This window comes from Budvicia diplopodorum, assembly GCF_009800925.1.
In the GTDB taxonomy this organism is placed as follows: domain Bacteria; phylum Pseudomonadota; class Gammaproteobacteria; order Enterobacterales; family Enterobacteriaceae; genus Budvicia; species Budvicia diplopodorum.
The window spans coordinates 1-57,671 of record NZ_WOYF01000004.1; the positions used below are offsets into that span (position 1 = coordinate 1).

Below are 57,671 nucleotides of genomic sequence, written 5' to 3' on the forward strand. Positions count from 1 at the left end.
AAAAATGGTGAAGCTGCCGGTACGAAGAGAAAGGGCCTTTCCGAGAGTGGTGAAGGAAAGGCCGCATAAATATGGCAAAGCTAGGAACAAAAAAGCCAGTCAGTTGCTTAACTGACTGGCATTACCGTCGTTGGAGGTGTTTTTTTGACTACGCCGTTTAATTTTATTCCGGCGTAAATGTCTTGAGTTATCGTCTGGCTAGACTCTCAGCGCTAAACGTTTATTCATTAGTAAAGCTTGCCACCAGCGGCAAACGCTGCTTACCGAGCTTATCTTTCAGGGTCATTTTAACCCGCCAGATACCTTTCAGATCGCTCTCTTCACTGGTAAAGTCAATAACTGGGATAACCATAGAGAAATCCGTTACACCACCGACCGTCAGGCCCTTAAAACAAACCACGTCTTTCTTACTAAACGACTCACTGCCATCGGGCCTAATAAGCTGCAAATCACAGGCGATATCCGCCGCCTTATTTTCATTCAACGTCGGATTTGAAAAGAAGACCAGCACGTAAATATTTTCACCGGTGCCCACGCTGTTAGAAAGATACAAATCGGGCACGCTGTCAGGCGATATGGTCCAATTTTCGTTCCATTCAGAATTAGACGTCGCAACAATCATTCCGCTGAAACCGTTGGCCGAACGCAAAGCGCCAGCGTACTGAGGCAAGAAGTTAATCTCTTTCCAATCCGTTTGGGCAAAAGACAGGCTGGCACAAAAACAGAGAGAAAGTGCGAATAAACAACGTAATATCACTAGTGAGTATCCTTCTTATCTGAAACAGGGAATAAAACTGTTGTTCGAAAAATTGCAGTATCCATTTTTCATTCATGCAGCAACTTTATCAATTAAATAAACTTATTTCTTATTCTTATTACTGGTTAGCGATAATAACGGAAAGAGTATGACTGAAAAAGTGAATTAAATCTGTCAAATCCTCAAGCGAGGCCAGTATTGAGATTTCAGTTAAAGAGTTGGCGGCATCCTAATTTTGCGCTATTGGCCGCTCTCTGGCTTTAAACAATGTTAACCAGCTCAAAGAACTCACCGAGTGGTATTGCAAAGGTATTATTAAGTGGTATTGTCATCTCGTACCTTAACACCCCTTTACCACTATCATGAAAGGAATGAAACATGAATAAAACAACAGCAAAACTCTCATTCATGATGTTCATTGAATGGTTTATATGGGGAGCCTGGTTTGTTCCACTATGGCTCTTCCTGAGCGGAAGCGGATTTACCCCGTCTCAAATAGCCTGGTCTTACGCCTGTACCGCCATTGCCGCGATCGTCTCCCCGATTTTGGTGGGATCGATTACTGACCGGTTCTTTGCCGCTCAAAAAGTGCTGGCGGTGCTGATGTTTGCCGGAGCCGTTTTAATGTTCCTCGCAGCTCAGCAGACTCAGTTCAGTACCTTCTTCCCACTGCTGCTAGCCTATGCCCTAACCTATATGCCAACCATTGCATTAACCAACAGCATCGCATTCTCTAACGTAGGAGACGTCGAGCGCGACTTTCCTCGTATTCGGGTAATGGGAACCATTGGCTGGATTGCTTCCGGAATTGCCTGCGGTTTCTTACCAACCATGCTGGGCTTCAGCGATATTTCTGCCACCAATTTACCGCTGCTAATTACCGCTGGCAGCTCTGCGCTGCTGGGCGTATTTGCTCTTATGCTGCCAAATACACCGCCGAAAGGCACCGGTAAAATGAGCGTAAAAGTGATGCTGGGCCTCGACGCCATCGTACTGTTGAAAGACCGTAACTTCCTGGTGTTTTTCGTTTGTTCATTCCTGTTTGCTATGCCGCTAGCGTTCTATTACATCTTTGCCAATGGGTATCTGACCGAAGTGGGTATGAAAAACGCTACCGGCTGGATGACGCTGGGACAGTTCTCTGAAATTTTCTTTATGCTGGCCTTACCCTTCTTCACCAAGCGTTTTGGTATTAAAAAGGTATTGCTACTGGGCTTAGTGACTGCCGCTATCCGTTACGGGTTCTTTATTTACGGCGGAGCAGATCATATCTTCACCTATGGCCTGCTGTTCTTAGGCATTTTATTACACGGCGTTAGCTACGATTTCTATTACGTTACCGCCTATATCTATGTCGATAAAAAAACGCCAATCCATATGAGAACCGCGGCTCAAGGCCTCATCACCCTTTGCTGTCAGGGCTTTGGTAGCCTGTTGGGCTATCGGCTTGGCGGCGAGATGATGGAACAGATGTTTGCTAACCCGGAGCCTGTCAACGGCCAGACCTTTAACTGGGCCGGCATGTGGGGGTTCGGCGCGGCGATGATTGTGGTGATTACCATCATCTTTATACTGATGTTTAAAGAGTCTGACGGTGAGATCAAAGAAATTGAAGTGCCAAAAGACAGCGTTAAGCCGGTTGAAGCCTGATTAACCCATTGCACTACCTATTTATCCGCCCTGAGCTGCCGTTATCTGGCAGCCAGAGGCGCAGTAGCCGGTCAGTAACTAAGGATTTATGATGAACAAAGAGAACCGTATTTTAGGCGCTTTCTATGGCCAGACTTTAGGCGATGCGATGGGAATGCCATCAGAGCTATGGCCCCGTTCTCGGGTCAAATCATACTTTGGCTGGATAGACCGTTTTCTACCGGGGCCGAAAGAAAATAATGCGGCCTGCTACTTTAACACCGCTGAATTTACCGACGATACCTCAATGGCACTGGCGCTGGCCGATGCCATCATTGAGTGCGACGGTGAAATTGAACCGCAAGTTATTGGCCGTAATATTATGAGCTGGGCCGAAGGCTTCGACGCGTTCAACAAAAATGTGCTTGGCCCGACGTCAAAAATTGCGCTGAACGCCATTAAGCAAGGAACCCCCATCTCCGAGCTGGAAAACAACGGCGTCACTAACGGTGCGGCAATGCGGGTTTCGCCGTTGGGCTGCCTGCTGCCAACCCGTTCGCTGGATGATTTTATTGCTCAGGTTGCCCTAGCCTCCAGCCCAACGCACAAATCAGACGTTGCCATCGCCGGAGCCGTTGCTATCGCCTGGGCGATATCAAAAGCGATTGACGGCATAGGCTGGGAACAGATTTGCGATCAGCTACCGGCCGTTGCAAAAGCCGCTCAGGAAAAGCACGTAACCACCTTCAGCGCCTCGATGGCTGCCCGCATAGAGCTGGCGCTTCATACCGCCAGAAACGCTACGGGTACAGAACAGGGCATGGAGCAAATTTACCAGCTGATCGGTGCCGGAACCAGCACCATTGAATCGGTTCCTGCCGCTATCGCCATGGTTGAACTGGCCGGAACCGACCCCAACCGCTGTGCGATACTTTGCGCTAACCTAGGCGGAGATACCGATACTATCGGCGCAATGGCGACCGCTATCTGCGGAGCGCTACGGGGTATTGACGGTATCGACAGCCAGCTAAAACAGCAGTTGGATCGGGTTAATCAGCTTGATTTCACCCATTACAGCAGGTCATTTGTAAAACTGCGGGAACGGAAGGAAACGGCCTATGACAACGACTGAACTGATTAGCAAACTGCCCTCACTGGCTAACCGTCGCCCGGTCTGCGTGGTCGGCGCCGCAGTTATCGACGTAATCGCCGATGCCTACTCGCTGCCTCATCGCGGCAGCGATATAGAGCTTCACCAGCAGGGCGTTAATATCGGCGGCTGTGCGCTAAATATTGCCATCGCTCTGCACCGCTTGGGTATGGAATCCCTCAACGCCCTGCCGATGGGTCAGGGAATTTGGGCGGATATCATCAGGAAAACGTTGGCAGAAAATGGCATTGTATCGGCCATTGAAACCGATAAAGGCGATAACGGCTGGTGCCTGGCGCTGGTTGAGCCCGACGGAGAGCGTACCTTCCTGTCGATCAGCGGAGTAGAAAACCAATGGGATCGCCAAACGCTGGATAGCCTCAGCCTTCAGCCCAATACGCTGGTTTATCTTTCCGGCTATCAGCTCTCATCGTCCGGCGGTGAAGTGCTGATCTCATGGATGGAATCGCTGCCACAAAGCATTGAGATATTTATCGACTTTGGCCCACGAATTTCAGATCTATCGGCAGCACAGCTTTCGCGCCTGATGGCCCGCAGGCCGATAGTTTCTCTGAATCGTCAGGAAGCGGAGTATATCGTTTCAACCCTATCAGGCTCGCCTGACGCAAAGCTGAATACCGAAATGCTGGCTGAAGACTGGTTCCAACGCTATGCCAGCCCGTTAATTATTCGGGTAGATAAAGAAGGCGCTTATTATCATGACGGCCTGACTTCAGGCTGGGTAGCGCCGTTCTCAGCCACCGTGGTAGACACCATCGGCGCTGGCGACAGCCACGCGGGCGGCGTGCTGGCGGGGCTGGCTTCCGGCTGGCCGCTGGCCGATGCGGTTACTCTGGGAAATGCCGTGGCATCGTACGTTGTTAGCCACAGAGGCGGAGATTGCGCGCCGTACCAACGGCAGCTGATCGGGTATTTAGCACAGTACTAATCTCGGATAAACCGTTGGCAGGTTAAAACAACGGTTACTCTTCCGATACGAACACGTACATATCGCTCCGGCACTGATTAATGCTGTACTCGACCGGAATGTTCTGATGGTCAAAGGCGACCTGTTTTATCACCAGTACCGGCACGGAGTCTTCTAGCTTAATGTGCGACTGAAAGTCAGCATCCGGCATACGGGCGCTGACTTTACTTTTAGTACGCTGGGGAAAAATATTCTGGCTGCGAAAATAGTCATACAGCGACAGGCCAATATCGTCCGCATCTTTAATCAACGCAACCGGTACGTAAGATTCTTCAATCGAAACCGGCTGATTGTCTACGTAACGGATCCGCTTTAGCATAAATACGTCGCTGTTTGTCGGGATTTTAAGCTGAGCCGCTACCTCTTCGGAGCACCTCACCACGCTTTTATTTACCCACAGCGTATCGGGCTTCTTGCCTCTCAGAACCACCTGCTGTGAAAAGCCTTTGGCTTCTTTGAGGGAATACTCAAACCTATCGCTGATTTGAGTGCCGTAGCCCTGAGAGCGAATCACTACCCCTTCCCGATCGAGTAACTCCATCGCTTTTCGTACGGTAATGCGCGAAACGCCGGTTTGCTGGCTTAATTCACGTTCGCCGGGCAGCACATTTCCCTGATGCAACACGCCGATACGCACTGCCTGTTTGACCGTTTCGGCAAACTTCACGTATAGCGGAGTATTGTCGTTGGTCTGCGAAAATCGGGTACATAGCTGTTGAATCAGTGTGGAATGGGCATCATTCATGTTAGTCAGGCCACCGGAGAAAATGTGTCACAGAGCTAGGGTGCAAGCGCTCAGCCAAAGGAATACCATTATACTACCATTAGTGATAACCGAGTTGATCTATGCCGAAGTTTTATTATGTGGTTTAACCGTCAGGGCGAAAAAAAACAGCGCGTTAGCGCCGGAAAAACCGATTACATCACAACTTTGATTATCTCCGGCCTGAATATCCTGCCTTTACAAATGTTAACAAATTGTTGTCAATATTTTGTGTTATCTTTAAATAGGACAATATAAATAATCCGGCGGATACCGGAAATTTGGAATAATCAACGGAGGAGCTATGTCATCAAATCTACGTGAACAGAGCCTTGCCCGACTGACTGTGTCACATAAAGAATTTCACTACTACAGCCTGCCTAAAGCCTCAGAACAGCTGGGCGATATTCGACGCTTGCCGAAATCACTAAAGGTTCTGCTGGAAAACCTACTGCGTTTTATTGACGGCGATACGGTTCAGGAATCCGATCTCACCGCGTTGGTTGATTGGCTGAAATCCGGCCATGCGGATCGGGAAATTGCCTACCGCCCGACGCGGGTACTGATGCAGGACTTCACCGGCGTACCCGCGATTGTCGATCTGGCCGCCATGCGGGAGGCGGTCCTGCGGTTGGGTGGCGATGCCTCTAAGGTTAACCCGCTATCGCCGGCCGACTTGGTTATCGACCACTCGGTCACCGTAGATAACTATGCCAGCGCTAAAGCTTTTGGCGAAAACGTAAGCTTAGAAATGGAACGCAACCACGAGCGTTACGCCTTTCTGCGCTGGGGACAAAAAGCCTTCAGCCGTTTTCGCGTGGTGCCACCCGGCACCGGCATTTGTCATCAGGTGAATCTGGAATACTTAGGCCAAACCGTATGGCATGAAGAGAAAGATGGCCAAAACTGGGTCTATCCCGATACGTTAGTAGGTACTGACTCTCATACCACCATGATTAACGGCTTAGGCATTCTCGGCTGGGGCGTCGGCGGTATTGAAGCCGAAGCCGCAATGCTGGGGCAGCCGGTATCGATGCTAATCCCCGACGTCGTCGGGTTTAAGCTTACCGGCCAGCTTAACGAAGGCATTACCGCCACCGACTTGGTACTGACGGTAACTCAAATGCTGCGTGAACACGGCGTGGTGGGAAAATTTGTTGAGTTTTATGGTGACGGTCTGGCCCGCTTACCGCTGGCCGATCGGGCAACGATTGCCAATATGTCGCCGGAATTCGGCGCTACCTGCGGTTTCTTCCCGGTCGATGAAGAGACCTTGCGCTATATGGCGCTGACCGGCCGCAGTCAGGAGCAGATTGACCTAGTCGAAGCCTACTGCAAAGCGCAGGGTTTGTGGCGAGATCCCGGCGATGAACCGGTATTTACCAGTTCACTTTCTCTCGATCTTTCTTCAGTGGGAGCCAGCCTGGCCGGGCCTAAACGCCCTCAGGACAGGGTGACTTTATCCAAAGTTAAACAGGCCTTTGAGGACGCGATTAGTTTGGATATCACCTCAACTCAGCCTTATACCGATAGCGTTCCCCTGCTTCTGGATGGAAAGCCGCTCATTCTGCGACAGGGTATGGTTGCCATTGCCGCCATCACCTCTTGTACCAACACCTCCAACCCGAGCGTGATGATTGCCGCTGGCCTGCTGGCTAAAAAGGCCGTTGAGAAAGGCTTACAGCGCCAGCCGTGGGTCAAATCGTCTCTGGCACCGGGTTCTAAAGTCGTTACAGACTATTTAGACGCAGCCGGTTTGACACCTTACCTTGAAGCGCTTGGCTTTAATCTGGTCGGCTACGGTTGTACAACCTGCATCGGTAACTCCGGGCCACTGTTGGCTCCGATTGAAGCGGCGATTAAGCAAGGGGATTTAACCGTAGGAGCCGTGCTGTCAGGCAACCGAAACTTTGAAGGCCGTATTCATCCGCTGATAAAAACCAACTGGCTGGCTTCTCCGCCGTTAGTGGTCGCTTACGCACTGGCCGGTAATATGCGAACCGACCTGACTCTGGATCCGCTGGGCCACGATCGAACCGGGGCGCCGGTTTTCCTGAAAGATATCTGGCCTTCCGCTCAGGAAATTGCCAAAGCGGTAGAGGGCGTTAACGCAGATATGTTCCATAAAGAGTACGCCGAAGTGTTTAACGGCGATAAAGAGTGGCAATCTATCAGAGTGGACGAGTCGCAAACCTATCGCTGGGAGGAGGACTCGACCTATATCCGCCACCCTCCGTTCTTTACTACCATGGAGGCGGAACCTGATGCGGTTCAGGATATCCACGGCGCGCGTATTCTGGCCATTCTTGGTGACTCAGTGACCACTGACCACATATCTCCGGCCGGTAATATCAAAGCGGGCAGCCCGGCTGGGCTTTATCTGAGCAGCCGCGGTATCGATCAGCAAGACTTCAACTCTTACGGCTCCCGCCGGGGAAATCATGAAGTCATGATGCGGGGTACCTTCGCCAATATCCGCATTCGTAACGAAATGGTATCCGGCATGGAAGGCGGTATCACCCGCCATATTCCATCTCAGGATATTTTACCGATTTACGATGCGGCGATGCGCTACCAGCAGGATGCCGTTCCGCTGGCGGTAATCGTGGGTAAAGAGTATGGATCCGGCTCCAGCCGCGACTGGGCGGCAAAAGGCCCCATGCTGTTGGGGGTAAGAGTGGTGATTGCTGAATCATTCGAACGCATCCATCGTTCAAACCTGATCGGTATGGGAATTCTACCGCTGGAGTTCCCGGCGGGTAGCAACCGCAAAGTGCTAGAGCTGACCGGCGATGAGCAAATTTCCGTTACCGGGCTGGCCTATATTAAGCCGGGGCAACATATTCCGGTCACTATCACCTATGCCGATGGCCATCATGAAATCATTAATGCGCTTTGCCGTATTGATACCGGCAATGAACTGACCTACTACCAGAATGGCGGAATCCTGCACTACGTGATTCGCAAGATGCTGTAGTTAATTTAATTAGTCTAGTTAATGCGGTTAGCGTGGCTAAGCCACAACAAAGCCCCGGCCAAAAAGCCGGGGCTTTGTTGATCTACTTTAACGATCGTGTGCCAAATCGCTTGGCAGCACACTGACAAACGCCGCCCATTTTGGCCGGGCAACGCTCACAGGGTGGCGATTTAAACGGCAAATGCAAAGCTGCCGCAGTCTGAACGGGTTGAGTTGCAATGCGCACGCTGCCGGAAAACGGCCGTGACGTTGAACTATTGGATTTAGCCTGAACTCTGTTACTAACCAAACCCGTACTACCGGAATGATTAAACCAATCAAGCAGGGGCCTTAATGGCTTAGAAACCTCCCCCAGGATTGAGCTGAAAACGTCCTGAGACAGCTCTCGCCATACGGAGTCATTGGCCACTGGCTTAGCAGGGAGATGGTGGTGAATGGGTAAAACGGCGGGGCGAGAAAGTTGCTGCAAAGCACGATCGCCAGTCTTATTTTTGCTTTCGTGCTTAAGCGCTTTTTTACGCAGTTTTTTTAATGCCTTAAGGGCTGATGACATAAAATAATGCGCTCACAAAACAATAATGAGAATGATTATCTATCTTGTTTAAGCGACTTTCAACATTTTTAAGTGAAGAGAGGCTCTCTTATTGATAAATACTTTGCTACCATATTATCAAATTTAATCTCATAGATACCGACAGGACACACTATGAACAATATCGATTTCTCAACGTCCTCTACGCAGGAAGAAATGGCGAAAGAGATCACTTGCCTTAAAGCTATAATGACGCTGATGCTGAAAGCCATGGGTCAGGCTGATTCGGGTAAAGTTATCCTGAGAATGGAAAAACTGATTTCAGAACATGAAGATCAGGATGAAGCCGAAGCCTTTACCAACATCATCCATCAGGTTCGTCGCGCCTATCGCCAGTAATTCAGGCAATAGCAGAGACAAAAAAGCCATGAGGCGTTAAAACCTCATGGCTTTTTTACTGGGTAAGTACGGTAAAAATCACGCCTTCCCGGCCTTCTTGTCCGCCTGATGGTTAACCCAGAGATTAATCCCCAGCGTAATGGCTAAAATGCTGCCCACCGTACCCAGTGAGATAGCCACCGGAATATGATAGAAATCGACAATCAGCATTTTAATACCAATGAAGATCAGGATCACCGCCAGACCATATTTGAGCAGGGAGAAACGATCGGCCACGTTGACCAGTAAGAAATACATCGCCCTGAGCCCTAAAATAGCAAACAGGTTAGAGGTCAGAACGATAAATGGATCGGTAGTAACGGCAAAGATGGCGGGAATACTGTCAACGGCAAAAATCACATCGCTGACTTCGACCAGTATCAATACTAAAAACAGCGGAGTCGCGAACAACAGACCATTCTGGCGAACGAAAAAGCGCTCACCGTCCATACGGTCCGTGATACGAATATGACCACGGATCCACTTAATAAGCGGCCTATCGCCGATGTCGCGCTCATCATCCTTGACCAACGCCATTTTCAGACCGGTAAAGAGTAAGAATGCGCCGAACACGTACAATACCCACTCAAACTCAACAATCAGCCAACTACCGCCGAAAATCATCAACGCACGCAGAACAACTGCGCCTAATACGCCATAAACCAAAACCCGACGCTGCAGGACGACCGGCACAGAGAAATAGCTAAACAGCATCAGCCAGACAAACACATTGTCTACAGCCAACGCTTTTTCGATCAAATAGCCGGTAAGGAAGGCCAAGGCCTGAGCGTCTGCAACCTCTGATCCAACGCTACCGTTGAGATACCACCATAGGCCTAAGTTAAACAATAGAGATAGGCTAATCCACACGGCCGACCAAACGGCCGCCTGACGAAATGACATTGCCCCGCCCTGCTTTTTTCCCTGACCAAGCAGATCGATAAGCAGCATAACAACAACGATAACGGCAAAACTGCCCCATAGTAGGGGATTACCGATGGAATTCATTCGGAGGTCTCCTTTGGCTTTTGCTACTATCGCTACGCCAGCAAAAGTAGCTTAACTACCTGCTAAGCATAGTTCGGTCAGCCAAAAACCTAATCTTCAGACATAAAAAAAGGCCGCCATAGAAAGATGCGACCACTAATTTAGTTGGCTGTAAGTGTGGTCCGCAAATAAAACGCAGGAATATTACTAATACAAATAGCGCAGGATTCAAAATTAATAAATATCATTTTAATTAGCATTTGATTCATTTCGTGAAGAATAATAACGCTAATTATCATTGCTAATAAAAAAGCCCCCCGATATTGCTACCGGAGGGCTTTGATTCTATTTTAAAAATAAATATCAGGCTAACTGGGCTTCAATAAACCATAAGAATTTATCTAGGTCACGGGACGCGGCGGTAAACATGTCTGCAACGTCGTCATCTTCTGCTTCAACGATAGCTTTACGCAACTCGTTAGCCACTACCGCATAGCGATCGGCCAGAGCGACTAAATGATCCTGAACGCTGTATATATCGGTTGGATAAGCCTTCAGTGTGGTCGTCACTGCAACAGCCTGTAGCGTACCCATTGCGGTACCGCCAAACTGAACAACGCGTTCTGCAAAAGTATCCTGATGGATTAACAGTGCGGTACGGAAGCCATCGATCATTTCATGTACGCTGATAAAATTGGTGCCCTTCATATTCCAGTGGGCTTGCTTGGTAATCAACGCTAAATCGGCAAACTGAGCTACCATATAATTCAGCGCTTTAATGGAAGAAAGCTTTACGCTTTCATCTACATCATTACGGGTAAATGCTAATTTAGACTGTTTGCTTTTTAATGATTTAACTGTACTCATTGTGTATGTCCTCATTGCTATTTAGCGTTAACGCCATTCTTTGACTGCATTGAGTATAGCAGTCTGAAATTATATTGCAGATAGTAAAAACCTATCATAAACATAGGCTATTACAACTATTAGTAATTAATTATTTTCCGATATTAAATATAGAGGAAGCCTGACCTTAAATAATATTTAACTAATCATTAAAATTATATTTAGCAACGCTAAATATAAATAACAATCATTTATAATATTATCAATTCTGTCCGACAGCTATGACAGCTGCCCATTACTTGCTATCAAAATAGAAAAAGCCAATAGGCCTAACGATTAAAAAAAGGGGCGGTGATTTTATCACTGCCCCTTTTTATATCTCAGCAACGACCTATTTAACCGGGCGCATCGCCGGGAACAGGATCACATCGCGGATAGTATGGCTGTTAGTAAACAGCATCACCATGCGGTCAATACCAATGCCCAAACCGGCAGTCGGCGGTAAACCGTGTTCCAGAGCGGTAATGTAATCTTCGTCATAGAACATCGCTTCATCATCACCGGCCTCTTTCTGATTCACCTGTTCATTAAAGCGCTCAGCCTGATCTTCAGCATCATTCAGCTCAGAGAAGCCGTTGCCAATTTCGCGCCCGCCAATAAAGAACTCAAAGCGGTCGGTGATAAACGGATTATCATCATTACGGCGAGCCAGCGGTGAAACCTCTGCCGGATATTCAGTAATAAAGGTTGGCTGAATCAAGTGGCTCTCAGCGGTCTCTTCAAAAATTTCGCACTGAATACGGCCTAAGCCCCAGCTCTTCTCGATTTTAATACCAATCGACTGGGCAATCGCTTTCGCCTTATCCATATCGTCTAAATCCGCAACGTTAGTTTCCGGGCGGTAGTGACAGATAGCTTCTTTCATGGTCATTTTGGTAAAAGGCTTACCAAAATCAAAGGTCTGCTCACCGTATACCACGGTCGATGAACCCAGAACGTCTTGAGTCAGGGTACGGAACAGATCTTCTGTCAGCGCGATCAGATCTCTATAGTCGGCATAGGCCATATAAAGTTCGATCATGGTAAATTCAGGATTGTGACGCGGAGAAACGCCTTCGTTACGAAAGTTACGGTTAATCTCAAATACGCGCTCAAAACCGCCAACAACCAAACGCTTTAAATAAAGCTCTGGAGCAATACGCAGATACATATCAATATCTAACGCATTATGATGAGTTACAAACGGACGAGCCGCAGCGCCGCCGGGAATGACCTGCATCATCGGCGTTTCGACTTCCATAAAGTCACGCTGATCCATAAAGTTACGAATAGCGGCCATAATTTTAGAACGGATAACAAACGTACGGCGAGAGTCATCGTTGGTGATCAGATCTAAATAACGCTGGCGATAGCGGGTTTCCTGATCGGCTAGGCCGTGGAATTTATCCGGCAGCGGGCGCATGGCTTTGGTTAATAGACGAACTTCATGACAGTGAACCGATAATTCACCGGTTTTAGTCTTAAACAGGCGACCGCGGGCAGAGATGATGTCGCCGAGATCCCATTTTTTAAACTGCTCGTTATAAGCGTCTTGCGGTAAATCATCACGGGAAACGTAAATCTGGATGCGGCCACCAACGTCTTGCAGCGTGGCAAATGAGGCCTTACCCATAATACGACGGGTCATCATCCGACCGGCGATCGCAACTTCAAGCCCTAAAGCCTCAAGCTCTTCGTTATCTTTCTCACCGTACTGACCGTGCAGTTTGTCAGAGGTGACATCCCGACGAAAATCGTTCGGGAAAGGATTACCTTGCTCACGCAGCGCGACTAATTTTTCACGACGAGCCTGTAGCTCATTGTTCAACTCCGCTGCCGATTCAATTAAATCATGTTCTTTCGGTTGCTCAGACATTTCTGCTTTACCCTTTTTATAGCCCAGCTTTTAAGCTTGCTTCAATAAATTTATCCAGATCGCCGTCTAATACGGCCTGAGTATTCCGGGTTTCAACGCCGGTACGTAAATCTTTAATCCGAGAGTCATCCAGTACGTAAGAGCGAATCTGACTGCCCCAGCCGATGTCAGACTTGTTGTCTTCCAATACCTGTTTATCAGCATTTTTCTTTTGCATCTCATACTCATACAGCTTGGCTTTCAGCTGCCGCATGGCCTGATCTTTATTTTTATGCTGAGAGCGATCGTTCTGGCACTGAACGACAATATTGGTTGGCATATGGGTAATACGCACGGCGGATTCAGTTTTATTAACGTGCTGCCCACCCGCACCGGAAGCGCGGTAAACGTCAATGCGCAGGTCTGCCGGATTGATATCAATATCAATATCCTCATCCACTTCAGGATAAACAAAGGCAGAGCTAAATGACGTGTGGCGACGGCCACCTGAATCAAACGGGCTTTTACGCACCAGACGATGAACGCCGGTTTCGGTACGTAACCAGCCAAACGCGTAATCGCCCATCACTTTGATGGTGGCGGACTTAGTACCGGCTACATCACCGTCAGATTCTTCAATCATCTCGGTTTTGAAGCCTTTATCTTCCGCCCAGCGCAGATACATACGAACTAACATGCTGGCCCAATCCTGAGCTTCAGTTCCGCCCGAACCCGCCTGGATATCAATATAGCAATCTGCGCTATCGTACTCGCCGGAGAACATACGACGGAATTCCAGCTGAGCCAGCTTGGCTTCAAGCCCTTTCAGCTCTTCAACGGTTTCATTGAAGGTGTCTTCGTCTTCTTCTTCGACGGCAAGCTCAAGCAGACCGGAAACGTCGTCTAAACCTTGTTCCATCTGATCGATAGTTTCTACAATGGCTTCAAGGGAAGAACGTTCTTTACCAAGGGCCTGAGCGCGCTCTGGCTCATTCCAGACATCAGGCTGTTCAAGCTCGGCGTTTACTTCTTCTAAGCGTTCTTTCTTGGCATCATAGTCAAAGATACCCCCTCAGAACCGCAGTCCGTTCAGACAGGTCCTGAATCTGGTTTTTTACCGGATTTATTTCAAACATGATTTCGCGTTTACCGTTACGTCGTTATAGGTTGACAAAATTTAGTCACAGGCCGGTGATTCTAGCGGATCCGGCCCGCAGAATATAGCGTGTTGATGCGGTTTTTGCGTTCATATTGGCCGTTATAGGTAAGATTTATACAAATAGCTAAACGCGATAACAACGGGCGCAATAAAAGAGGAATTAATTATTGAGATAGCTACAGACATTGAGGATAATTAGATGCGAGTATATTTGTATAGAACTTAAGCGTTGATATCTTGGTCTGTAAGCAATAAATAAAAAAGGCGTTATCACGATTTTAATGAATATTTAAATTTACTATGGACTGGTAATGAACTCAGAAAACATAAAAAAAATTGCAGTCATAAGAAGGAATGGATTCGGTGATTTTATCTGTACCGTCCCTCTGATTAAGCATCTCGAAAATTGTTATCCAAACGCAGAGATAACGCTGTTTGTTGATAAACGTAACCATTCCCTTGTACCGTTCTTCTTTCGCCATATGAAAACGGTCGTTATTGACGGAGGGAATAAGTATCTGGCGCTGATTAAAACTGCATTAAAATACCGTTCAGAAAATTTTGATATGGTTATTTCTGTCAAAACATCACCAATGAAACTCAATAATCTGTTTTTAGCGTTACTAGGTGGCAGGCATAGGTTTGCTATTGTCGATGAAAAAAGCTGGCACTCTCGATTTATTAATCAGCCAAGACCTCAAGAACAATTTAAGCAAGGGCATCAGGCGCTTAATTGTTTAAGAATACTTAACCCTGAAATTAAATCTCTACCTTCCGATCTTTATCCAAAAATTCAACTTGATAAACACACGAATGAAAAGCTGACGCAGTCATCGCCTTATCTGTTCTTATCCGTATCCAATAATAGAGCAGCCTGTTCGCTTGCGGTCTCTACGCTGGCTAGCTTAGCCAACGGTGTTTATAAAAACGTTCCATTTAGCGTTATTATCTCCTACCTCGGCCAAGATAAGAATCGAGCAATAGAGTTACATCAGTCTCTTGATATGGACTCCCATATCTATGAGACGCCTGACTTAAATAGCTTTTTATCATTACTCAACAGTGCAGATGTCGTACTGGTCGGAGATGGGGGAACGTGTCACTTTGCTGCCTGCTTAAACAAAAAGCTCATTGCTCTTTATGCAGTTACAATACTTGAACGCTGGGGCCCTCTGTCAGATAGCGCGGTCTGTTTATCCGATCCTACAAACGTGAATAACATTCCAATGGAAGAGATAGCAAAAGCCGTAGAACACTTTATTCGGCTATCCCATGCAGAAATGCAATATGTATCAGACAATTCCAAAACGGTTAACAATAATACGATTCCTCATCAGGAGTTAGCTTCGCCCCCTTAATATTAGGCGTTTTCGCTTTATTGAAAGAAGGCATTATGTGGTTTTATCGGTTTAAACAAGCGTTTGTAGCCCTGTTACTCCCATGGGTTCTGGCCGTCGTAACGCAAATGGCAGGAAGAATATATCTCCTTTGCGATAATGGCAGCGTAGAGTCGCTGGCTGGCTTATTGACCGATGTAAAACGCATGTTTTGGGTTGGCGGGCTGTTCGATATTCGAATTGCCAGCCTGCTGTTTGCTCCCTGCTTGCTGATTGCCGGCCTGCTAGCCTTTAATAGCAACAACTTCACGCTTTGGCAGCGCTTTTGGCCTTGGCTGGCAACCGTTTTAAGTACCGTCGTTACCGCGCTAACCGTGGGGAATATTTTTTATTACGCGACCTATGAGCGGGCGATCGACATTTTTGTTTTTAGTCTGGTAGAAGATGACACCGTCGCCGTACTGAAAACCATGTGGAGTGACTATCCGATCATCCGCGGTGTGCTTTGCCTGCTGCTGTTCACTACCGCCGCATTCTGGATTTATCGCCGTTGGCAGCACAGGCTAAATGCTAAAATCGAGCGACGCAGTCGCATAACGGTTTCTGCAATTTCAACGCTGGTGATTCTGACAATGTGCTTTATTGGCATGCGCGGCTCGCTAGGCACCTTTCCACTCAGGCAGTCAGATTCACAAATTTCAGAAGTTAAAATGCTGAACATGCTGACGCCTAATGGCCCAATGGCGCTGTCATGGGCGTTTAAAGCCCATCAGGAATACAGCAATTTCCCGCCAGCCACTGACAAACAGGGTACCCAGCTACTCAGCCAGTTTTTTGCTAAACCAACGCCCGCCGGTCTTGAACCCTTTATAGCTAAAACCCAAACCAATCCGGTTGCCAAACAGTCACCGCCTAACGTTGTTTTTGCCGTAATGGAAAGTATGGGTTATTACCTTGAAAGATATGACCGGCCGGATCGCGATCTCTTCGGAGCCCTAAAGCCGCACTGGCAAACAGACTGGCGCTTTGCGCGTTTTATCTCGGAAGGGGATGGAACCATTGATAGCCTGAGCCGTTTTTTTGTCCGCAGTCCGAACAATAACATCACTCAGTCCAGCGCTCAGAGCCTAGATTTTGCCAGCAATATGTTTAAACCCTATCTGGCTAATGGCTATAAAATTATTTTTGTCACGTCCGGTAACGGCTCTTGGCGTAACCTCAATCAGTTCTTACCCCACTTGGGTATCAGCGAGTTTGTTGAACAAAACGGATTAAAAAAACGCTATCCGGAAGCCAAACTGGGCACGTGGGGCGTACCGGATGAGTTTATGTTCCGCTATATCGAAGAGCGATTAGCGCAGGCAGAAAAAGACGGTGAACACGTGCTGATCGTGTCAATGTCGACAACCCATCACCCTCCGTATAAAACGCCGGATAGCTATGTGAAAACCGATATCAAACTGTCTGACGCAGAAAAGCAGGGGCTGAGTAACCTTGCCAGCGGTAAAAAGCTTGAAGAGATATTCCATACCCTGCGCTATGCCAACGATCGGTTAGGCCAATTCATCAGTTGGGTGAAATCCCGCCCGGTAGGTGAACGCACCATTATTGCCGTAACCGGCGACCATAACATTCGCGGCATTGGCTATCCGGATGCAGCAGAGCTGGCGCTTAGCCACGCGGTGCCTTTTTACCTTTACGTTCCAGCCGCTTACCGTCAAAACAGCCACTTTGATGCAGCCCGGGTTGGTAGCCATAAAGATATCTGGCCAACGCTGTATCAACTTAGCCTGTCGGAAACGCCATATTACCGAACCGGCTGCGATTTACTGGCCGAAGTGCCTGACGCGAACTGGTGTCAGGGCTATAACCCTGACGTGGTGATTACTCAGCGCGGAGGTTATACCTTAGTCGGGAAAGGCGAATTCCGCCCTTGGGCAGATAAAGAAGGATTGTTACTGGCAGCACCTCAGCCAATGGATGCAGAACAGGCGCAGACCTTTAAGCGCTGGCAGTCATTTACTGATTTACTGTCATGGCAGCTAAATCGACAGGTTCAGGAACTAAAATAATCGACCTGCGAGATCGCGATGATAATGGTTTTGGCACGCACTGGCCGCTAAGCCATTATCATCACCGGGTCAGCTACCAACGGCTAGTTAGCCCAAATATGCTGAATCATGAGCTGAACGCTGCGGTTACCGCGGAACTCATTGATATCGAGCTTATACGCGATAGTAGCCTGTTTAATGCTGGCATCCGGCCACTGAGTGGTATCAATATTAAACGCAATGCCGTCAATCATCGCGCCACCGCCGACGGGTTCTACCATCAGTTTAAGGTGACGTTCGCCGACTAAACGCTGTTGCAGAATTTTAAAGCTACCGTCAAACACCGGTTCAGGAAACGACTGCCCCCACGGGCCACCGTTGCGCAGCTGTTCTGCCGTATCCAGCGTTAACATCGCATTTTCTAGCTCACCGTCAGACCAGACAACGCCTTCCAACGCAGAAGAGTCTAGCCATTCACCAATCAGCTCACCAAAACGTAGCTGGAACTCATCAAACCGCGCCGCTTCAATAGACAATCCGGCAGCCATAGCGTGGCCACCAAAACGTAGTATTAGCCCGGGGTTTAAGGTATCTATACGTTCCAGTGCATCACGCAAATGCAGCCCGGCAATAGAGCGGCCGGACCCTTTTAAAATGCCATCACCGGCCGGAGCAAAGGCAATAACTGGCCGATAGAAACGCTCTTTAATTCGCGAAGCTAAAATACCCACAACGCCCTGATGCCATTCCGGATGATAAATGGCTAAGCCGTAGGGCAATTCGGCCTCACTTTTTTCCAGCTGTTCACACAGCACCAGCGCTTCGGCCTGCATCCCCTGCTCAATCTCGCGGCGAGTATGGTTCAGCGCATCCAGATCGCTGGCTAGCGCGCGGGCCTGTCCGATATCTTCACACAGCAGTAAAGCAACGCCGATAGACATATCGTCTAAGCGCCCGGCAGCGTTCAGCCGGGGCCCGAGAGAAAAACCAAGATCGTTTGCCGTTAACTGTTTAGCATCGCGGTTAGATATTTCTAATAATGCGCGTATCCCGGCCCGGCACTGCCCGGCTCGGATACGGTTAAGCCCTTGATGAACCAGAATTCGGTTATTGGCATCCAGAGGAACCACGTCTGCTACCGTTCCTAAGGCGACTAAATCAAGATGTTCAGCCAGATTCGGCTCAGCGATAGCCTGCTGTTCAAACCATTGGTTCTGGCGCAAACGAGCCCTTAAGGCCAGCATCAGATAGAACGCAACGCCCACGCCGGCCAGCGACTTAGAGGGAAAATCACAGCCATTGAGATTAGGATTAATAATCGCCTCGGCGTTTGGCAGCGTTTCGCCCGGTAAATGGTGGTCAGTCACCAGCACCTGCATACCTTTAGCCTGCGCCGCATCGACACCGGCATGGGACGATATGCCATTATCCACCGTGACAATCAGTTCAGCCCCCAGCGTTGCCGCTTGTTCAACCACTTCAGGACTTAAACCATAACCGTCTAAACGATTGGGTATCAGGTAGCTGACCCGCTTGAATCCCATACTGCGTAAAGCCAATAGGACCAGTGCAGTACTGGTTGCTCCGTCAGCGTCAAAATCACCCACAATCACGATATTTTTATTTTCAGCCAGCGCAGACACCAGCAGTTCAACGCCTTGTGCAATACCATTGAGCTGTTGGTACCCGAGCAGGCCTTTAGCCCCTCGTTCAAGCTGACCGGCATCCGTTACTCCGCGAGATGCGTAAAGGCTACGCAACAAAGGGGATAAGGTTTCGGGCAAATGGCTACTGTCTACCGAAGGACGACGACGTAATTGGGTTTTATTCATAGTGGGAGAGAGTGCTAAATAGTCATACAGGGAAAGCAGAACCGGTGGACAAACCTAGAGCCTGTCCACCGGTGATAAACGGTTATTACTTAGTAACCTACCTAGTAAAACCTACTTAGTCATACCGGTAGCTTTATGAGCGGCGTAAGCGTCTAACGTCGCTTTCAAATCGCTTGGCGCACTATAACCAGAAAGAACCGTTGCACCGTCAACGACGATCGCCGGAGTTCCCTGAATACCGAACAGCGTACCTAACTCATAGTGGCGCTTCAGGTTAATGCTACAGGTAGCAGGTTTAACCGATTTATCAGACATCACGGCGTCAAAGGCTTCCATACGGTTAGGCGCACACCAGATTGAGGTCATTGTCTTTTCAGCGTCAGAATTCGGCCCTTGGCGAGGGAATGCCAGATAGCGAACCGTAATGCCTAAATCATTATAGCCTTTCATTTCTTTGTGCAGCTTAGAACAATAGCCGCAGGTCACATCGGTGAACACGGTCACTGAGTACTTTTCCTGAGGTGCTTTATACACAATCATTTCATCTTTTAACGCATCCAGACGCTTAGTCAGAATTGGCGCCAGCAGCTCTGTCGTGGCGTTAACCGGCATTGGCCCGCTAATATCGTACAGCGGCCCCTGAAGAATGTGTTTACCATCGCTGGAGACGTACAGAACACCGCCTTCGGTTAATACAGTTTGCAGCCCTGCAATCGGTGACGGCTGAATATCAATTTGCGTCGCGCCAATTTTTTGTTGCAGCGCTTGCTTGATGGCAGCGTCGTCCGCATGAGCAAAAGAGGTGGCAGCACCCAGCATCAGCGTCAACAGCAATAAACCTTTTTTCATTATGTTTCCTTTGGAGTGTTAGTCCATCTATCGTAAACCTAAACACCATCGGTCAGGCTCGCGGATGATGTTGTTGATGTAATTGTTTCAGTCGTTCTGTCGCCACATGGGTGTATATCTGAGTGGTAGACAAGTCGCTATGGCCTAATAGCATTTGTACGACACGCAGGTCGGCCCCATGGTTCAATAAATGTGTAGCAAATGCATGACGCAGTACGTGGGGCGAAAGCGCTTCGCTATCAATGCCTGCCAGTAAAGCATAATGTTTGATCCGGTGCCAGAAAGTCTGGCGAGTCATTTTTTGGCTACGCTTACTCGGAAACAGGACGTCAAGTGTACCACCATTCAACAGCCAAGGCCGACCGTGTTCGATATATTGCTCTAGCCAGTAAACCGCCTCTTCGCCCAATGGTACCAGCCGCTCTTTATCACCCTTACCTATCGCCCGGACCACGCCCTGACGTAGGCTAACGTCGCTCATGGTTAAACCGATCAGTTCCGAAACCCGCAATCCGGTCGCATATAACACTTCCAGCATCGCTTTGTCGCGAAGCTCCAGAGGGTCTTCAACGGACGGCGTTTGCAGCAGGTTTTCTACCTGCTTTTCCGTCAGGTCCTTGGGCAATCGCTGAGGTAGCTTAGGTGAAGATAGCAGCGCCGACGGATCGTCAGTGCGGATCTTTTCACGGTACAAATACTGAAACATCCTGCGCATGGCGCTGAGCAATCGAGCCGAACTGGTGGCCTTATAGCCACCGTCGAGCCGTTCGGCCAGAAAAGACTGCAAATCGATAGCCTGAGCATTTTCAAGATTCAAATTGTGAGCCGCTAGCCAGTCCACCAGCGATTTTAGATCTAAACGATAGGAAGCCAGCGTATTTTCAGCCAGATTCCGTTCCAGCCAAAGCGCATCAAGAAACTGTTCTATCACGGCAAAATTATCTTGCGACACAAGCCCTCCACGGGCAACGGATAAGGTTTTGCTAATTGACTTTAATAATACCTTTTTTTAGCCCAAGCGGCGAACCGGGCTGCCTGAAATGAAAGCCTCGATATCTTCTACGGCTTCACGAAAGTAGCCCTGATAGTTGGTATCTGCTACATAGCCTAAGTGCGGCGTAGCTAACACATTGGGCAAGGTGCGGAAAATGTCATCTTCCGGCAACGGTTCAACGTCAAATACGTCAAGCCCCGCACCGGCAATACGGCCGCGCTGAAGCGAGTCGATCAGGGCTGAACGATCGACAATGGCCGCCCTTGAGGTATTGATTAAGTAAGCATTTGGCTTCATCTGCTCAAACTCTGCTGCACCAATCAGCCCGCGGGAACGATCGCCCAAGACTAAATGGATAGACACGAAGTCACTGCTTTCTAGCAAAGCTTGCTTAGAGCTCGCTAAGGTCACGCCGGATTCATCAGCGGCTTCCTGAGTTAAATTCGGGCTCCATGCTAAAACGTCCATGCCGAATGCCTGAGCAACGCGGGCAACCTTACGACCAATTTTACCCAAGCCAAGTAAACCAAGGCGCTTACCGTGCAGCGTAACGCCGACCGTACTTTGCCAAGGCCCGTTAGCACGCAGTGCATTATTTTCTGGCACGATCTGACGAGCTAAACCGAGTAACAATGCCCACGTTAGCTCCATTGGCGCTTCTGAACCGCTGGCGGTACCGCAAACGGTAACGCCCTGAGCCGTTGCCGCTTTTAGATCAATAGACGCATTTCTCATACCGGAAGTAATTAGCAGTTTTAGTTTGGGTAATTTAGCCAACAGTTCAGCGGTAAAGGGCGTACGTTCACGCATAATAATGACAATTTCACTGTCTTTGATTTGCTCAACCAGCTGATTTTGTTCGCTATAGTGTTGAGAAAGAGAGCGAACATCAACCCGATCCTGAAGCCCAGACCAATCGGTAAGGGATAAAGCGGCGTTCTGGTAATCATCGAGAATGGCACATTTCAACTTCATATAGGGGATCCCTTTAATATCAAGAACAAATATTCAGAAATAGGCTAGCCAAAAGAGCTTACTTTAAGCCGCTTAAAAAACATAATCATGTCAGAGAATCTGTGAAAAATTACGCAAAATATTATCTTTCTCTAGCGGCCGAAGGGCGACGTTTTGAGCTCGTAGTGCCACGATGCCCGCTTCATCTGATATACTTACCGGCAAATTTACCCTCAGCGACAAAGCGACATATACCATGAAAATCGGCCTATTTTATGGTTCCAGCACCTGCTATACCGAAATGGCGGCAGAAAAAATCCGCGATACTCTTGGTGAAGAGTTAGTTGTTTTACACAATATCAAAGATGACTCCGTCGCCTTAATGGAAGCGTATCCAGTGCTGATATTGGGCATTCCAACTTGGGATTTTGGTGAGCTACAGGAAGACTGGGAAAACGTTTGGGATTCGCTGCTAACGCTCAATCTGAAGGATAAAATCGTCGCCCTCTATGGCATGGGGGATCAGGACGGCTATAGCGAATGGTTCTTAGATGCGCTGGGTATGTTGCACGATCGCATTAAGCCGCTCGGGGTAAAATTTGTCGGTTTCTGGCCCATTGAAGGCTATACCTTTACCAGTCTTAAAGCCGTTACCGCAGACGGTTCTCAGTTTGTTGGCCTGGCGTTAGACGAAGTGCTCCAGTACGACCTTAGCGAGCAGCGAATTGAGGCGTGGTGTGAGCAGATTTTATTAGAGATGCAGGAGTTGCTGTAAAATTTCTTACTTAATGTATAAGATCACACTTTCCGGGCTAAATCATTTCCACACCAAAAACCCGTGTTATTATTCCTTTCGTAAATCCCTTTCAACTCATACCGAGGCTTTGATGCTGGAGAATGTAATCATCAGATAATCAGCTTGCCGACCTTCTCGGGCCGGACTGGTTATCAATGCGCTGAAATCGAATGTGAACACCCCGTGTTTGCACGTTTTGCACATGATGATTAACAGGTTTTTCAGTATGAATTTATCCCGTCAGGAACAACGTACTTTACACGTTCTCGCCAAAGGTGGACGCATTGCTCACCTACGCGATGCATCTGGCCGTATCACGGCCGTTGAGTGCTACACCCGCGAAGGGTTGCTGCTCAGCGACTGTACGCTCGCCGTTTTCAAAAAGCTCAAAACCAAAAAACTGATCAAATCTACCAAAGGTCAGCCCTACCGCATTAATACCACCGGGCTAAACAACGTTCGCGCCCAGTTAGACAATCGCTAAGGAGAGTACCATGAACACATTGTTTTCCCGTGAATATATTAACGCCAACATGATGGGCCCGAACGCTCTGCTACTGGCGGAAGAAGTCTGTACTTCTCTATCGTTAAAACCCGGCATGCGGGTACTAGATTTAAGCTGCGGCATGGGCCTGACATCCATCTATCTTGCAGAAGAATTTGGTGTAGAAGTGGTGGCGATGGATTTGTGGATCGCCTCTGAAGATAATGCGAACCGCTTCAGGGAAAGAGGATTGCTCGGTCAGATAACGCCATTGCATATGAATGTTCTCGACCTACCACGTCTGAAGCCGTTCCCTGAAAACAGCTTCGACGCGCTGATCAATATTGATGCGTACCACTACTTTGGCGCCAGTTCGTCATTTTTCGATAGCTATCTCGCACCGATTATCAAACCCGGCGGCCGCGTAGCTATCGTCGTGCCCGGATTAAAAACGCCGTTTAGCGATGGTGTCCCTGCGGAATTAGCGCCTTACTGGCAGTCAGAAATAAACTTCTTTACCGTCGACTGGTGGCGACAGCTCTGGCAACAAAGCGCGTTTTTGCAAATGGAGTTATGTACCGAGAGCGAGTGCTGCGAACAGGCCTGGCAAGAGTGGCTGGCATGCGATCACCCCTACGCCATTCGCGATCGTGGGATGATGGAAGCAGAAGGTGGACGCTGGCTTAACTTCACCAAAATGATTGGCCGCATCAACAAATAAAACAACGTCCCCCATCTTAGAATGGGGGAACAAGGAGAGTATATGAATATCAGCAATATCATTCTTAGTCTTCACCCCATCATGCTGTCGACAGATGAAAACCGCAGATAAAGCGAAATTCAAATGATATCCCTATCTGGCACTACCTCAGACTACTTCCACAGCCGGTACTTGGGCCGTTCCAGACTATCGTCATCACGGCCATCCACTGATTCATCACCAGATGCCCCAACGTCACGAGCTGACGAGGAACTTGAGCTATTTTCAACTTCTGTCGAAGAAAAACTCTCTGAACCAGTTGGCTTTGGTGCAGCCACTTTGTACCAGTCGAAACGACGGGTCAATGTCATAATCACGGTCAGTACGGCAAACAGGAGAACAGAGCCCAGCAACAGTGCATTATCATCAGACTGTAGCAGCACATACAGCACGCCGTATAGCGCCAGTAATCCCACGGCAAAAACGACTCCGCGTAAAATCCCTTTTAACACCGCCGTTAAGTAAAATCCGATGAGTCCACTACAGCTTATGGCGGCAATACAGTAGGCCCAGGCAAATCCAATACGCTCAGAGAAGGCCAGCAGAATAATATAGAACACCATCAATGCGGCGGCGACTAACAGGTATTGCATTGGGTGAATTGACAGTGACTTCAGCATTTCAAACAGGAAGAAAGCCACAAAGGTCAGGCTGATAAACAGTACGGCATACTTCACGGTACGCGTATTTAACTGATAGTGATCGACGGTTTCAATAAAGCTGGTACTGAAGGTCGGCATATCCGAAGACGCAGAAGAGTATTCTGAGTACCTTGAATTCTCTCTATTCATATCTCTAAAGCTGTACTGTTCAAAGTTGTTATTAATATTGTTAGAGAGCCAGCTGCTTTGCCAGCTTGCGGTAAAGCCGTTTTCATTAATGCTGCGTTTTTTCGGTAAAAACCTACCTGAGAAATTAGGATCCGGCCAGTTACTGCTCATCGACAGTTCCGTTGTGCGGCCCACCGGCATAAAGTTCAGCTTAGCCGTGCCTTGCAGCGACAGTTCAAACTCAACGGCTACCGGTTGGTTTAGCCCTAACAGGCTATCAGGAATATCGGCATGCATTCCCTGCGGAAAATTTTCAGAACCGGTTCCCGCTTCAAACGAAACCATTTGCTGATTAATCTTCAGTTCTGGAGCGCTGGTAATGCCTCGGGAATCGGATAATGCCAAAATGAAATAGGGTTTCTGGTAAACCCGGACTCCGTTATTCTGATAGTCAAGGGTATCAAAAGACGCTTTAAAATGCGTATCCCCCTGATAGACCTGAGTCTGATAAATACCAATCTTACGCGGTTCAACGCTCACGTTGGCATCAATATGTAAGCTATCGGGTAGAATATAGCGCTGGCCTCGAGTCACGTTACCGTTGGTTGAGTCAACATAGGGTAAAACCAAGATCGGACCAATAATGGTTTGCGCCCCGCTGGTTCCATCCTCAACCCGCTGAATAACGCTTTGCTGATAATCATGTCGGGAATCGATTAAATTCAGCACCAGACTAATGGGGATCATCATCAGAACCGAGAACCCCAATAAAATAAAAACCTTCCAGAATAACGTTGATTTGAACATCGCCACACGCTCCATTGATATGATTGACGATAGAATAATCAGATCGAGTGAACGGATGATGTTGCCGTGTGAAGGCGGCGTGAAGCTAACAGAAAAATAGTAGGTTTAAGATCCGGACTTTAGATAGCTGCCCTTTAGCGGTAGAACAAAGATCGCCTTAGCTCCCCCCTGTTCGCCGTTAATTAAACTAATAGACCCTTGATGAATCTGAGCGACCTCATACACAAAGCTCAAGCCTAGTCCGGTACTTTTCGCTTTATTGGGGCGAGGAAGCGAATAGAAGCGGTCGAAAACCTTATCTAGCGCGTAGTCCGGCAGCCCGGGCCCGTTATCGGCAACGATAATACGGTAGTGATTTTCAATCGCTTCGCCGATCACCGTTATCTCACCCTGTTCGGGGGTAAAATCTAATGCATTATCCAGCAGGTTACTAAACGCCTGTTCAAGCAATAGCTTATCGCCACGCACAATCGCAGGGGCGTCAATTTGGCTAGTCAGAGTAATTTTGCACTGGGTTATCTGAACCTCTTTAGATTCAATAACGCTGTTTAATACTTCCGATAAATCTACCGGTGAAAGCTCTTGGCGCACCCGGCTCTCAACCTGAGCCTGCTGTAGCATGCGATCGACCAATAGCTGTAAGCGGTCATTCTGCTGTTTTATGTTATTGATAAAACGCAACGCTACCGGCTGAGGCGGCATTTCCTGCAGTATCTCAGCCGCACCGCGAATGGCAGCCAGCGGGCTTTTTAATTCATGGGTTAGAGTATGAACGTAGTGTTCAATGTAGTCCTTCCCTTCTAGCTTAATGCGCATACTTTCAAGGGCGTTGGCTAAACTGACCAGTTCAGGACTGTCCATTTTGGGTAAAGCAACGTTTTTACCCTCGGCGACTTCGCTGGCATAGCTCACCAGCCGGGAAAGCGACCGGTTAATCCACCATAAGAACACCGCACCAATTAACAGCGTAATTCCCAACAGAATCACCGCGGCGATTTCGATACGCCGTTCACCACGGCTAATAACCGGTTGCATCGTCTGATTCGGTTTAGAGACGGTCAGAGAGCCAATAATTTTGCCGTTAGACTTTATCGGTGCGGCCACGTACATCACCGAACTGCTGTCATCATCAGGATGAGTTCGGGTACTACGAGCGCCGTACTTACCCCTTAGCGTCAGGTATACATCATTCCAGCTCGAGTAATCTTGGCCAACGGCCTCACCGCTGGAGTCAAAAATCACAATCCCTTTAGCGTTGGTAATATAAACCCGATATTCCAGCCGGTTCTTTTCGATATTGTCTATTTTGGCACCCAGCGGAGCGCTGTTAATATCAGAGAAAGCCTGAGAAATATAACCGCGCGACAGGTTGTTATTACGCAGGTCCTGTTCAGCAATCTGAGCCAGAATATGGGCAGTATCAACCAGCATACCTTCGGTTGCCCGCCGGACGCCGGGTTTAACTTCCTGCATAAAAATGTTCATGATGAAGTAGCCAGCAACCCCGACTATCAAACAAAAGCCAAACAACAGCCGAAAACCAATCTTCATTCGCCAAGGCTCAGGCTATAGCCAAGCCCACGATGGGTCTGGATTGGATTAGCGTCGTCACTGATTGACCGTAGCTTAGCCCGAAGGGTTTTTATATGGGTATCAACCGTTCTGTCTAAGCTCTCTTCGGCATACTGCCAGACTAAGTCCATCAGCTGCTGACGGGAGAAAACCCGTCCGGGGGATTTAATTAGCGTTTTTAACAGCAGAAACTCATAGCGAGTCAGCTGCAAGGTTTGACCGTGGAATTTAATGGTTGCCCCTTCTTCATCTAGCCCAAAAGCGCCAAAGGTTGGGACTAGGCGTTTTTGCTTTTCTAAACGACGCAGAATAGTTCGGACTCTGGCACTGACTTCCCGCGGTGAAAACGGTTTGGCGATGTAGTCATCTGCACCGATTTCTAACCCAACGATGCGATCTAACTCTTCGCTGCGGGCGGTCAGAAAGATTAGCGGTAAATCGGCAGACTTCGCCAACATGCGGCGGCATAAATCAAAACCGTTTATATCGGGCAGGCCGACGTCTAGGATAGCTAACGCAGGGCGAGTCTGATTGAGCGCCGCCAATACGGGTTCGCCGCGCTCAAACCACGTTACGTCAAACCCATCGGTTTCTAACGTGTAAATAAGCGTATCGGCGATGCTTGCTTCGTCTTCAACCAGCCAAATTAACGACATAACGTTACCCATATATCCATTAAGGTGAGAGGCACATTGAACATGCCTGAGACGGCTGACAAACCCAACGGTTAACTATTTGGTCTTAAAAATAGCTAATCCTAGGCCCGGAGCCCGGTACACTCAAAAACACCGCCCATCGGCCGCTAGAAAGAGATAATATTTCGACGTTCTTTTTGCGGACGAAACTTACGCTGAAACCAAATTAAACAATTTACCCTACTGATACTACGAATTATTTTTCTGTAGTAAATGAAAACGTAAGCTTCTCCACGCTTCAGCATCCATGCTATCGATTGCCAACCACATACGCTGACGACGCTTAGTGGTAGTCGACATTAGCTTCAGTAGGATCCCACGATTAAAAACCATGGGTTTTCCTTTGATAGCCCACTCATCGCGGCGCCACTGAATATGAAAATTATTCAGTAGAGCAATCTCTCCCTGTATCCGGCGGATCTGACGCTGGCTACGCAAACTGTCAAAAATCACCAGCGTCACTAAAAGCAGCCAAAGCGGCCAAGATCCCTGCGGCCAGGGTGATAATAAAACCAATAGAATTAAAGCGCCGTGTATCACGAGTGACAGGCACTGAGTTTTCCATGAAACCCGAAGGTGGCTATGCCAGAGAACGACGTTCTGCATTGCGTTCCTGTATTATTTTAATCATACGAAACAGCCCGGCATCTTCAGGTACTGCCTGATTCATCAGCCAGCGATACAACTGAGGGTCGTCACATTCTAATAGGCGCACGAACTGCTGCTTATCTTCATCAGACAGGCTGTCATAGTCCGTTTCAAAAAACGGCATGAAGGCGATATCCAGCTCACGCATGCCACGGCGACAGGCCCAATGAACGCGGTTTTTATTATTGATATCCATGCGGTACTTGCTCCTATCAGTTGGCGGGGAGTCTAGAGTAACAATTTGGCGCAGACTTTGGAAAGGCAATAGATAAAACTTAACCCAATTATTCTGAAATGCTCGGTACCGTTAGCTAAAATATATCTAATATGCGCGTTATCGTTGAATTAAAGGTAGGCAGGCGCGTAATTCTCAGCGGGATCGTGCGGTTCTTATCCCAAATATAGAGGTTCACCTGACTTTGACTATCAAAACACGATGAATCTTATATTGCACTCCCACATTGTTCAGTAAACTATGTAGTATGTCATCGTCTTTGCGAACTGCGCCTGACAGTTGATCGAACGATCGCGACTGAACCCTGTACTATTTTATTTATGTATGTTGGAGTACCCATGGCTTATAAATCCCCATTACCGTCTCAGTTAGCAAGCCCTTCATCTGACTTACCGGTCACATTGATATCCCTCGATGACTGGGCGCTGGTCACGCTGAGCGGAGAAGATAACCGCAAGTATTTGCAAGGTCAGCTAAGCTGCGACGTTAATACCCTTCAGCCGGAACGCCACCAAATGGCCGCCCACTGTGAAGCTAAAGGAAAAATGTGGAGCGCTCTTCGCCTGTTTCAATGGGGTGACAATTTAGCCTATATACAACGCGCCAGCCTGTGTGACAGCCAGCTCAGTGAAATAAAAAAATATGCCGTTTTTTCTAAAGTTAATATTGAACGTAAAAACGACGCGCTGTTACTCGGCGTTGCCGGCCGCGGTGCCAGAGCCGCGCTGGCTCCGCTCTTCCCCTCTTTGCCTGATGCAAACACCACGACGGTTCAGCATGGAGAAACCTGCCTTCTTCATATCGCTTTACCCACAGAACGATTTTTAATCGTAACGGTTCAGGATGAAGCTAACCGCATATACACCAGCCTATTAGGTAAAGCGGCACTGAACGACAGCCGCCAGTGGTTGGCGCTGGATATTGAAGCCGGAATTCCGGTTATTGATGCCGCAACCAGCGGTCAACTCATTCCACAGGCGGCTAACCTGCAGGCGTTAGATGCCATCAGCTTTACTAAGGGCTGCTACGCCGGGCAAGAGATGATTGCCAGAGCTAAGTATCGTGGAGCCAATAGGCGAGCGATGTACTGGCTGTCCGGAAAGGCGCTTCATCTACCCGCTGCCGGAGAGGAGTTAGAGCTTCAGTTAGGAGAGAACTGGCGGCGTACCGGCACCGTGTTAGCGTCGGTACAGCTAACGGAAAACACTATTTGGGTTGAGGCGATATTAAATAACGATCTTGAGGCCGATTCTGTTTTACGGGTCAGGGACGATGCCACCAGTAGTCTGAGGATCCAACCGTTACCTTACACCCTCGATGAGATCTAAGATTTTAGCTAAGCCTTAGTTTTGCTAGCTCAAGCTTCGTTCGCTAACGGTAAGCGGACGAAGCTAAGGCCTCGAGCGGATATATCCGTTATTCAATATACAAATAGATGGCCAGAAAGTGGCATACGCTACCGCCAAGCACAAAGCCGTGCCAAATGGCATGGTTATACGGAATGCGCTTGTTGACATAGAAGATAACCCCCAGACTATAGATAACCCCACCGGCGGCTAACAGCCCGACGGCACCCACTGACAGCTTAATCACCATTTGATAAATCACGATCAAAGACAGCCAGCCCATTCCCAAATAGGTCACCAAAGATACCACTTTGAAGCGATGGGTAAACGCCAGCTTAAAAATAACGCCCATCAGAGCCAGACTCCAGATGACAATCATCAGCCCTTTCGCCAACGGCGATCCAAGGCCAACCAGCAAGAATGGCGTATAGGTACCGGCAATCAGCAAATAAATGGCGCAGTGGTCAAACACTTTTAACCGACGTTTGGCAGCCTGATTGGGTATTGCGTGATACAGCGTAGAGGCGAGGAATAAAAGAATAATGCTACCGCCATACAGGCTATAGCTGGTAATGGCCAGAGAACCGGCACCGTTGCTGGCGGCCTGAGTTAACAATAATACCAGCCCAACGATACCGAGAATGAAGCCGATACCGTGGCTGATACTGTTAGCAATTTCTTCTGCTACGGAGTAGCCCTGTTTTGGTAATGCAGACATGCCCTCAACCTTCTTATATCTGATAGCCATAGTGTCCACCTAAGTCATGTGAACCAACGATAGTAGATTAGCTGAGATTTTTTTCAGTGTACACATGTAAGCTGAAATTTTTATAACTGAAAAAAAACCCCGGTCAGGCCGGGGTCAGATGCATATAGGATGGTACGCGTTGAGCTAGCGCCCGGCCTCTAACTCCGCATCAGGCACACCGCTACCATAACCCGCCATTTTCCCGAGCTTAATCACGATCGGCGAAAGCAGCAGCAGCGCAGCCAAGTTTGGCAAGACCATCAGCCCGTTAAACATATCGGCCATTTTCCACACCAGCTCAACTTTAAACAGCGAAGCGGCAAAAATAAAACAGATCGCGATGGCCTGATAAACCCGAACCGCAGAGGCCGAGTTAAACAGATAACGAACGTTAGATTCGGCATAGTAATACCAGCCGATGATGGTGGTGAAGGCAAAAAAGAACAGCGACATTGAAATAAATATGCTGCCGAAATGACCAAATAGGTAGGTATAAGCCTGCTGCGTAACGGTAATTCCCTGACCGGTGAAGATACTCAGAAAGGATTCACCGACCCGACCACTGTTATCCCACTCTCTCATGCCGGAAGTAATAATGACCAGCGCGGTAACGGTCACGATAACGCACACCACAAATACGCCCATCATGGCAATAAAGCCTTGCTGCTCGGGTCTGATAACGCGGGCAACCGCGTGGGCATGAGGAGTCGAGCCCATCCCGGCTTCGTTGGCAAACAGGCCGCGAGCGATACCAAAACGCATTGCCTGCTGAATACCAATACCAACACCACCGCCAACGACCGCCTGAGGATTAAATGCCGCAATAAAGATCGACTCGAAGGCTGGCCATACATAGTTAAAATTCATAGCCAGAATGGTAAATGCGCCAATTAAGTAGAAAATTGCCATTACCGGAACGACTTTTTCGCTAAATGAAGCAATACTGCGAATGCCGCCGACGATCACAACCCCGGTAACAACGGCTAATACCACGCCCATCACCCAGTTAGGAACGCCCAAAGAGCTGTTGAAAGCTGATGCAATAGCGTTCGACTGAACCATATTGCCGATAAACCCGAGAGCGAAAATGATAAACACGGCGAACATGCAGGCTAACCATTTACACTTCAGGCCTTGCTCAATGTAATAAGCCGGTCCGCCGACGGTCTGACCGTTTTTATCTTTAGTCTTAAACTTTTGGGCCAGAATGGCTTCAGCATAGATTGTCGACATGCCGAGAAAAGAAGAAACCCACATCCAGAAGATAGCGCCCGGGCCACCGGCCAGAATCGCCGTTGCCGGTCCGGCCAGATTACCGGTTCCAACCTGACCGGCAATCGCAGTCGCTACGGCCTGAAACGAGCTCATGCCGCTTTTATCTGCCTTATCACCCTTCAGGGACATTCCGCCAAACAGCGCTTTCAGACCGCTACCAAAGTGGCGAATCTGGATAAACCCTAAACGAATGGTAAAGTAGATTCCCGTACCACAAAGTAAAAATATCAATACGTGGTCCCAGAGCAGGCTGTTAACCTGATCGACCAGACTTTCAAACGTTTCCATACCGAACTCTCTTAATGATAGTGATGTTGCATGTTTGCTTGTTGTTTGCTTTTAGCGCGTGCGTTATCGCACGTCATTTTTTGTATATAAGAGCGGCCCGGTCTTACTGCATCACAAGTTTAGTTGCCCAACGGGAAAAGAAAGGAAAACCTGAGTTTCCCCACAGCGGCAACGACACAAGAAGAACAGTATTAGAAAAGTCACGACTTATATGGCAGGAATATAACATTAACCCCAAAGCCTTGGGTATGGTTATTCAGTTTTAGCCTTCAAACGAGAGGATTATTGCTGAATTTTTATAGTGGAACCGGGATTCTATCGGCGAAAAGTGTGGTCTTTCGAATATGGGCCAGCCATAAGAAACCGTTCAATTTAGCTATTAAGTACGTTTCGTCCGCAAAAACAAGATTGGAATATGGCCATTATCTAGCGGCCGAAGGGCGGCATTTTTGATCGCGTATAAGCCCCCGTAATAACGGAGGCTTAAGCTAAACGCAATATATCAATTATTGATAAGCATCCATCGGCACGCAGGAGCAGAATAAATTACGGTCGCCGTAAGCGTCGTCTAACCGTTTCACCGTTGGCCAGTACTTATTGTGCAGCACTGCCTGTGACGGAAATACGGCCAAATCGCGGCTATAAGGGTGCAACCACTCTTGAACCAGCTCGCTCTGAACGTGAGGGGCATTGACTAGCGGGTTATCATCCAGAGGCCATTCTCCGGCCTGCACCCGTCGGATCTCATTGCGAATGGCTAACATCGCTTCGATAAAGCGATCGAGTTCCGCCTTACTTTCAGATTCGGTCGGTTCAACCATCAACGTGCCCGCCACCGGAAATGACATGGTTGGCGCGTGGAAGCCATAGTCAATTAATCGCTTAGCGATATCCATTTCAGTGATACCACTCTCTTCTTTTAGCGGGCGGATATCGAGAATACATTCGTGAGCCACCAGACCATTACCGTCAGAATAGAGCACCGGATAAGACGGCGCTAAGCGCCGGGCAATATAGTTAGCGTTTAGAATCGCCACCTGACTGGCCATTTTCAGCCCTTCGGCACCCAGCATATGAATATACATCCAACTGATTGGCAAAATAGACGCGCTGCCAAAAGGCGCTGCGGATACCGCGCCCAGCCGGGTAGTTACGCCATCAATCCGTACTACGCTGTGCCCCGGCATAAAGGGAGCCAAATGCGCTTTCACGCCGATAGGCCCCATACCCGGGCCGCCGCCGCCGTGGGGGATACTAAAGGTTTTATGTAAATTCAGATGGGAAACGTCGGCACCGATATAGCCCGGCGTGGTAATTCCAACCTGAGCATTCATGTTTGCACCGTCCAGATAAACCTGCCCGCCATACTGATGAACAATGGCACACACCTCCCGGATACCCTCTTCATACATGCCGTGAGTGGAAGGATAGGTCACCATAATGCACGATAGCTTACCCCCGGCCTGCCGAGCTTTATCGCGTAAATCGGCCAGATCGATATTGCCCTGCTTGTCGCAGGCCACCACCACCACAGTCATACCGGCCATTTGAGCAGACGCCGGGTTAGTTCCGTGAGCCGAGCTTGGAATCAAACAAATGTGGCGTTCCTCCTGCCCGGAGCTTTCATGATAACGACGAATGGTCAGCAAACCGGCATATTCACCCTGCGCGCCGGAGTTCGGCTGCATACATATCGCATCGTAACCGGTGATTTGCGCCAGCCATTGAGACAGTTGAGCAATCAGAATATGGTAACCCGCAGCCTGTTCCGGCGGGCAGAACGGATGGAGTTCAGCAAACTCCGGCCAGGTAATCGGGATCATCTCAGCGGCTGAATTCAGCTTCATAGTGCAAGAACCCAGCGGGATCATCGCCTGATTCAGCGCCAGATCTTTGCGCTCCAAACGATGCATATAGCGCATCATTTCGGTTTCACTGTGATAACGGTTAAACACCGGATGGGTCAAGATCGGCGTCTTACGCCGCAGACTGGGGGGAATACTTGTGCTTTGTGCCATGCACTGGCGATCCAGCGCATCGATATCAATTACCACCCCGTTAGCTAACAAAATATCAAACAGCACCTTGAGATGGTCAACGGTGGTGGTTTCATCCAGCGTGATGCCTACCGCGCCGTCGAGATCGGCACGCAGATTCACGCCAAAGCTTAATGCACGAGCGATCACCGCTGGCTTATCACTCACTTCAACGCACAGGGTATCAAACCAAGCGTTGTGGCGCAGCGCCAAGCCCTGTTGCTGTAAACCGGCAGCCAGAATATCCGTCAGCCGGTGAATGCGCTGAGCAATTCGCGTTAGCCCGACCGGGCCGTGATATACCGCATACAAACCGGCAATATTGGCCAGCAGAACCTGAGAGGTACAAATATTGGAATTAGCCTTTTCGCGGCGTATATGCTGCTCACGGGTTTGCATCGCCATCCGCAACGCCGTATTGCCGGCTGCGTCTTTAGAAACCCCGATAATTCGCCCCGGCATTGAGCGCTTAAATTCATCCCGGCAGGCAAAGAACGCCGCGTGCGGACCACCGTAGCCCATAGGAACGCCAAAGCGTTGAGAAGAACCGAATACCACATCGGCACCCATCGCTACCGGAGATTCCAACAGCACCAGCGACATAATATCGGCGGCGACGCTGGTAATCACGCCGCGGGATCTCAGCTGATTAAGCAACTGGCTGTAATCATGCAGCTCGCCGGTCGTTCCCGATAGCTGGACCAAAATACCAAACAGGTCAGGATGCTCTAATGCCCGTTCGGCTTTTCCTATCACCACCTCAAAACCAAAGGTTTCAGCCCGGGTTTTAACTACGTCAATAGTTTGAGGATGGACATCATCGGCAACAAAGAAGCGGTTAGCCTGTTTTATCTTACTGGCTCTTTTCGCCATTGCCATCGCTTCGGCCGCAGCGGTAGCTTCATCCAGCAGCGATGCCGATGCCAGATCCAGCCCGGTCAAATCCTGAGTCATTTGCTGGAAGTTGAGTAAGGCTTCTAAGCGCCCTTGGGACACTTCTGGCTGGTAGGGCGTATAGGCGGTATACCAGCCGGGATTTTCCAGCATGTTGCGCAAAATAACCGGCGGAGTCAGCACCGCGCTATAGCCCATGCCAATATACGATTTATAGCGCTGGTTTTGTGAAGCGATAGATTTCAGCTCGGCCAACGCCTGATGCTCCGTTTGCGCCTCGCCGATTGCCGGTGGATAAGGTAGCTGGATCTCATTGGGAACAATCATTTCAGTAAGCTGATTCAGCGTTTTTACGCCGACCACGTCCAGCATCTGCTGCCGCTCTTCGGCCGAAGGGCCAATATGGCGCTCAATAAAGGATCCACCATGTTCAAGCTGTTTAATCGTTTGAGTCATAGGACTATTCCTGAATTCGTTCGATAAAACCACCGTGCCGAATATGCATCATCCTGATACCAAAAATATTGTCACCGCGGATAAAAGGTCCAAACAAAACTAGATTGCTGACAAACTCTAAAGTTTGATATTTATTGTTTTGAGAAACCCAAACGGAGGGAGAGAATTCTGTTGGGGTCGTAGCAGCTTTAGCTGCCGGAGCGCCCCTAGGGATTCTAGGCCCGGAGCCCTTTACACTCAAAAACGTCGCCCTTCGGCCGCCAGAAGAAGTAAATATTCCAACTTTCTTTTTGCGGACGAAACTTACTCTGCAATCAAATTAAACTACGTTGTTAGCATGGCGCTTATTCATTAATCTTCTTCAAACGTTGCTGCATAGGCTGCTGCATCAAGCAACGCTAACAGCTCACGCTCATCACTGGCTTTAATCCGGAACAGCCAGCCATCATCATAAGGCGCGTTATTCACCAGCTCGGGTGAATCGCCCAGAGGTTCATTAACCGCAACAATTTCACCGCTAATCGGTGCGTAAATATCAGAAGCGGCCTTAACTGATTCAGCCACGGCACACTCTTCGCCGACAGAAACCCGTGCGCCAATCTCTGGCAGCTCGACAAACACCATATCGCCCAACAAATGCTGCGCATGGTCAGTAATACCCACGCTATAAATTCCATTGCCTTCAGGGCGGACCCATTCGTGAGAGGTCGCAAATTTCAGATCGGTAGGTACATTACTCATGTGGTTCTCCATTCTTCTTATGGCTGTTCAATTTTTAGCAGTTCAATTTATGGCAGTTCAATGCAGATTTTATTCAGGCCCCGAGCAATCGAAGCAGTCACCTAGCTATATTAACGACTTACCAAAGCGCACAAACCCCGGTTTAACCACCCGAACCGGCACTTCACGGTTACGAATCGGTACAATAGCCCGATCGCCAATTTCGGCAGGAACCCGGGCAAGCGCGATGCTAACGCCTAACGTCGGAGAGAAAGAGCCGCTGGTAATCACCCCTTCATAATCATTGCCAGCCCCATCGTTGAACCTGACCGGCAGTTCATTACGCAGTACGCCTTTTTCGCTCATCACTAACCCCACCAGCTTTTCAGTTCCGGCTTTGCGCTGCGCTTCAAGCTTATCCCGACCGATAAAATTGCGATCGGCGGGCTCCCAAGCGATGGTCCAGCCCATATTGGCAGCCAACGGCGAAACGCCGCCGTCCATCTCCTGACCGTATAAATTCATACCGGCTTCCAAACGAAGCGTATCTCTGGCCCCCAGACCACAAGGCTTAACGCCCTGAGCCATTAACTTCTGCCAATAATCATCAAGCCGTTCGGCGGGTAGCATCATTTCGTAACCGGCCTCACCGGTATAGCCGGTGGTGGCAATAAACAGGGAGCCTGCCTGAACGCCAAAAAACGGCTTCATACCGTTAACAGCCTGGAGCTGTTTGTCATCCAGCAGCGCAGCAACTTTATCTTTGGCCTCGGGCCCCTGAACGGCGATCAGGCCCAGATCGTCGCGAACGTGCAGCTCAACCGAGAATGGCCGAGCGTGTTCCACCATCCAAGCTAAATCTTTTTCACGGGTTGCGGAATTAACAATCACGCGAAAATAGTCTTCCGCCAGAAAATAGACAATCAGGTCGTCAATCACGCCCGCCGAAGCGTTAAGCATCGCGCTGTACAGCGCCTTACCCGGCTGGGTTAATTTTGCTACATCGTTAGCCAGCAAATAGCGCAAAAACTCGCGGGTGCGGGCACCGTGTAAATCAACGATAGTCATATGGGAAACGTCGAACATACCGGCATGCTGGCGCACCGCATGGTGTTCATCGATTTGAGAGCCGTAGTTGAGAGGCATCATCCAGCCGTGGAAATCGACCATTCTGGCTCCGCAGGCAACGTGCCGATGGTATAGAGGGGTCTGTTTAGTCATATATCCTCTTGAAATACGCTAATGTCGTGAACGGCCTTTATCGCTGAAAGCGGGTACTTATCGGGCAGCCGTTTAAAATATTCCGCCCATATATTGATAAGTTAGCGTAATTGTTAATTATTATCGCAATATGTGAACAATAGCTATCATGCAGCAGTTTTGATTCTTAAACTGCGGATTTCTGCACAGAAATGGGTTTTGGTTTTGGGTTAGTTGGGTGGAGGTGAATGGGGGGATTGGCTAACTGGTAGATTTGTCAGGTGTTTATTGCAATCATATATTGTTAAGCTGAATAAAATAATATCAACTGGGAACTTATAATGAAAAAATTATTACTTGTTGTCGCATGTGTTTCTGCCATATCTGGATGCGTATATCGCAGCACAGTTCAGGCCGGAAAGGATTTTGATCATAACCAAATATCTAAAATAGTTAAAGGTGAAACAACCGAAGGTCAATTAGCCTCATTATTTGGACAACCAGTAAAAAAAGAAGTAGTCAGTGGTAATGAAGTTAAATGGATTTATGAGAAAGTGGAATCAACAGCTGCTGTAAGAATGTTCTCTGCAAAGCCAAAGGTTGACACAAAGAGAAAAGCACTAGAAGTATTAATTAAAGACGGCAAAGTAATTAATTATGCGTTTACTGATACAACAACTGACAACGTAATACAAACAACTAGCTCTTTATAATGCATCACATTGCTTCATCCATAAAAAGGGCATATACAAACGGAATGCAGGGAAAATTAATATGTCCGAATTCAACTACCAAAAACAAGCACAGGATTTCTATAGTAAGGCTCCCGTTATTATTTTGGGTAGTGGTGCTTCGGCTGCACGCGGCATGTCTGGAATGTCAGGGCTTGCGAAGCATTTGGTCGCGCGCACTAACATTTCCGATTTATCCAACGGCGAGATTGCTGCTTGGGAAAAATTCTGCCAAATATAGAATGAGAACCATCATTTACCCACGAAAATGACGAGCTGCCCTTCTAATATCCCCCGATAGATACGAACTCAATCAAATCCTCTTGCCGTTTCCCCCCACCAGCGTTATCGTATCCTCGCACCTGCAAAATCAGGTGCCGGGATTGGTCTCCTGAATATCATACCTGCGACATATGACGCATTAGCGTCTTTTTTGTGTCGTGCGTTCGGCTACACATCTATGGTGGGCTGGGCGGGGGCGTCGAAAGACGCGCCGGTGTCCGGTATGGCCGGTAAGACCAATCCCGTTCAGTTCACCACCCAAAAGATTGGTCTCTTCGGTGGTGGAATATAAATTCACATACCAGAGGCTGCCCTAATGGCTACTACCCCAACCCAAACTCATGCTTCAGAAGATTCCCCATTTGCCCTGTCTTACGACACCACTACCGATTTCATCGAACAGGCCGAGTACTGCGAACGCTTAGTCGAAAACCTGTTAGATAGTCATAACCCGTCAGAAAGGCTAGCACTCTGCGGCCAGCTAAGTTCCATGCTTGAGCGGCTACAGCCCAAACTTAATGAACCCATTCCACCCCATCTGATTGAACGTTTTACCGTGGACAGCATCCCCACCTCGGTTCCGGTATTTGAACCCGAAACCGAGTTGCTTTGCAGCTACAGCCTTGCGCTTTCACAGCTTTTAGCCGGGCGTACTTTTCTGCCGGAAATGGAAGAAACGCTTAACGGGCTGTTATTCGAGTTAGTTTGCTATTTTTCGGATGAACTGAGGATGCCGCGTTTTGTACGCACACCGACGGGCGTGGAGTTTATTGATAGCCTGAAAAATTGATATAGACAAAATCTACGCTCAAGCCGAAGCCAAACGTTAATTTGTTAGCTAAAACCCGGATGATTCGCTGCGCTCACCCTTCGGGCCATTCGCTATGCGAATGTTTGCTTCGCCTGCGGCTACGCGTTCCGACTTTCGTCGGGATGACGAGGTGGCTTGTCAACAGTCTGGAATCGGGCAGTGGTTTAAAATACTCCGCCCATGTCTTGATGAGTTAGCGTAAGCGAGTTAGACTCTATTCGTTAGGTTGTATTGCCATGCATTGCTGCTCAGATGACTGCCCGTCACTGAGGGCAAAAAATAAAAAACCCCGTCTCACCAACGGGGTTTTTTATTAGCTAAAATCTGGATGATTCGCTGCGCTCACCCTTCGGGCCATTCGCTATGCGAATGTTTGCTTCGCCCGCGGCTACGCGTTCCGACTTTCGTCGGGATGACGGGGTGGCTTGTCAACAGTCTGGAATCTGGAAACCGAATTTTCACCTAGACCTTCGCCCTCAGCCATTCAGGTAAATCCCCTAACCCCATCGCCTGATGCACCAAATGTGGCTTCACGCCCGGCAGCGTATCGGCCAGCTTTAGGCCAATATCGCGCAGCAGTTTCTTCGCCGGGTTATCGCCATCAAACGCCTCTCTAAAGCCCTGCATCGCGGCCAGCATCACGGCGGCACTTTGCTTACGGCTGCGCTCGTAGCGGCGCAGATAAAGATAGTTGCCAATATCTTTGCCTGCTTTTTGCAGGCGCTTGATCTCAGAGACCAGACCGGCGGCATCCATAAAGCCCAAATTAACGCCCTGTCCGGCTAACGGATGAATGGTGTGTGCAGCATCGCCAACCAGCGCCAAGCGATGAGCGGCAAAGCTGCGGGCATAGCGGGCGGTGAGTGGAAACACTGCCCGCTCGCTTTCAACGCTGCATCGCCCAAGGCGATTATCAAACGCAATGGCTAGCTGGTAGTTAAACTGGGCGTCGTCCAGATGCTGCATCTGCTCGGCTTTTTCCGGCGAAAGAGACCAAACGATAGAGCATAAATCAGGCTGCCATAGCGGCAGGAAGGCTAAAATACCATCACCGTGGAAAACCTGTCTGGCGCAGCCGTTATGCGGTTCATCAGTACGGATCGTAGCGACCAACGCGTGGTGGCCGTAGTCGCGGAAGGCCAGCGGAATATCGGCATGGTGACGTAGCCATGAATCAGCGCCGTCGGCACCGACAACCAGTCGAGCGCTCAGCATCCGGCCATCTTCAAGGGTCACGAAGGCTTCATTCTCGCCTCTCATAACCTGCTTAAGCTTTGCCGGTGCTAATAAGGTGATATCCGGGCTGGAAGCCGCTTTCTGCCACAGTGCCTTTTGGATCACCGCATTCTCAACGATGTGGCCTAGATGACTGTAACCATAATCACTGGCGCGAAAAGCAATGTTGCCAAAGCTATCTCTGTCCCACACGTCCATTGATGAATAAGGGCTGGTGCGCAGCGCGGTAATGCCTTTCCATACGCCGAGATAGTCGAGAAAACGCTCGCTGGCCGCGTTAATGGCCGAGACTCTCAGGGCGGGATTAACCGGCAGGCGATCGTCCGGCTGTTGAGGTTCAACCACTGCGATACGCAAGCCGTTCCCCTGCAATCCGCAGGCTAACGCCAGCCCGACCATTCCACCGCCGGCAATAACTACGTCATAAGCATGCATGAATAATTACCTTATCGTTTCACCCAACCAAGGGTTCTGTGTGCAAGTGGCAACCGGAGTAACTCACAGCAATCCATTGCGATTAACCCAAGGTTTCTTGCCACGATTAACGGTGCGTAATGATTGGCAAACAGATGAATGAGACCATCGGTTAAACCAATAGTGGCTTTTTGATCGGCCTGACGACGCTGGCTAAAGCCGTGTAACACTTCATAGCTGCCTAGATCTTCCCGCTTTTTAGCGGCATTGGCTAAGGTTTCAGCCAGAGACATTACGTCACGCAGGCCGAGATTAAAACCCTGCCCGGCTATAGGATGCAGGGTCTGAGATGCATTTCCTACCAGCGCCAAACGGTGGCTGACCGGCTGTCTGGCAGTGCATAAACGCAGCGGATAGCTATAGCGTTTCCCAACCGATTCAATCGCGCCTAAGCGCCAACCGAACACCTGCTGTAGCTCTTTGGCAAAGGTTTTATCATCCCATGCCATGGCCCGTGCCTGAGAACCTTGATCCATACACCATACCAGCGACATACGGCCTTTTGACATGGGCAACAGAGCAACCGGTCCGTTAGGCGTAAAACGCTCAAAGGCTTTGCCATTATGGGCCAGCTGCGTGGTGACGTTAGTAATCACGGCAATCTGTTGATAATCATTCTGCGCCCATGTCATTCCCAGCGTAGAAGCAATGGCAGAAAATGAACCATCGGCAGCCACCAGTAACGAGGCTGACAGCGTTTCACCGCTACTTAACGTCACGCTGGTACTATCCATATCGCGGGTGACTTCAACCACCTTCGCGGGGCAATGTACGGTGATATTGGGTGCCTGTTTGAGCAGTGAAAACAGCCGGTTTCCGACGTGGTGTAGCTCAACGACCTGTCCTAAAGCCGGCAGTAAATAGTCTGAAGCCTGTAGAGTCACCATGCCGGTATGCCCACGCTCACTGACCTGAACCGTATCAATCGCCGTTGCACCGTCTGACAGCGCTGACCAAATACCAACCCGCTCCAGCTGTTGGCAGGTTCCCTGCGCTAAGGCTATCGCCCGAGAATCAAACCCCGGGTGCTGGGTCGACTCCGGTAATACTTCCTCAATCAGATCGATTTTGATCGTTCCGCCACTCAGCGTCGAAAGCGCTAAAGCCAGCGTGGCTCCCGCCATTCCGCCACCAACAATAATTACTGAATTCATCAATGAGTCCCTGCCATTAACGCTTCAATATCATCCGGATTTTTAATCACGTCAGCGGTAAAAATCTCACTGCCGTGTTCCGTAATTAGAATATTATCTTCAATACGAATGCCAATACCCCGGAACTGCGCGGGAACATCGGCATCAGGTGCGATATACAAACCGGGTTCAACGGTTAATACCATGCCCGGCTCTAATAAACGATCGCGAGTCGATGAGCCGTAGTCGCCGACATCATGAACATCCAAGCCTAGCCAATGGCCTAAACCGTGCATATAAAAGCGTTGATGAACCTTATCTGCGATAAGTTGCTCAATCTCCCCTTTGAGTACGCCAGCATCCAGCAACCCGTGTAACATCACGCGAATCACCTGCTCATTGGCATCACGAATGCTGTTACCAGCGGTTAGCAATGAGATAGCTTTGTACTGAGAGGCTAAAACGATATCGTAGATAGTGCGCTGGGCCGGGCTAAATTTGCCGTTGACCGGAAAGGTACGGGTAATATCACCGGCATAGCCTTGGTATTCACACCCGGCGTCGATCAGCACTAAATCACCGTCCTTGAGCACTGACTCATTTTCGGTATAGTGCAAAATGCAGCCGTTTTCACCGCTGCCGACAATGGTGTTATAGGCCGGATAACGCGCACCGTGGCGGGTAAACTCATGATGAATTTCCGCTTCCAAATGGTACTCATACATACCTGGGCGACATTTCTCCATCGCGCGGGTATGGGCCAGCGCGCTAATCTGCCCGGCTTTGCGCATAACGGCAATTTCTTCGGCCGACTTGAATAACCGCATTTCATGCAGCCATGGCCGCCAGTCGGTTATGGTGGCCGGAGCCCGTAAATTCTGGCGCGAACCGTTACGCAATTTTTCCAGCGCAGAAAAGACAATACTGTCTGCGTAGTCATACTGGCCCTGCGCGTGGTACACCACGTCAAGACCGTTAAATAGCAGATGTAACGGTTGGTTGATATCGTCATAGGGCAAAGCGCGATCGATGCCTAGCTTTTGAGGCGCAGCCTCCTGCCCCAGACGGCGACCAAACCACGTTTCAGCGAGTAAATCCCGTACCCGGTTGAACAATACGCTGTGACTGTGGTTTTCATTGCTTTTAATCAGGATCAAGGCCGCTTCCGGCTCGTTAAACCCGGTGAAATACCAAAAGTCGCTGTTCTGGCGAAACGGATATTCTGAATCAGCACTACGGGTTTGCTCAGGTGAGGCAAAAATAATTGCCGCACTGCCTGAAACCATTTTAGCCAGCAAAGCCTGACGGCGACGCTGGTACTCTTGTAATGTCACCATGATATCTATCCTTTCCGGCATTCAGCTTATTGCAACATAAACCCACTTGGTTGGCCAATTACGCCAAAATCAGTGAAGCGTAGGCTTAACGTTTTCTGGCGCGGTGGCGTTCAGCGGAGAAAACTCGCTGTGGCACAGCATGGCCGCCATGCGTACATATTCACTCACCTCTTCCAGCGATTGTTCCAATTCTTCCGGATCTTCTTCTTCATCGTAACCGAGTTGCCCAATGTTACGCAGATCGTCAATGGCTTCGCCCACTTCATCTTTAACCTGAGCTAACTTGGGTTGCAATACGCCCAAACCAAGCAGGAAATGGTTGACCCAGCCGGACAGCGCATCTACCCGCTCAAACAGCGGCGCATTATCATCAGGCAGCAGCATCTGGAAGCTAAAACCATCTTCTTCCAACGCCCGTTTAGTTTGCTCATACAGCTGTTGTACCGGAACGGCCAGCGTTTGGCTAAAGGCAATGCCTTCGTTAGTTAAATCATGGAGTAACACAGTCCAGCTACTGTCATGGCTACCGCCACAAACCATACCGCTAATCAGCCCGTGCATTTCAGCGGCGGTCATGCCAACGCTGTTTTGCACCAGAGCGGTATGCAAAGATAAATAAGAAGGAAGTGGGTTCTCGGTCATCATGCGTGATTCACCATCGTTGATAAGATAAGTTCATGCTATGCTACCACCAAGAGCAGATCTGATGCCATAAAAGGCACACATCTTAAGCTGGTTTGACGTTTTTAACTTTCGGCATCTGAAGGCAAAGCAATTGATTGCGTTGTATGATTTCAGGCCGCCAGAGTCAGTCAACAGTTGGCCAATAGTTTGATATAATAGTTCCACTTTGGGCCGGTTTCTCCGCCCGTTGGAAAAAATATGCTTAGGCGCATTCGTTCGTTTTTATATTGATTGGAGCCCTCAGGGTTTGCCATGACGCATGCCATAAGTGAGTGTAACAATTGCAGTCGGAATTCGGCAGGAAGGTGATATGTCAGCACAACCGGTAGATTTAGAAATTTTCGGCAGATCGTTACGCGTGAATTGTCCGCCAGAGCAACAGCAAGCGCTCAATAAGGCCGCTGAAGATCTCAGCCAGCGTTTGCAAGATCTAAAAGTTAGGACTAGAGTCACTAATACAGAGCAACTGGTATTTATTGCCGCTCTCAATATCTGCTATGAGCTGGCGCAAGAAAAAACCAAGACCAACGACTATGCTAACAATATGGAACAGCGGATTCGGATGTTGCAAAATACAATCGAACAGGCATTAGTCGAACAGAGCATAATCTCACAGCGTCAGGGTGCAAAGTTCGAATAATTTCCCTACAATCGACGATGGATGATGTATAGTCGTTAGTAGTAATAGTCCGGCAGCAGTATGAATTCCAGAAATCGTCCACGTGAGGGTTTCTGAACCAAATTCTCTGAGGTGTGCGTTATCGGGCCAGTCCCCTGAGCCGATATTTCAAACCAAAAGAATGTGGAGCCCTACAGCCTGTGAGCATGCCCGGTCCGTCCGGGAAGCCTGATGGCAGTAGATTCGCGTTCACCTTGAACCAAGGGTTCAAGGGTTACAGTCCGCGACGGCACCTCGGAGATCTCCTTTCTGCTCGGTTTCATGGCATATCCGGTTATCCGACATGGCGTCTGAACTACATTCCCCCCAAGAAATCCGAAAACACATTCGTCGGTTACGTAATCAGCTCACGCCACAGCAGCAACATTCTGCCGTTGATAACGTGATGAATCAGCTGCTTCAACATCCGAAAATTCAGGCGGCTCAGCATATCTCGCTGTTTATCTCTTTTGACGGCGAAATAAATACCCAGCCCATCATTGAAGCCCTTTGGCAGCAGCAAAAATCCGTCTATCTTCCAGTATTGCACCCGTTCAGCCGGGGTAATTTACTCTTTCTACGTTATACCCCACAAACGGCAATGAAGGCTCATCCGTTTGGCCTGATGGAGCCTAAGCTCAACGTCAACAACGTACTACCAACGGCAGAACTGGACGTCATTATTACACCAATGGTGGCGTTTGACGCTGAAGGTCACCGCTTAGGAATGGGCGGCGGTTACTATGACCGCACGTTAAAGCACTGGCAGCGTAATCAGACATACCCTATCGGTATCGCTCACGATTGCCAGCAGGTTGAAAGGCTTCCTCGCCAAAGTTGGGACATTCCGCTACCGGAGATTATTACGCCATCACAGACATGGAAATGGTAGTAGAAGTGATAGTTTTGCCGAGCAAGTTGGCGATTCGTTTAAAAAGTAAAAGCGGCCATAGGCCGCTTCAGATGGATGACTAACCCCAGATGCAAAGTTTTGGTCTAAAAAGGCTCAAACGTAGGGAGAGAATTCCGTTGGGGTCGTAGCAGCTTTAGCTGCCGGAGCGCCCCTAGGGATTCTAGGCCCGGAGCTCTCTGCTCTCAAAATCGTCGCCCCTCGGCCGCTAGAAAAAGATAATATTTCGACACTCTTTTTGCGGACGAAACTTACGCTGAAGTATAATTAAACCACTTTGTCAGTAACCTCAAGCAGCCATAGGCCGCTTTTTTAATCCGCGCACGAAACAGAATCAGAACAATAGTCTGGCGCGAATAGTTCCGTGAATCGACTTCATGTGCTCCAGCGCTTCATCCGCGCGGTCAGTTTCCACATCGATAACCACATAGCCAATATCAATATTGGTTTGCAGGAACTGCGCCGCAATGTTGATACCTTCTTCGGCGAAAATATGGTTGATCTGGTTCATGACGCCGGGACGATTTTCGTGAATATGCAGTAATCGGCTGACGTTTTCAGCCGGTGCTGGCAGTGAAACCTCTGGGAAGTTAACCGCAGACAGCGTAGAGCCGTTATCTGAATATTTCGCCAGTTTACCGGCCACTTCAGTACCAATGTTCGCCTGCGCTTCCTGAGTTGAACCGCCAATATGCGGCGTAAGCAGCACATTATCAAACGCGCTCAACGGAGAAACAAACGGGTCTTGATTAGAGGCTGGCTCTGTCGGGAACACGTCAATCGCCGCACCGGCCAAGTGTTCGCGCTCGAGCACGCCGCACAGAGCGGGAATATCAACCACGGTACCGCGGGAAGCATTGATCAAAATTGAACCGGGCTTCATCATAGCCAGCTCTTTTTCACCCATCAGATTCTTGGTGCTGGCCGTTTCTGGTACGTGCAATGTCACTACATCGCTCATATTTAGCAGATCGGACAGGTGACGAACCTGATTAGCATTGCCGAGCGGTAATTTGTTTTCGATATCGTAAAACATTACGTTCATACCAATGGATTCAGCCAGAATGCCTAACTGAGTTCCAATATGACCGTAACCGATGATGCCAAGATTTTTACCTCTGGCTTCATAAGCGCCTACGGCAATTTTGCTCCACTCACCGCGGTGAGCTTTAGCATTAGCCTCAGGGATCCGGCGAAGGAGCAACAGAATTTCCCCTAGAACCATCTCTGCAACTGAACGGGTATTAGAAAACGGCGCATTAAACACCGGTATACCGCGTTTTGCCGCCGCGTGAAGATCGACCTGATTAGTACCAATACAAAAACAGCCGATAGCCACCAGCTTTTCAGCCGCAGCCAGCACGTCGGCAGATAAGTGAGTACGGGAACGGATCCCCACAAAATGGGCGTCGCGAATAGCGTCTTTCAGCGCCGCATCGTCCAGAGCACCTTTATGGTATTCGATGTTGCTATAGCCAGCCGCCTTAAGGTTTTCAACCGTACTTTGATGAACACCTTCAACAAGCAGAAACTTAATTCTCTCTTTTTCTAATGATACCTTTACCATTTGCTGAACCCTGCCCCGTGATTATTATTTGAACCCTGTCCAGCCAACATAGCAAATATAGAAGTTACGGCAATACAACCGATTGCCTATGCGCCAGCAGAAGGAATATGTGAATATTTCAAATTAGGTGGTTTATTCTGGTTTAGCCACAACAGAGTAGCGGCTTTATGTTGCATGAGTCGAAAATGTGATATATATCACCAAATTAAAAATATTTAATTTAGCTACAAATTATTTTGAACAATCAGGTTCAGAGCAAGAGGAAATTAGCCTGTTAGACGCCGTTATAGGGTGTAACTAAAAGGCTAATTGACTGTTTTAATATAGTTTTTTAGTTATTCAATGACTTTAACGCCGTCAGGGGTGCCAATCAGCGCAACGTCAGCCTTACGATTAGCAAAAAGCCCAACGGTGACTACACCGGCAATATTATTGATTTTATTTTCCATCTCAACGGCATTCATAATGTTTAAGTTACGCACGTCCAGAATGATATTACCGTTGTCTGTCACTACACCCTGACGATATTCCGGCGTGCCGCCAAGCTTAACCAGCTCGCGGGCAACATAAGAACGGGCCATGGGAATAACTTCAACCGGTAGCGGAAATGCGCCCAGAATATCAACCTGCTTAGAGCCGTCAGCAATACAGATAAACTTACGGGCGATAGCGGCAATAATTTTCTCACGGGTTAACGCCGCGCCGCCGCCTTTGATCATTTGCATATGGCCGTTGATTTCATCAGCGCCATCAACGTAAATGTCTAGAGAGTCTACGTCGTTGCAGTCAAAAACCTGAATACCTAACTGCTTAAGCTTAGCCGTTGAATCATTGGAGCTGGATACCGCGCCTTCAATCTGGTGTTTTATTGAACCGAGTGCGTCAATAAAATGGGCCGCCGTTGAGCCAGTACCTACGCCAACAATGGTGCCCGGGCGCACATATTTTAGCGCGGCCCAGCCTACGGCCTTTTTCAGTTCATCCTGCGTCATGGGGTGTCTACCTATGCTGTCAAAAGTGGGGCTATTATAAAGCAACCTGACCGTGGATACAGTTAAACCGATCGGAAAGATACGACAAGAATAAAAATATGGCATAGTGTAACCATGCCGCTGAATAAAATAATAAAAACGGCCATACACAAACGGAGAATACATAGGAATGAAACGCCCAGACTATCGCGTGCTTCAGGCGCTGGATGCCGTCATCCGTGAACGCGGCTTTGAACGCGCGGCCCAAAAGCTTTGCATCACCCAATCAGCCGTATCTCAGCGGATCAAACAGTTAGAATACCTTTATGGTCAGCCGCTGCTCATCCGCACGGTACCACCCCGGCCAACGGAACAAGGGCAGAAACTGTTAGCGCTGTTGCATCAGGTTGAGCTATTAGAAGATGAATGGCTCAGCGATGAAGGCAGTGCAGACTCGCCGCTCCAGCTATCCCTTGCGGTCAATGCTGACAGTCTGGCGACCTGGTTATTACCTGCGCTAAAGCCAGTATTATCCGACTCCCCGATTCGGCTTAACCTACAGGTCGAGGATGAAACCCGCACCCAAGAGCGATTACGTTTGGGAGAAGTGGTTGGCGCAGTGAGTATTCAGCCTCAGGCGCTACCGCGTTGTCTGGTCGATCAGCTTGGCGCACTGGACTACATTTTTGTTGCCTCTCCGGACTTTGCCGCCCGTTATTTCCCAAATGGCGTAACCCGCCCTGCGCTACTGAAAGCGCCAGCGGTCGCATTTGACCATCTGGACGATATGCATCAGGCTTTCTTACAGCAAAATTTCGATTTACCGCCGGGCAGCGTTCCGTGCCATATCGTCAGCTCATCAGAAGCGTTTGTACAGCTGGCTAAGCAGGGAACCACCTGCTGTATGATTCCGCATTTGCAGATAGAAAAAGAGTTGGCTAACGGAGAATTAATGGACTTAACGCCGGGGCTTTGTCAACGCCGGATGCTCTACTGGCACCGCTTCTCGCCGGAAAGTAAGATTATGCGAGGGGTGACTGACGCCCTGCTAAGCTACGGGCGCCAGGTATTAAGGCAAATCTAAGCGGCTTATGGTTTGATATCAAACACCACGTCAACCCGATCGTCAAAGCTGATACTTTGCTGTTGATAGGTCTGGTCGGCGCTGGTTGATGAATCTGACTCTGCTTTATAGGTACGCATCATCGGAGCAGGTTCTGAGTTCGGTGCACGATAGCTAATGCTGTAGACCGAGCCTAACGTTACGCCAAAATCTTTGGCTAAATCTTTAGCCTGAGCGATCGCGTCATCAACTGCCTTTTTACGCGCTTCAGCCCGGAACGCGTCATCTTTAACAACGCCCAAATGAATATCACGAATTTCATTCAGCCCGCTAGACAGCGCACCGTCTAGCAGTGTATTCAGCTTATCCAGATTGCGAACCGTAACTTTTACCTGACGAGTAGCGACATACTCTTTCGCCGCTTTACTGCTGATAATGCCGCTGCTGTAGCTATAGTCCAGACGGGTCTGAATATTCGCGGCGGCAATATCTGCTTTAGCGATACCGTTCTTTTCAAGCAGGTCCATATATTTAGCAACGCGTTCATCATTCTGCTTTTTAGCTTCGGCCGCCTCTTTGTTAGTTACCGACACGTCAATCATCAGCGTTGCCATATCAGGAACAACGTTAATAGAGCTAGTACCGGTGGTCACAATGTGCGGACCGTCAGGTAATTCAGCGGCCATCGTAGTCAGCGGTAACATAGCAACCATCGCCGCTATAGCCAAAGTTTTTAATTTCATCACTTATCCTTGAATTGATTGGTCATTGATGCGCCCACCTGCGCAATATTTTCAGACAGCGCGAAAAGTAAAAGTATCCCGCAGCGATAAACTATTCTCTCATCAATGCATTATTTTACTGTTCCAGCAGAGCATGTTTTGCCAGTTGAAAAGCAATCAACCACATGACCGATCCAACGGCGAAATTAATTCCCCGCTGAGCCTGACTTTTTTGTAACCATGGAGCCAACCACGATGACAACAGCGCCAGCGAAAAAAACCAAATGACGGATGCCGATACCGCGCCCATTACAAACCATAGGCGTAACGCCCCAAACTGCTCTCCCAAGCTGCCTAAGACCACTACCGTATCAAGGTAAACGTGTGGATTCAGCCACGTTACGGCCAGCACGGTAACCATAATCCGATAACGACTGTGAGACGTCGTGGCATCCAGATTAATCTGTGCACTTCCCTTCCCCAGCGCAGCGCTGAACGCCCCCCATCCGTACCAGATTAGAAAAAACACCCCACCCCATGTCACGATCTGTAGCAATAGAGGAGACTGAGCCAGCAAAGCACCGCCGCCGAAAACGCCCAGCGAAATCAGAATCGCGTCACTGACGGCACACAGCCCGGCAACCATGACCGCATGCTGGCGCCGGATCCCCTGCGATAGCACAAACGCATTTTGCGGCCCGATGGGCAGGATCATCGCCATTCCCATCACTATCCCTTGAAAATACGTTAGCAGCACGTTATTCCTCACATCAACCTGAGCTTATTGGTCCGATAGCCTACCGTACGCCGCAGGCAGTGAGAAATGGATAATTCTAATTGGTCATTAGACAGCGCTAATAATATTGATCACGGCCGACGAAGAAAGGCTACGCTGGTGATTCAAATACTTAGCACATCCATTTACGCTTACGAAAGCTTAATTTGGCCAGCATCCAGAGCCCGTTTAAAATTTTCCAGCAAATCAAAATTCACTTCGCTGAAATCACCGTTTTTTACCCACACTCTCACCGTAAAGCTGAGAGAAGATGCGGCCATTTCATGCAAACGTACGGTAATACCTAACGGCTTTACAATACGCGGCTCTTTATTAATCACGTCGTTCAACGTCACCTTCACCCGATCGATATCAGAATCATGGCCAACGTTGATAATCATATCCAACCGGCGATGAGGCTCGCGAGAGAAGTTAATAATTTCACCGGCAATAACCTTACCGTTGGGCACCACCACCATTTTACCGTCGGCAGTCGTCATGGTTGTTGAAAAGATCTGAATGCTGGTAATGGTACCGCTAACGGCGCCGAAGGTAATAAACTCCCCGACCCGAAACGGACGAAAAGTGACAAGAATCACCCCGGCGGCAAAGTTAGCCAATGACCCTTGCAGTGCCAGACCAACGGCTAAACCGGCGGCACCCAGCACGGCAATCACCGATGCCGTTTGCACCCCGACGTGTCCTAGTGCGGCAATAATGGTGAAAGTAATCACCGCATAGCGCACCAGCGCTGAAATAAAACGGCTGACGGTAGCATCGATTGAACGCGCATCCATCACTCTGATAGCGATTCTGGCGACGTTACGCGCGAGAATAAAACCAATAACGAGGATCGCCAAAGCGACAGCTAAATTGATAACTGAATCAATGAGAAAGTTTTTATTTGCCGACAGCCAGGTTTCAAACTGCGTAAAGTGATGTTCAATAGCGGTGTTATTCATAATACGCCCCCCACATTCAATTCAAGCACATAAAACAAAACGTTAATTGATGAGCGACAACCAACACATTGTATCAATAAAATCTATAATATTAGTCAATAATATCAATTCATGCCAAAAATTATCGTTATTACTTTAATGAGTAATCGCCATACATGATAAAAATATCAGCCTGATAGAAATGCATTAACGCTCAAAAAATAAACGCGGTTTATATTCCAGAATCCTAATATTGTTTATTAATCATACCGTTCGGATAAATAGCTATGAGTACAGCTATTGACAGCAATAAACAATTCAACGTAGTTTAACCTTCTATTAAATAATCATTTTTTAGACAACTTCAAATATCATTAACCAAAATCAGACAAACTATTAGGTTTAAACGCTAAAACAACCGTTAGTCTGGCATAGATAAATATGGAAGTACCCAATGTCACAGATGTTAGCTCTGCTGTTAGTTATATCAATTCTATATATCGGAGACGTTATCTCCGTTAAAACCAAGGCGTGGATCCCATCAGTTTTCGTTTGCGCCGTACTATTTCTCATTGGGTATTGGACGTTTTTTCCAAAAGACATTGTCAACGTTGCCGGAATTACAACGCCGGTTGCCATCATGGTGATGTATTTGCTCATTACCAATATGGGCACGCTGCTTTCTCTAAAAGAGCTAGTCAGACAGTGGAAAACCATTGTCATATCACTGTCCGGTATCGCTGGCATTACCGCTGCGGTATTTATCGTTTGTATGCTGATGTTTGACCGCAATACGGCAATTGTCACTATTCCGCCGTTAGTCGGTGGTATCGTTTCGTCGATTATTATGTCAAAAGGTGCCGCAGAGGCAGGGCTAGTTGACCTGTCCGTTTTTGCTATCTTGATTTACGTGATGCAGGGATTTGCCGGTTATTCATTAACCGCCATCATGTTGCAGCGTGAAGGCAAAAGAGTGCTGAAAAAGTACCGGGCAGGAGAATGGCAGAATGATGATATAACGCCAGCCGACGACGCACACCAGCCGACCACTATTGTTGCCGAAGATAAAATGCCGCGGCTATTCAGCGTTATTCCGACCCACTACAATACCAGTTACTTCAAATTTGTGCGGCTCGCGCTAATTTCCTATCTGGCCTATAGCGCTTCAATGGCGGCCGCACCGTTCGTCAGCATCAGTCCGTTTGTACTTTGCCTATTGTTTGGCGTTGCCGCCGCCTCTTTTGGTTTTCTGGAAAAGCAGCCATTGCAAAAAGCGAATGGGTTTGGCTTTGCCGTTATGGCCCTGATGCTATTCATCTTTGATACGCTGAATAAAGCTACGCCAGAGATGTTAATGCGCTTACTGTTTCCAATGGTTATCCTGATTGGTACCGCCATTATTGGTATGTTTATCATTTCATGGATTGTTGGAAAAATGCTGGGCGTTAGTATGGAAATGGCTTTTGCTATTTCACTAACCGCCCTGTATGGCTTTCCGGCGGATTACATCATTACCAATGAAGCCATTACGGCACTGACCAAGAATGAAAAAGAGCGCCAGATATTAACTAACCATATGTTAGGGCCAATGCTAGTCGGAGGATTTATTTCCGTCACTATGGTATCCGTGGTTATGGCTGGCATTATGGTGGGATACATTACGCCAGTTGCAGGATAAAAAATGATACACGCAAATACGGGCAGAATTCAGCAACACATTGAGCAGATAGCCACTTTTACGGCAACCCCCGGCCAAGGCACAACCCGAATGAGCTATAGCGCTCAGGGTAAACAGGCGCGCGAATACATCAAGGCCCAGATGTTGGCGGCAGGCCTGACGGTGCGGGAAGACGCCATTGGCAATATCTTTGGCAAACTAGTGGGAAAAGAGCCAACGTTGCCGTCGGTGATGATTGGCTCACACTTTGACTCAGTGCCTCACGGCGGAGCATTTGATGGCCCCGCGGGCGTAGTGATGGGATTAGAAATCGCCACGCTGTTTCACGAACATAGGCTCACGCCGCGTTATCCGCTGGAAGTCGTTGCGCTGGTCGAAGAAGAAGGCGCTAGCTTCGGCCGAGGGCTGCTGGCTTCCTGTGCTATTGCCGGTAAAATTACCGCCAATGAACTCGATACGCTGTACGACAGTGAAGGGATATCCGCCGCCGCCCGCATGACCGAATCAGGTTTTCATCCCGAGGGCGTCAATAGCGTTATTCGTTCACCGCAATCAATTAAGGCGTTCATTGAGCTGCATATCGAACAAGGCCCTGTACTTGAACAATCCAATACTGACGTTGGGCTGGTAGATACCATTGTGGGTATCAGCCAACTGATCGTCACAATTACCGGCAAAGCAGGCCATGCGGGCACCACGCCAATGGATAGCCGCCAAGATGCGCTGGTTGCTACCAGCCGAATGGTTAGCCAGATTGGTGACTTTGCCCGTCAGGCAGGTGGGGCAACGGTTGCCACCGTCGGAAAACTGCAGGTTTTTCCTAACGGTGCCAACGTCATTCCGAATAAAGTTGTCTTTACGGTCGACATTCGCTCCAAGAGCGCCGACAGGCTAAATCAGGTCATTGAACAGACTAAAAGCTGTATTCAGCAAAACGCGGGCGACGGTATCATCTACCATATAGAACAACCGTTGTATGTACAGCCAACGCCGCTTGATCCAAGCCTGCATCAGTCACTGAAAAGGCATAGCGATCGGCTAGGCTTAAGCAGCAAAACCATGGTCAGCGGAGCCGGGCACGATGCGATGATTTTTGCCGGTATCTGCGACGTCGGTCTGGTGTTTGTACCTAGCCGCAACGGGCTCAGCCACCATCCTGACGAATGGACTGACTATCAACAAATTCAGAAAGGCGTAGACGTCATTTTTCATACGGTAAAAGAAATAACAGAGGCAACTCAGTATGATTAACCCAAATATTGCGGCATCGATAAAAAATCATCAGCAAGAGATGATTGCGTTTCGCCGTGATTTACATGCGCACCCTGAACTACCTTGGGAAGAAGTACGAACCACTCAGAAAGTTGCCCAAGCGCTACAAGCCATTGGTATCTCGTTTAAACTGACTAAACCGACCGGCGTCATCGCCGAGATTAAAGGTGGAAAAACCGGTAAAACCGTGGCGTTACGCGCAGATATGGATGCTCTGCCGGTGCTCGAGCTTAATGATACGCTAAGCTATAAATCACAAACTCCGGGAAAAATGCACGCCTGTGGCCACGATGCCCATACGGCGATGCTGCTCGCGGCGGCAAAAACCCTGTATGAACATAGAGCCGAGCTGCGCGGTAACGTACGTCTGATATTCCAACCGGCAGAAGAGATTGCTCAGGGTGCCATCGAGATGGTGAAACAGGGTGCGATTGAAGGCGTCGACAACGTATTTGGCATGCATATCTGGTCTATCTCTCCGACGGGAAAAATCTCATGTAACGTTGGGTCGGCTTTTGCCGCTACCGACTTACTCAAGATCGCATTTAAAGGCCGTGGCGGACATGGCTCTATGCCGGAAGCCTGCGTTGATGCCGCGGTAGTGGCCTCTTCATTTGTGATGAACCTACAATCGATCGTTTCCCGTGAAACCTCACCGCTGGAACCTGCCGTAGTCACCATCGGTAAAATAGACGTCGGAACCCGCTTTAACGTGATTGCAGAAAATGCAGTACTGGACGGCACCGTGCGAACTTTCAACGTTGAGAACCGCGAAAGAATCAAAGCCGCTATCGAGCGCTATGCCGACCACACGGCCGCCATGTACGGCGCAACGGCCAAGGTTGAGTATATTTATGGCACGTTGCCGGTGATCAATGAAGAACGCAGCGCCCTATTGGCTCAGTCTGTCGTTCGCGCTGCCTTTGGCGATGACAGCCTGTTTGCGGAGAAACCAACGACCGGCGGTGAAGACTTCAGTTTCTATATGGAAAATATTCCCGGCTGCTATGCTTTATTGGGTTCGCGCAATGTAGAAAAAGGAACGGATTGGGCTCACCACCACGGCTGTTTTAATATTGATGAAGATGCCATGATTAAAGGGGCGGAGCTTTATGCCCAGTACGCATGGAGCTATCTACAGCAGGATAGCTTCTAACCGCTCAAGGCGTGGCTAAATTAGTCAGTAACGCATTGACCTATAAGCATTGACCTATAAAAAACCCCCGGCGGTTTCCCTGCCGGGGGTTTTAGTTTAAACGAGCCGGTAACGTTAAATAATTACAGTACGTTTTCGCAGTTCAGTTCTTTAAAGGCTTTTTCTAAGCGAGCAATCATGGTGGCCTGAGCCGAACGTAGCCATGCACGCGGGTCATAATATTTCTTGTTCGGCTTGTCAGCACCTTCTGGGTTACCCAGTTGGCCCTGCAGATAGTCTTTGTTCTTGTTGTAGTAGCTAAGAATGCCTTCCCACGTTGCCCATTGGGTATCGGTGTCGATATTCATTTTAACTACGCCATAGCCCACGGCTTCTTTAATTTCTTCAGCGGTAGAACCTGAACCACCGTGGAACACGAAGTTCAGCGCATTGTGCGGCAGATTGTGTTTCTTACACACGAAATCCTGAGAGTTGCGCAGAATTTTTGGCGTCAGTTGAACGTTACCCGGCTTATACACGCCGTGAACGTTACCAAACGAAGCGGCAATGGTGAAACGCGGGCTGATAGCGTTCAGTTTCTCGTAAGCGTAATCAACGTCTTCTGGCTGAGTGTACAGCGCTGAGTTATCTAAATGGCTGTTATCTACGCCGTCTTCTTCACCGCCGGTGCAACCCAGTTCAATCTCTAACGTCATGCCGATTTTAGACATACGCTTATGATACTGGCTACAAATCTCGATATTCTCTTCCAGTGACTCTTCAGACAGGTCAATCATGTGAGAAGAGAACAGCGGTTTACCGGTTTCAGCGAAATGCTTTTCACCCGCTTCCAGTAAGCCGTCTAACCATGGTAGTAACTTCTTAGCGCAGTGGTCAGTATGCAGAATAACGGGCACACCGTAGTGCTCAGCGACTAAATGAACGTGTTTCGCACCAGAGATAGCACCGATAATAGCAGCGCTTTGGCCTTCCAGCTTCATACCTTTACCGGCAATAAACTGAGCGCCACCGTTAGAGAACTGAATGATAACCGGCGCACGAACTTTTGCAGCCGCTTCAATCACAGCATTAATTGAATCAGTACCTACGCAGTTTACAGCCGGTAATGCAAAGCTATTCTCTTTAGCAATTTGGAATACTTTCTGAACATCATCACCAGTAATCACGCCTGGTTTTACGAAATCAAAAATTTTAGACATGCGGCTAGTCCTATTTTCATTAACTATTGAGTGGGAAAGAATCGTCATTCTTCGATCTGTCATAGAAAAAACGGGAGACCGTAAAGCCTCCCGCCGTTAATGACATTAACCTTTTGCACGCTCTTCGAGCATCACTACGGCCGGTAACTGTTTTCCTTCAACGAACTCAAGGAACGCACCACCGCCGGTTGAAATATAAGAAAT

At 48.7% G+C, this 57,671-nt stretch carries 54 protein-coding genes and 1 other RNA gene (1 of these 55 running past the window's edge); 23 read left to right on the forward strand and 32 right to left on the reverse strand.

Annotation, left to right across the window (positions count from 1 at the left end; genetic code table 11):
* A partial coding sequence (locus GVI43_RS15855; RefSeq protein WP_246201569.1) for a hypothetical protein occupies positions 1-115 on the forward strand: 115 nt, incomplete at its 5' end.
* Between the two features lie 105 nt (positions 116-220).
* Here GVI43_RS15855 and GVI43_RS05570 read toward each other — a convergent pair.
* Positions 221-757: a hypothetical protein gene (locus GVI43_RS05570; protein ID WP_159565879.1), complete on the reverse strand. Its 537-nt coding sequence runs from the start codon at positions 755-757 to the stop codon at positions 221-223.
* Positions 758-1,135: 378 nt separating this feature from the next.
* Between GVI43_RS05570 and GVI43_RS05575 the strand changes: the two genes are divergently transcribed.
* The 3 genes from GVI43_RS05575 (at position 1,136) to GVI43_RS05585 (ending at position 4,485) form a co-directional block, all read left to right on the forward strand.
* Positions 1,136-2,407, forward strand: coding sequence for a nucleoside permease (locus GVI43_RS05575; protein WP_159565880.1), 1,272 nt, complete (start codon positions 1,136-1,138; stop codon positions 2,405-2,407).
* A 91-nt stretch (positions 2,408-2,498) separates the two neighbouring features.
* Positions 2,499-3,518, forward strand: coding sequence for an ADP-ribosylglycohydrolase family protein (locus GVI43_RS05580; protein WP_211959070.1), 1,020 nt, complete (start codon positions 2,499-2,501; stop codon positions 3,516-3,518).
* Positions 3,505-4,485: a PfkB family carbohydrate kinase gene (locus GVI43_RS05585; protein WP_159565882.1), complete on the forward strand. Its 981-nt coding sequence runs from the start codon at positions 3,505-3,507 to the stop codon at positions 4,483-4,485. The genes GVI43_RS05580 and GVI43_RS05585 overlap by 14 nt, the downstream gene beginning before the upstream one ends.
* Before the next feature lie 34 nt (positions 4,486-4,519).
* Here the strand turns inward: GVI43_RS05585 and GVI43_RS05590 are convergent, their stop codons facing one another.
* On the reverse strand, positions 4,520-5,269 hold the full coding sequence (locus GVI43_RS05590) for a GntR family transcriptional regulator (RefSeq protein WP_159565883.1): 750 nt from the start codon (positions 5,267-5,269) through the stop codon (positions 4,520-4,522).
* A gap of 322 nt (positions 5,270-5,591) precedes the next feature.
* Here GVI43_RS05590 and acnA point away from each other — a divergent pair, with 322 nt between their 5' ends.
* Entirely contained in the window at positions 5,592-8,264 is a 2,673-nt protein-coding gene (gene acnA / locus GVI43_RS05595) for an aconitate hydratase AcnA (protein WP_159565884.1), read from the forward strand.
* A gap of 82 nt (positions 8,265-8,346) precedes the next feature.
* Here the strand turns inward: acnA and GVI43_RS05600 are convergent, their stop codons facing one another.
* Positions 8,347-8,817, reverse strand: a complete 471-nt coding sequence (locus tag GVI43_RS05600; RefSeq protein WP_159565885.1) for a hypothetical protein — start codon at positions 8,815-8,817, stop codon at positions 8,347-8,349.
* Positions 8,818-8,970: 153 nt separating this feature from the next.
* Here GVI43_RS05600 and GVI43_RS05605 point away from each other — a divergent pair, with 153 nt between their 5' ends.
* Complete coding sequence (locus tag GVI43_RS05605; protein WP_159565886.1) at positions 8,971-9,195, forward strand: DUF2594 family protein; 225 nt, start codon at positions 8,971-8,973, stop codon at positions 9,193-9,195.
* A 78-nt stretch (positions 9,196-9,273) separates the two neighbouring features.
* On the opposite strand, the gene GVI43_RS05610 is transcribed toward GVI43_RS05605, so the two are convergent.
* The 4 genes from GVI43_RS05610 to prfB form a co-directional block, all read right to left on the reverse strand.
* Complete coding sequence (locus GVI43_RS05610; RefSeq protein WP_159565887.1) at positions 9,274-10,242, reverse strand: TerC family protein; 969 nt, start codon at positions 10,240-10,242, stop codon at positions 9,274-9,276.
* A gap of 342 nt (positions 10,243-10,584) precedes the next feature.
* Positions 10,585-11,088 carry a DNA starvation/stationary phase protection protein Dps gene (dps, locus tag GVI43_RS05615; protein WP_159565888.1) on the reverse strand — a complete coding sequence of 168 codons (504 nt, stop codon included), beginning with the start codon at positions 11,086-11,088 and terminating at the stop codon, positions 10,585-10,587.
* 370 nt (positions 11,089-11,458) lie between these two features.
* Entirely contained in the window at positions 11,459-12,982 is a 1,524-nt protein-coding gene (gene lysS / locus GVI43_RS05620) for a lysine--tRNA ligase (protein WP_159565889.1), read from the reverse strand.
* Positions 12,983-12,998: 16 nt separating this feature from the next.
* Positions 12,999-14,097 (reverse strand): peptide chain release factor 2 gene (gene prfB / locus GVI43_RS05625; protein WP_159565890.1). Its coding sequence is split into 2 segments (ribosomal slippage): positions 12,999-14,021 and positions 14,023-14,097, totalling 1,098 coding nucleotides; the frame shifts between segments, so codons are not numbered across the junction.
* Positions 14,098-14,431: 334 nt separating this feature from the next.
* On the opposite strand from prfB, the gene GVI43_RS05630 reads away from it, so the two are divergent.
* Together GVI43_RS05630 and GVI43_RS05635 are read left to right on the forward strand one after the other, a co-directional pair.
* The gene (locus tag GVI43_RS05630) at positions 14,432-15,478 is read left to right on the forward strand and encodes a glycosyltransferase family 9 protein (RefSeq protein WP_159565891.1); all 1,047 of its coding nucleotides are present in this window, start codon (positions 14,432-14,434) and stop codon (positions 15,476-15,478) included.
* 35 nt (positions 15,479-15,513) lie between these two features.
* Positions 15,514-17,529 (forward strand): LTA synthase family protein, encoded by a 2,016-nt coding sequence (locus GVI43_RS05635; RefSeq protein WP_159565892.1) that lies wholly within the window; start codon positions 15,514-15,516, stop codon positions 17,527-17,529.
* An 83-nt stretch (positions 17,530-17,612) separates the two neighbouring features.
* Here GVI43_RS05635 and recJ read toward each other — a convergent pair whose 3' ends face one another.
* From recJ to GVI43_RS05655, 4 genes are all read right to left on the reverse strand, one after another.
* On the reverse strand, positions 17,613-19,340 hold the full coding sequence (gene recJ, locus GVI43_RS05640; RefSeq protein WP_159565893.1) for a single-stranded-DNA-specific exonuclease RecJ: 1,728 nt from the start codon (positions 19,338-19,340) through the stop codon (positions 17,613-17,615).
* Positions 19,341-19,451: 111 nt separating this feature from the next.
* The gene (gene dsbC / locus GVI43_RS05645; protein ID WP_159565894.1) at positions 19,452-20,189 is read right to left on the reverse strand and encodes a bifunctional protein-disulfide isomerase/oxidoreductase DsbC; all 738 of its coding nucleotides are present in this window, start codon (positions 20,187-20,189) and stop codon (positions 19,452-19,454) included.
* A gap of 52 nt (positions 20,190-20,241) precedes the next feature.
* A complete protein-coding gene (xerD, locus tag GVI43_RS05650; protein WP_159565895.1) occupies positions 20,242-21,141 on the reverse strand; it encodes a site-specific tyrosine recombinase XerD in 900 nt (299 codons plus the stop codon).
* A gap of 57 nt (positions 21,142-21,198) precedes the next feature.
* Complete coding sequence (locus GVI43_RS05655) at positions 21,199-22,158, reverse strand: D-2-hydroxyacid dehydrogenase family protein (protein ID WP_159565896.1); 960 nt, start codon at positions 22,156-22,158, stop codon at positions 21,199-21,201.
* Between the two features lie 235 nt (positions 22,159-22,393).
* Here GVI43_RS05655 and fldB point away from each other — a divergent pair, with 235 nt between their 5' ends.
* The 3 genes from fldB to GVI43_RS05670 all read left to right on the forward strand — a co-directional run bounded on the left by fldB (position 22,394) and on the right by GVI43_RS05670 (position 24,138).
* A complete protein-coding gene (gene fldB / locus GVI43_RS05660) occupies positions 22,394-22,912 on the forward strand; it encodes a flavodoxin FldB (RefSeq protein WP_159566059.1) in 519 nt (172 codons plus the stop codon).
* Positions 22,913-23,159: 247 nt separating this feature from the next.
* Positions 23,160-23,417 carry a YjhX family toxin gene (locus GVI43_RS05665; RefSeq protein ID WP_159565897.1) on the forward strand — a complete coding sequence of 86 codons (258 nt, stop codon included), beginning with the start codon at positions 23,160-23,162 and terminating at the stop codon, positions 23,415-23,417.
* A gap of 10 nt (positions 23,418-23,427) precedes the next feature.
* Positions 23,428-24,138 (forward strand): SAM-dependent methyltransferase, encoded by a 711-nt coding sequence (locus GVI43_RS05670; RefSeq protein ID WP_159565898.1) that lies wholly within the window; start codon positions 23,428-23,430, stop codon positions 24,136-24,138.
* A 152-nt stretch (positions 24,139-24,290) separates the two neighbouring features.
* On the opposite strand, the gene creD is transcribed toward GVI43_RS05670, so the two are convergent.
* From creD to sdhE, 5 genes are all read right to left on the reverse strand, one after another.
* Positions 24,291-25,754 carry a cell envelope integrity protein CreD gene (gene creD / locus GVI43_RS05675; RefSeq protein ID WP_159565899.1) on the reverse strand — a complete coding sequence of 488 codons (1,464 nt, stop codon included), beginning with the start codon at positions 25,752-25,754 and terminating at the stop codon, positions 24,291-24,293.
* A gap of 105 nt (positions 25,755-25,859) precedes the next feature.
* The gene (gene creC, locus GVI43_RS05680) at positions 25,860-27,305 is read right to left on the reverse strand and encodes a two-component system sensor histidine kinase CreC (protein ID WP_159565900.1); all 1,446 of its coding nucleotides are present in this window, start codon (positions 27,303-27,305) and stop codon (positions 25,860-25,862) included.
* On the reverse strand, positions 27,302-27,994 hold the full coding sequence (creB, locus tag GVI43_RS05685; protein ID WP_159565901.1) for a two-component system response regulator CreB: 693 nt from the start codon (positions 27,992-27,994) through the stop codon (positions 27,302-27,304). The genes creC and creB overlap by 4 nt, the downstream gene beginning before the upstream one ends.
* A gap of 216 nt (positions 27,995-28,210) precedes the next feature.
* Entirely contained in the window at positions 28,211-28,627 is a 417-nt protein-coding gene (locus tag GVI43_RS05690; RefSeq protein WP_159565902.1) for a protein YgfX, read from the reverse strand.
* A complete protein-coding gene (sdhE, locus tag GVI43_RS05695) occupies positions 28,602-28,865 on the reverse strand; it encodes an FAD assembly factor SdhE (protein ID WP_159565903.1) in 264 nt (87 codons plus the stop codon). The genes GVI43_RS05690 and sdhE overlap by 26 nt, the downstream gene beginning before the upstream one ends.
* A gap of 377 nt (positions 28,866-29,242) precedes the next feature.
* Between sdhE and ygfZ the strand changes: the two genes are divergently transcribed.
* Positions 29,243-30,232 (forward strand): tRNA-modifying protein YgfZ, encoded by a 990-nt coding sequence (ygfZ, locus tag GVI43_RS05700; RefSeq protein ID WP_159565904.1) that lies wholly within the window; start codon positions 29,243-29,245, stop codon positions 30,230-30,232.
* 88 nt (positions 30,233-30,320) lie between these two features.
* Here ygfZ and trhA read toward each other — a convergent pair whose 3' ends face one another.
* The 5 genes from trhA to gcvT all read right to left on the reverse strand — a co-directional run bounded on the left by trhA (position 30,321) and on the right by gcvT (position 37,888).
* Entirely contained in the window at positions 30,321-30,968 is a 648-nt protein-coding gene (gene trhA / locus GVI43_RS05705) for a PAQR family membrane homeostasis protein TrhA (protein ID WP_159566060.1), read from the reverse strand.
* A gap of 174 nt (positions 30,969-31,142) precedes the next feature.
* Entirely contained in the window at positions 31,143-32,561 is a 1,419-nt protein-coding gene (locus GVI43_RS05710) for an alanine/glycine:cation symporter family protein (RefSeq protein ID WP_159565905.1), read from the reverse strand.
* A gap of 506 nt (positions 32,562-33,067) precedes the next feature.
* Positions 33,068-35,947: an aminomethyl-transferring glycine dehydrogenase gene (gene gcvP, locus GVI43_RS05715; RefSeq protein WP_159565906.1), complete on the reverse strand. Its 2,880-nt coding sequence runs from the start codon at positions 35,945-35,947 to the stop codon at positions 33,068-33,070.
* A 351-nt stretch (positions 35,948-36,298) separates the two neighbouring features.
* On the reverse strand, positions 36,299-36,688 hold the full coding sequence (gcvH, locus tag GVI43_RS05720; RefSeq protein WP_159565907.1) for a glycine cleavage system protein GcvH: 390 nt from the start codon (positions 36,686-36,688) through the stop codon (positions 36,299-36,301).
* Between the two features lie 105 nt (positions 36,689-36,793).
* Positions 36,794-37,888 (reverse strand): glycine cleavage system aminomethyltransferase GcvT, encoded by a 1,095-nt coding sequence (gene gcvT, locus GVI43_RS05725; RefSeq protein ID WP_159565908.1) that lies wholly within the window; start codon positions 37,886-37,888, stop codon positions 36,794-36,796.
* 320 nt (positions 37,889-38,208) lie between these two features.
* Here gcvT and GVI43_RS05730 point away from each other — a divergent pair, with 320 nt between their 5' ends.
* From GVI43_RS05730 to GVI43_RS05745, 4 genes are all read left to right on the forward strand, one after another.
* Complete coding sequence (locus tag GVI43_RS05730; RefSeq protein WP_159565909.1) at positions 38,209-38,580, forward strand: hypothetical protein; 372 nt, start codon at positions 38,209-38,211, stop codon at positions 38,578-38,580.
* Between the two features lie 61 nt (positions 38,581-38,641).
* On the forward strand, positions 38,642-38,839 hold the full coding sequence (locus GVI43_RS05735) for a hypothetical protein (protein WP_211959068.1): 198 nt from the start codon (positions 38,642-38,644) through the stop codon (positions 38,837-38,839).
* A gap of 111 nt (positions 38,840-38,950) precedes the next feature.
* On the forward strand, positions 38,951-39,172 hold the full coding sequence (locus tag GVI43_RS15860) for an ash family protein (RefSeq protein WP_281350988.1): 222 nt from the start codon (positions 38,951-38,953) through the stop codon (positions 39,170-39,172).
* A gap of 24 nt (positions 39,173-39,196) precedes the next feature.
* Positions 39,197-39,670, forward strand: a complete 474-nt coding sequence (locus GVI43_RS05745; RefSeq protein ID WP_159565910.1) for a hypothetical protein — start codon at positions 39,197-39,199, stop codon at positions 39,668-39,670.
* A gap of 483 nt (positions 39,671-40,153) precedes the next feature.
* Here the strand turns inward: GVI43_RS05745 and ubiI are convergent, their stop codons facing one another.
* From ubiI to GVI43_RS05765, 4 genes are all read right to left on the reverse strand, one after another.
* Positions 40,154-41,362: an FAD-dependent 2-octaprenylphenol hydroxylase gene (ubiI, locus tag GVI43_RS05750; protein ID WP_159565911.1), complete on the reverse strand. Its 1,209-nt coding sequence runs from the start codon at positions 41,360-41,362 to the stop codon at positions 40,154-40,156.
* Positions 41,363-41,373: 11 nt separating this feature from the next.
* Positions 41,374-42,555: a 2-octaprenyl-6-methoxyphenyl hydroxylase gene (gene ubiH / locus GVI43_RS05755; protein ID WP_159565912.1), complete on the reverse strand. Its 1,182-nt coding sequence runs from the start codon at positions 42,553-42,555 to the stop codon at positions 41,374-41,376.
* Positions 42,555-43,868 (reverse strand): Xaa-Pro aminopeptidase, encoded by a 1,314-nt coding sequence (gene pepP / locus GVI43_RS05760; protein WP_159566062.1) that lies wholly within the window; start codon positions 43,866-43,868, stop codon positions 42,555-42,557. The genes ubiH and pepP overlap by 1 nt, the downstream gene beginning before the upstream one ends.
* A 72-nt stretch (positions 43,869-43,940) precedes the next feature.
* The gene (locus GVI43_RS05765) at positions 43,941-44,516 is read right to left on the reverse strand and encodes a YecA/YgfB family protein (protein ID WP_159565913.1); all 576 of its coding nucleotides are present in this window, start codon (positions 44,514-44,516) and stop codon (positions 43,941-43,943) included.
* A 349-nt stretch (positions 44,517-44,865) separates the two neighbouring features.
* Between GVI43_RS05765 and zapA the strand changes: the two genes are divergently transcribed.
* From zapA to GVI43_RS05780, 3 genes are all read left to right on the forward strand, one after another.
* Positions 44,866-45,195, forward strand: coding sequence for a cell division protein ZapA (gene zapA / locus GVI43_RS05770; RefSeq protein WP_159565914.1), 330 nt, complete (start codon positions 44,866-44,868; stop codon positions 45,193-45,195).
* A 100-nt stretch (positions 45,196-45,295) separates the two neighbouring features.
* Positions 45,296-45,479, forward strand: a non-coding RNA gene (gene ssrS, locus GVI43_RS05775) — 6S RNA.
* A 38-nt stretch (positions 45,480-45,517) separates the two neighbouring features.
* Complete coding sequence (locus tag GVI43_RS05780; protein WP_159565915.1) at positions 45,518-46,105, forward strand: 5-formyltetrahydrofolate cyclo-ligase; 588 nt, start codon at positions 45,518-45,520, stop codon at positions 46,103-46,105.
* Between the two features lie 352 nt (positions 46,106-46,457).
* Here GVI43_RS05780 and serA read toward each other — a convergent pair whose 3' ends face one another.
* A complete protein-coding gene (gene serA / locus GVI43_RS05785; RefSeq protein ID WP_159565916.1) occupies positions 46,458-47,690 on the reverse strand; it encodes a phosphoglycerate dehydrogenase in 1,233 nt (410 codons plus the stop codon).
* 335 nt (positions 47,691-48,025) lie between these two features.
* Positions 48,026-48,682, reverse strand: a complete 657-nt coding sequence (gene rpiA / locus GVI43_RS05790) for a ribose-5-phosphate isomerase RpiA (RefSeq protein WP_159565917.1) — start codon at positions 48,680-48,682, stop codon at positions 48,026-48,028.
* 169 nt (positions 48,683-48,851) lie between these two features.
* Here rpiA and GVI43_RS05795 point away from each other — a divergent pair, with 169 nt between their 5' ends.
* The gene (locus GVI43_RS05795) at positions 48,852-49,745 is read left to right on the forward strand and encodes a LysR family transcriptional regulator ArgP (RefSeq protein WP_159565918.1); all 894 of its coding nucleotides are present in this window, start codon (positions 48,852-48,854) and stop codon (positions 49,743-49,745) included.
* 5 nt (positions 49,746-49,750) lie between these two features.
* Here the strand turns inward: GVI43_RS05795 and GVI43_RS05800 are convergent, their stop codons facing one another.
* From GVI43_RS05800 to mscS, 3 genes are all read right to left on the reverse strand, one after another.
* Positions 49,751-50,467 (reverse strand): oxidative stress defense protein, encoded by a 717-nt coding sequence (locus tag GVI43_RS05800; RefSeq protein ID WP_159565919.1) that lies wholly within the window; start codon positions 50,465-50,467, stop codon positions 49,751-49,753.
* A gap of 115 nt (positions 50,468-50,582) precedes the next feature.
* Complete coding sequence (gene argO, locus GVI43_RS05805) at positions 50,583-51,203, reverse strand: arginine exporter ArgO (protein WP_159565920.1); 621 nt, start codon at positions 51,201-51,203, stop codon at positions 50,583-50,585.
* Positions 51,204-51,373: 170 nt separating this feature from the next.
* Positions 51,374-52,183 (reverse strand): small-conductance mechanosensitive channel MscS, encoded by an 810-nt coding sequence (mscS, locus tag GVI43_RS05810; protein WP_159565921.1) that lies wholly within the window; start codon positions 52,181-52,183, stop codon positions 51,374-51,376.
* Between the two features lie 433 nt (positions 52,184-52,616).
* Here mscS and GVI43_RS05815 point away from each other — a divergent pair, with 433 nt between their 5' ends.
* From GVI43_RS05815 to GVI43_RS05825, 3 genes are read left to right on the forward strand one after another with little or no spacing between them, the layout of a single operon-like run.
* Complete coding sequence (locus GVI43_RS05815; RefSeq protein WP_159565922.1) at positions 52,617-53,840, forward strand: hypothetical protein; 1,224 nt, start codon at positions 52,617-52,619, stop codon at positions 53,838-53,840.
* 3 nt (positions 53,841-53,843) lie between these two features.
* On the forward strand, positions 53,844-55,091 hold the full coding sequence (locus GVI43_RS05820; protein WP_159565923.1) for a Zn-dependent hydrolase: 1,248 nt from the start codon (positions 53,844-53,846) through the stop codon (positions 55,089-55,091).
* Positions 55,084-56,268 (forward strand): amidohydrolase, encoded by a 1,185-nt coding sequence (locus GVI43_RS05825; RefSeq protein ID WP_159565924.1) that lies wholly within the window; start codon positions 55,084-55,086, stop codon positions 56,266-56,268. The genes GVI43_RS05820 and GVI43_RS05825 overlap by 8 nt, the downstream gene beginning before the upstream one ends.
* A gap of 122 nt (positions 56,269-56,390) precedes the next feature.
* Here the strand turns inward: GVI43_RS05825 and fbaA are convergent, their stop codons facing one another.
* Both fbaA and pgk read right to left on the reverse strand, forming a co-directional pair.
* Positions 56,391-57,467: a class II fructose-bisphosphate aldolase gene (gene fbaA / locus GVI43_RS05830; RefSeq protein ID WP_159565925.1), complete on the reverse strand. Its 1,077-nt coding sequence runs from the start codon at positions 57,465-57,467 to the stop codon at positions 56,391-56,393.
* Between the two features lie 105 nt (positions 57,468-57,572).
* Positions 57,573-57,671, reverse strand: partial view of a phosphoglycerate kinase gene (pgk, locus tag GVI43_RS05835; RefSeq protein WP_159565926.1) — the 3' portion only. The gene runs 1,065 nt beyond the window's last position; only the last 99 of its 1,164 coding nucleotides appear in the window; the start codon falls outside the window, past its right edge; it ends in the stop codon at positions 57,573-57,575.

Bases quoted from the DNA above. Each gene is read 5' to 3' on its own strand.
- fbaA (WP_159565925.1), bottom strand. From the start codon at position 57,467: ATGTCTAAAATTTTTGATTTCGTAAAACCAGGCGTGATTACTGGTGAT.
- GVI43_RS05610 (WP_159565887.1), bottom strand. From the start codon at position 10,242: ATGAATTCCATCGGTAATCCCCTACTATGGGGCAGTTTTGCCGTTATC.
- creD (WP_159565899.1), bottom strand. From the start codon at position 25,754: ATGTTCAAATCAACGTTATTCTGGAAGGTTTTTATTTTATTGGGGTTC.
- acnA (WP_159565884.1), top strand. From the start codon at position 5,592: ATGTCATCAAATCTACGTGAACAGAGCCTTGCCCGACTGACTGTGTCA.
- ubiH (WP_159565912.1), bottom strand. From the start codon at position 42,555: ATGAATTCAGTAATTATTGTTGGTGGCGGAATGGCGGGAGCCACGCTG.
- dps (WP_159565888.1), bottom strand. From the start codon at position 11,088: ATGAGTACAGTTAAATCATTAAAAAGCAAACAGTCTAAATTAGCATTT.
- GVI43_RS05600 (WP_159565885.1), bottom strand. From the start codon at position 8,817: ATGTCATCAGCCCTTAAGGCATTAAAAAAACTGCGTAAAAAAGCGCTT.
- GVI43_RS05585 (WP_159565882.1), top strand. From the start codon at position 3,505: ATGACAACGACTGAACTGATTAGCAAACTGCCCTCACTGGCTAACCGT.
- recJ (WP_159565893.1), bottom strand. From the start codon at position 19,340: ATGAATAAAACCCAATTACGTCGTCGTCCTTCGGTAGACAGTAGCCAT.
- rpiA (WP_159565917.1), bottom strand. From the start codon at position 48,682: ATGACGCAGGATGAACTGAAAAAGGCCGTAGGCTGGGCCGCGCTAAAA.
- ygfZ (WP_159565904.1), top strand. From the start codon at position 29,243: ATGGCTTATAAATCCCCATTACCGTCTCAGTTAGCAAGCCCTTCATCT.
- trhA (WP_159566060.1), bottom strand. From the start codon at position 30,968: ATGTCTGCATTACCAAAACAGGGCTACTCCGTAGCAGAAGAAATTGCT.
- fldB (WP_159566059.1), top strand. From the start codon at position 22,394: ATGAAAATCGGCCTATTTTATGGTTCCAGCACCTGCTATACCGAAATG.
- GVI43_RS05580 (WP_211959070.1), top strand. From the start codon at position 2,499: ATGAACAAAGAGAACCGTATTTTAGGCGCTTTCTATGGCCAGACTTTA.
- GVI43_RS05670 (WP_159565898.1), top strand. From the start codon at position 23,428: ATGAACACATTGTTTTCCCGTGAATATATTAACGCCAACATGATGGGC.
- serA (WP_159565916.1), bottom strand. From the start codon at position 47,690: ATGGTAAAGGTATCATTAGAAAAAGAGAGAATTAAGTTTCTGCTTGTT.
- zapA (WP_159565914.1), top strand. From the start codon at position 44,866: ATGTCAGCACAACCGGTAGATTTAGAAATTTTCGGCAGATCGTTACGC.
- sdhE (WP_159565903.1), bottom strand. From the start codon at position 28,865: ATGGATATCAATAATAAAAACCGCGTTCATTGGGCCTGTCGCCGTGGC.
- GVI43_RS05710 (WP_159565905.1), bottom strand. From the start codon at position 32,561: ATGGAAACGTTTGAAAGTCTGGTCGATCAGGTTAACAGCCTGCTCTGG.
- gcvH (WP_159565907.1), bottom strand. From the start codon at position 36,688: ATGAGTAATGTACCTACCGATCTGAAATTTGCGACCTCTCACGAATGG.
- GVI43_RS05605 (WP_159565886.1), top strand. From the start codon at position 8,971: ATGAACAATATCGATTTCTCAACGTCCTCTACGCAGGAAGAAATGGCG.
- mscS (WP_159565921.1), bottom strand. From the start codon at position 52,183: ATGAATAACACCGCTATTGAACATCACTTTACGCAGTTTGAAACCTGG.
- GVI43_RS05665 (WP_159565897.1), top strand. From the start codon at position 23,160: ATGAATTTATCCCGTCAGGAACAACGTACTTTACACGTTCTCGCCAAA.
- GVI43_RS05730 (WP_159565909.1), top strand. From the start codon at position 38,209: ATGAAAAAATTATTACTTGTTGTCGCATGTGTTTCTGCCATATCTGGA.
- gcvP (WP_159565906.1), bottom strand. From the start codon at position 35,947: ATGACTCAAACGATTAAACAGCTTGAACATGGTGGATCCTTTATTGAG.
- gcvT (WP_159565908.1), bottom strand. From the start codon at position 37,888: ATGACTAAACAGACCCCTCTATACCATCGGCACGTTGCCTGCGGAGCC.
- GVI43_RS05825 (WP_159565924.1), top strand. From the start codon at position 55,084: ATGATTAACCCAAATATTGCGGCATCGATAAAAAATCATCAGCAAGAG.
- creB (WP_159565901.1), bottom strand. From the start codon at position 27,994: ATGGGTAACGTTATGTCGTTAATTTGGCTGGTTGAAGACGAAGCAAGC.
- GVI43_RS05575 (WP_159565880.1), top strand. From the start codon at position 1,136: ATGAATAAAACAACAGCAAAACTCTCATTCATGATGTTCATTGAATGG.
- GVI43_RS05745 (WP_159565910.1), top strand. From the start codon at position 39,197: ATGGCTACTACCCCAACCCAAACTCATGCTTCAGAAGATTCCCCATTT.
- lysS (WP_159565889.1), bottom strand. From the start codon at position 12,982: ATGTCTGAGCAACCGAAAGAACATGATTTAATTGAATCGGCAGCGGAG.
- GVI43_RS05635 (WP_159565892.1), top strand. From the start codon at position 15,514: ATGTGGTTTTATCGGTTTAAACAAGCGTTTGTAGCCCTGTTACTCCCA.
- dsbC (WP_159565894.1), bottom strand. From the start codon at position 20,189: ATGAAAAAAGGTTTATTGCTGTTGACGCTGATGCTGGGTGCTGCCACC.
- GVI43_RS05815 (WP_159565922.1), top strand. From the start codon at position 52,617: ATGTCACAGATGTTAGCTCTGCTGTTAGTTATATCAATTCTATATATC.
- creC (WP_159565900.1), bottom strand. From the start codon at position 27,305: ATGAAGATTGGTTTTCGGCTGTTGTTTGGCTTTTGTTTGATAGTCGGG.
- GVI43_RS05820 (WP_159565923.1), top strand. From the start codon at position 53,844: ATGATACACGCAAATACGGGCAGAATTCAGCAACACATTGAGCAGATA.
- GVI43_RS05655 (WP_159565896.1), bottom strand. From the start codon at position 22,158: ATGAAGTTGAAATGTGCCATTCTCGATGATTACCAGAACGCCGCTTTA.
- GVI43_RS05735 (WP_211959068.1), top strand. From the start codon at position 38,642: ATGTCCGAATTCAACTACCAAAAACAAGCACAGGATTTCTATAGTAAG.
- ubiI (WP_159565911.1), bottom strand. From the start codon at position 41,362: ATGCATGCTTATGACGTAGTTATTGCCGGCGGTGGAATGGTCGGGCTG.
- GVI43_RS05765 (WP_159565913.1), bottom strand. From the start codon at position 44,516: ATGATGACCGAGAACCCACTTCCTTCTTATTTATCTTTGCATACCGCT.
- GVI43_RS05795 (WP_159565918.1), top strand. From the start codon at position 48,852: ATGAAACGCCCAGACTATCGCGTGCTTCAGGCGCTGGATGCCGTCATC.
- GVI43_RS05590 (WP_159565883.1), bottom strand. From the start codon at position 5,269: ATGAATGATGCCCATTCCACACTGATTCAACAGCTATGTACCCGATTT.
- GVI43_RS05780 (WP_159565915.1), top strand. From the start codon at position 45,518: ATGGCGTCTGAACTACATTCCCCCCAAGAAATCCGAAAACACATTCGT.
- GVI43_RS05690 (WP_159565902.1), bottom strand. From the start codon at position 28,627: ATGCAGAACGTCGTTCTCTGGCATAGCCACCTTCGGGTTTCATGGAAA.
- GVI43_RS05800 (WP_159565919.1), bottom strand. From the start codon at position 50,467: ATGAAATTAAAAACTTTGGCTATAGCGGCGATGGTTGCTATGTTACCG.
- GVI43_RS05630 (WP_159565891.1), top strand. From the start codon at position 14,432: ATGAACTCAGAAAACATAAAAAAAATTGCAGTCATAAGAAGGAATGGA.